This window comes from Paraclostridium sp. MRS3W1 (assembly GCF_032465715.1).
In the GTDB taxonomy this organism is placed as follows: Bacteria; Bacillota; Clostridia; order Peptostreptococcales; family Peptostreptococcaceae; genus Paraclostridium; species Paraclostridium dentum.
The window spans coordinates 1-43709 of the sequence record NZ_JAWDJM010000171.1 but is presented as its reverse complement, the minus strand read 5'-3'; the positions used below and the strand labels follow the sequence as shown (position 1 = coordinate 43709).

At 24.1% G+C, this 43709-nt stretch carries 45 protein-coding genes and 1 riboswitch; of the genes, 16 read left to right on the top strand and 29 right to left on the bottom strand.

What is annotated here, in order from left to right:
* The first annotated feature begins 235 nt into the window (after positions 1-235).
* A complete protein-coding gene (locus RWY47_RS14535; RefSeq protein ID WP_021430614.1) occupies positions 236-649 on the top strand; it encodes a universal stress protein in 414 nt (137 codons plus the stop codon).
* Between the two features lie 112 nt (positions 650-761).
* On the opposite strand, the gene RWY47_RS14530 is transcribed toward RWY47_RS14535, so the two are convergent.
* The 7 genes from RWY47_RS14530 to RWY47_RS14500 all read right to left on the bottom strand — a co-directional run bounded on the left by RWY47_RS14530 (position 762) and on the right by RWY47_RS14500 (position 8314).
* Positions 762-2147: a peptide MFS transporter gene (locus tag RWY47_RS14530; RefSeq protein WP_224171147.1), complete on the bottom strand. Its 1386-nt coding sequence runs from the start codon at positions 2145-2147 to the stop codon at positions 762-764.
* 396 nt (positions 2148-2543) lie between these two features.
* Positions 2544-2813 (bottom strand): AbrB/MazE/SpoVT family DNA-binding domain-containing protein, encoded by a 270-nt coding sequence (locus tag RWY47_RS14525; RefSeq protein WP_021430612.1) that lies wholly within the window; start codon positions 2811-2813, stop codon positions 2544-2546.
* A 658-nt stretch (positions 2814-3471) separates the two neighbouring features.
* Complete coding sequence (locus tag RWY47_RS14520) at positions 3472-5439, bottom strand: sensor histidine kinase (RefSeq protein ID WP_150841985.1); 1968 nt, start codon at positions 5437-5439, stop codon at positions 3472-3474.
* Positions 5440-5802: 363 nt separating this feature from the next.
* Complete coding sequence (locus tag RWY47_RS14515; RefSeq protein WP_168932729.1) at positions 5803-6366, bottom strand: hypothetical protein; 564 nt, start codon at positions 6364-6366, stop codon at positions 5803-5805.
* A 171-nt stretch (positions 6367-6537) separates the two neighbouring features.
* Complete coding sequence (locus RWY47_RS14510) at positions 6538-7068, bottom strand: YbjQ family protein (RefSeq protein WP_207656663.1); 531 nt, start codon at positions 7066-7068, stop codon at positions 6538-6540.
* Positions 7069-7167: 99 nt separating this feature from the next.
* On the bottom strand, positions 7168-7833 hold the full coding sequence (locus RWY47_RS14505) for a zf-HC2 domain-containing protein (protein WP_150841983.1): 666 nt from the start codon (positions 7831-7833) through the stop codon (positions 7168-7170).
* The gene (locus RWY47_RS14500) at positions 7820-8314 is read right to left on the bottom strand and encodes an RNA polymerase sigma factor (protein ID WP_150841982.1); all 495 of its coding nucleotides are present in this window, start codon (positions 8312-8314) and stop codon (positions 7820-7822) included. The genes RWY47_RS14505 and RWY47_RS14500 overlap by 14 nt, the downstream gene beginning before the upstream one ends.
* Before the next feature lie 139 nt (positions 8315-8453).
* Between RWY47_RS14500 and RWY47_RS14495 the strand changes: the two genes are divergently transcribed.
* Positions 8454-8936, top strand: a complete 483-nt coding sequence (locus RWY47_RS14495; protein WP_224171149.1) for a flavodoxin family protein — start codon at positions 8454-8456, stop codon at positions 8934-8936.
* Between the two features lie 200 nt (positions 8937-9136).
* Complete coding sequence (locus RWY47_RS14490; protein ID WP_021430606.1) at positions 9137-9400, top strand: hypothetical protein; 264 nt, start codon at positions 9137-9139, stop codon at positions 9398-9400.
* Between the two features lie 152 nt (positions 9401-9552).
* On the opposite strand, the gene RWY47_RS14485 is transcribed toward RWY47_RS14490, so the two are convergent.
* Together RWY47_RS14485 and RWY47_RS14480 are read right to left on the bottom strand one after the other, a co-directional pair.
* Positions 9553-10071 carry a GNAT family N-acetyltransferase gene (locus tag RWY47_RS14485; RefSeq protein WP_167402758.1) on the bottom strand — a complete coding sequence of 173 codons (519 nt, stop codon included), beginning with the start codon at positions 10069-10071 and terminating at the stop codon, positions 9553-9555.
* Between the two features lie 368 nt (positions 10072-10439).
* A complete protein-coding gene (locus RWY47_RS14480) occupies positions 10440-11666 on the bottom strand; it encodes a chloride channel protein (protein WP_150841979.1) in 1227 nt (408 codons plus the stop codon).
* Between the two features lie 57 nt (positions 11667-11723).
* A riboswitch (Fluoride riboswitch) is annotated at positions 11724-11785 on the bottom strand.
* Between the two features lie 133 nt (positions 11786-11918).
* On the opposite strand from RWY47_RS14480, the gene RWY47_RS14475 reads away from it, so the two are divergent.
* Complete coding sequence (locus tag RWY47_RS14475; protein ID WP_150841978.1) at positions 11919-12212, top strand: hypothetical protein; 294 nt, start codon at positions 11919-11921, stop codon at positions 12210-12212.
* A gap of 42 nt (positions 12213-12254) precedes the next feature.
* Here RWY47_RS14475 and RWY47_RS14470 read toward each other — a convergent pair whose 3' ends face one another.
* Positions 12255-12875: a flavodoxin family protein gene (locus tag RWY47_RS14470; protein WP_150841977.1), complete on the bottom strand. Its 621-nt coding sequence runs from the start codon at positions 12873-12875 to the stop codon at positions 12255-12257.
* Positions 12876-13184: 309 nt separating this feature from the next.
* Complete coding sequence (locus RWY47_RS14465) at positions 13185-13340, bottom strand: hypothetical protein (protein WP_021430601.1); 156 nt, start codon at positions 13338-13340, stop codon at positions 13185-13187.
* A gap of 588 nt (positions 13341-13928) precedes the next feature.
* On the opposite strand from RWY47_RS14465, the gene RWY47_RS14460 reads away from it, so the two are divergent.
* The 6 genes from RWY47_RS14460 (at position 13929) to RWY47_RS14435 (ending at position 20704) form a co-directional block, all read left to right on the top strand.
* On the top strand, positions 13929-14921 hold the full coding sequence (locus RWY47_RS14460; RefSeq protein ID WP_224171150.1) for a leucine-rich repeat domain-containing protein: 993 nt from the start codon (positions 13929-13931) through the stop codon (positions 14919-14921).
* Between the two features lie 179 nt (positions 14922-15100).
* On the top strand, positions 15101-15655 hold the full coding sequence (locus RWY47_RS14455; RefSeq protein WP_021430599.1) for a hypothetical protein: 555 nt from the start codon (positions 15101-15103) through the stop codon (positions 15653-15655).
* A 419-nt stretch (positions 15656-16074) separates the two neighbouring features.
* Positions 16075-17439: an RNA polymerase sigma factor gene (locus RWY47_RS14450; RefSeq protein WP_150841975.1), complete on the top strand. Its 1365-nt coding sequence runs from the start codon at positions 16075-16077 to the stop codon at positions 17437-17439.
* 42 nt (positions 17440-17481) lie between these two features.
* Entirely contained in the window at positions 17482-18183 is a 702-nt protein-coding gene (srtB, locus tag RWY47_RS14445; RefSeq protein WP_168932736.1) for a class B sortase, read from the top strand.
* A 785-nt stretch (positions 18184-18968) separates the two neighbouring features.
* Positions 18969-19667, top strand: coding sequence for a ferric reductase-like transmembrane domain-containing protein (locus RWY47_RS14440; protein ID WP_167402756.1), 699 nt, complete (start codon positions 18969-18971; stop codon positions 19665-19667).
* A 731-nt stretch (positions 19668-20398) separates the two neighbouring features.
* Positions 20399-20704 carry a helix-turn-helix domain-containing protein gene (locus tag RWY47_RS14435; protein WP_021434368.1) on the top strand — a complete coding sequence of 102 codons (306 nt, stop codon included), beginning with the start codon at positions 20399-20401 and terminating at the stop codon, positions 20702-20704.
* Positions 20705-22032: 1328 nt separating this feature from the next.
* On the opposite strand, the gene RWY47_RS14430 is transcribed toward RWY47_RS14435, so the two are convergent.
* The 3 genes from RWY47_RS14430 to RWY47_RS14420 all read right to left on the bottom strand — a co-directional run bounded on the left by RWY47_RS14430 (position 22033) and on the right by RWY47_RS14420 (position 25315).
* A complete protein-coding gene (locus RWY47_RS14430; RefSeq protein WP_168932738.1) occupies positions 22033-22860 on the bottom strand; it encodes a hypothetical protein in 828 nt (275 codons plus the stop codon).
* Positions 22861-23294: 434 nt separating this feature from the next.
* Positions 23295-24611, bottom strand: coding sequence for a sensor histidine kinase (locus tag RWY47_RS14425; protein ID WP_199874435.1), 1317 nt, complete (start codon positions 24609-24611; stop codon positions 23295-23297).
* Positions 24605-25315, bottom strand: a complete 711-nt coding sequence (locus RWY47_RS14420) for a LytR/AlgR family response regulator transcription factor (protein WP_142730627.1) — start codon at positions 25313-25315, stop codon at positions 24605-24607. Before RWY47_RS14420 ends, RWY47_RS14425 begins: the two co-directional genes overlap by 7 nt.
* A gap of 511 nt (positions 25316-25826) precedes the next feature.
* Between RWY47_RS14420 and RWY47_RS14415 the strand changes: the two genes are divergently transcribed.
* The 3 genes from RWY47_RS14415 (at position 25827) to RWY47_RS14405 (ending at position 28781) form a co-directional block, all read left to right on the top strand.
* Positions 25827-26387 carry a hypothetical protein gene (locus RWY47_RS14415; RefSeq protein WP_150841972.1) on the top strand — a complete coding sequence of 187 codons (561 nt, stop codon included), beginning with the start codon at positions 25827-25829 and terminating at the stop codon, positions 26385-26387.
* Positions 26388-27506: 1119 nt separating this feature from the next.
* Positions 27507-28355, top strand: a complete 849-nt coding sequence (locus RWY47_RS14410) for a ParA family protein (protein WP_021430853.1) — start codon at positions 27507-27509, stop codon at positions 28353-28355.
* A gap of 72 nt (positions 28356-28427) precedes the next feature.
* Entirely contained in the window at positions 28428-28781 is a 354-nt protein-coding gene (locus RWY47_RS14405; RefSeq protein ID WP_021430852.1) for a hypothetical protein, read from the top strand.
* Positions 28782-28832: 51 nt separating this feature from the next.
* On the opposite strand, the gene RWY47_RS14400 is transcribed toward RWY47_RS14405, so the two are convergent.
* The 7 genes from RWY47_RS14400 to RWY47_RS14370 all read right to left on the bottom strand — a co-directional run bounded on the left by RWY47_RS14400 (position 28833) and on the right by RWY47_RS14370 (position 33810).
* Positions 28833-29465 carry a DUF3267 domain-containing protein gene (locus RWY47_RS14400; protein WP_224171169.1) on the bottom strand — a complete coding sequence of 211 codons (633 nt, stop codon included), beginning with the start codon at positions 29463-29465 and terminating at the stop codon, positions 28833-28835.
* Between the two features lie 43 nt (positions 29466-29508).
* Positions 29509-30081, bottom strand: coding sequence for a thioredoxin domain-containing protein (locus RWY47_RS14395; RefSeq protein ID WP_224171170.1), 573 nt, complete (start codon positions 30079-30081; stop codon positions 29509-29511).
* Positions 30074-30358 carry a hypothetical protein gene (locus RWY47_RS14390; RefSeq protein WP_021430849.1) on the bottom strand — a complete coding sequence of 95 codons (285 nt, stop codon included), beginning with the start codon at positions 30356-30358 and terminating at the stop codon, positions 30074-30076. The genes RWY47_RS14395 and RWY47_RS14390 overlap by 8 nt, the downstream gene beginning before the upstream one ends.
* Complete coding sequence (locus RWY47_RS14385; protein WP_025162589.1) at positions 30355-31248, bottom strand: PqqD family protein; 894 nt, start codon at positions 31246-31248, stop codon at positions 30355-30357. The genes RWY47_RS14390 and RWY47_RS14385 overlap by 4 nt, the downstream gene beginning before the upstream one ends.
* A gap of 45 nt (positions 31249-31293) precedes the next feature.
* Positions 31294-32757: a hypothetical protein gene (locus RWY47_RS14380; RefSeq protein ID WP_025162590.1), complete on the bottom strand. Its 1464-nt coding sequence runs from the start codon at positions 32755-32757 to the stop codon at positions 31294-31296.
* Positions 32714-33469, bottom strand: coding sequence for an ABC transporter ATP-binding protein (locus RWY47_RS14375; protein WP_224171171.1), 756 nt, complete (start codon positions 33467-33469; stop codon positions 32714-32716). The genes RWY47_RS14380 and RWY47_RS14375 overlap by 44 nt, the downstream gene beginning before the upstream one ends.
* Positions 33470-33591: 122 nt before the next feature.
* On the bottom strand, positions 33592-33810 hold the full coding sequence (locus tag RWY47_RS14370) for a hypothetical protein (RefSeq protein WP_021430845.1): 219 nt from the start codon (positions 33808-33810) through the stop codon (positions 33592-33594).
* Positions 33811-34681: 871 nt separating this feature from the next.
* On the opposite strand from RWY47_RS14370, the gene RWY47_RS14365 reads away from it, so the two are divergent.
* Positions 34682-34891 (top strand): zinc ribbon domain-containing protein, encoded by a 210-nt coding sequence (locus RWY47_RS14365; RefSeq protein WP_021430843.1) that lies wholly within the window; start codon positions 34682-34684, stop codon positions 34889-34891.
* Positions 34892-35639: 748 nt separating this feature from the next.
* Complete coding sequence (locus RWY47_RS14360) at positions 35640-36746, top strand: replication initiation protein (RefSeq protein ID WP_168932744.1); 1107 nt, start codon at positions 35640-35642, stop codon at positions 36744-36746.
* Between the two features lie 309 nt (positions 36747-37055).
* Here the strand turns inward: RWY47_RS14360 and RWY47_RS14355 are convergent, their stop codons facing one another.
* The 5 genes from RWY47_RS14355 to RWY47_RS14335 form a co-directional block, all read right to left on the bottom strand.
* On the bottom strand, positions 37056-37277 hold the full coding sequence (locus RWY47_RS14355) for a helix-turn-helix domain-containing protein (protein ID WP_021430841.1): 222 nt from the start codon (positions 37275-37277) through the stop codon (positions 37056-37058).
* A 9-nt stretch (positions 37278-37286) separates the two neighbouring features.
* Positions 37287-37775 (bottom strand): DUF2975 domain-containing protein, encoded by a 489-nt coding sequence (locus tag RWY47_RS14350; protein WP_021430840.1) that lies wholly within the window; start codon positions 37773-37775, stop codon positions 37287-37289.
* Positions 37776-37794: 19 nt separating this feature from the next.
* The gene (locus tag RWY47_RS14345; RefSeq protein WP_224171172.1) at positions 37795-38271 is read right to left on the bottom strand and encodes a DUF2975 domain-containing protein; all 477 of its coding nucleotides are present in this window, start codon (positions 38269-38271) and stop codon (positions 37795-37797) included.
* 27 nt (positions 38272-38298) lie between these two features.
* Complete coding sequence (locus RWY47_RS14340) at positions 38299-38514, bottom strand: DUF3955 domain-containing protein (RefSeq protein WP_224171173.1); 216 nt, start codon at positions 38512-38514, stop codon at positions 38299-38301.
* Positions 38515-38819: 305 nt separating this feature from the next.
* The gene (locus tag RWY47_RS14335) at positions 38820-39188 is read right to left on the bottom strand and encodes a hypothetical protein (RefSeq protein WP_025161738.1); all 369 of its coding nucleotides are present in this window, start codon (positions 39186-39188) and stop codon (positions 38820-38822) included.
* Positions 39189-39472: 284 nt separating this feature from the next.
* Between RWY47_RS14335 and RWY47_RS14330 the strand changes: the two genes are divergently transcribed.
* Positions 39473-39850 carry a hypothetical protein gene (locus RWY47_RS14330; RefSeq protein WP_170075845.1) on the top strand — a complete coding sequence of 126 codons (378 nt, stop codon included), beginning with the start codon at positions 39473-39475 and terminating at the stop codon, positions 39848-39850.
* A gap of 512 nt (positions 39851-40362) precedes the next feature.
* Here the strand turns inward: RWY47_RS14330 and RWY47_RS14325 are convergent.
* The 3 genes from RWY47_RS14325 to RWY47_RS14315 form a co-directional block, all read right to left on the bottom strand.
* Positions 40363-40824, bottom strand: a complete 462-nt coding sequence (locus RWY47_RS14325; protein ID WP_150841990.1) for a MarR family winged helix-turn-helix transcriptional regulator — start codon at positions 40822-40824, stop codon at positions 40363-40365.
* A 164-nt stretch (positions 40825-40988) separates the two neighbouring features.
* A complete protein-coding gene (locus RWY47_RS14320) occupies positions 40989-42620 on the bottom strand; it encodes an amidase family protein (protein WP_224171174.1) in 1632 nt (543 codons plus the stop codon).
* A 359-nt stretch (positions 42621-42979) separates the two neighbouring features.
* Positions 42980-43312 (bottom strand): hypothetical protein, encoded by a 333-nt coding sequence (locus RWY47_RS14315; protein WP_224171175.1) that lies wholly within the window; start codon positions 43310-43312, stop codon positions 42980-42982.
* Positions 43313-43709 lie beyond the last annotated feature (397 nt).

Here is a 43709-nt window from a genome sequence, read left to right as displayed (position 1 = left end):
ATTTTAAACTTAGTATAAAGCTTTAAAACAATTAAGAAGTATAAGTTATATTGAGATTTAATAAGTATTAAATAATTATTTAATATTTATTAAATCTATTTAAGCTGTTAGAATTTGAACTTTTGATAGATAATTAAATTAGTAAATATGTATTTTATTATATTAAAATTAATAAGTTAATTTGTTCAATTTAACATTTATATATGATAAAATTAAAATAAAAGGATGTGATTATATGCGAAGCATTTTAGTTCCTATTGATGGTAGTGATAGAAGTCAAAAATCCTTAGATTTTATATTAAATGAGTTTTCAAATGAAAAGGTTAAGATAACCTTGATGTGTGTAAATGATGTTGTTTTAACTAATTTAACAAATCCAATGATTATAGATATGAGAGTAAAAGAATCTGAAAAAGAAATAAAGAGTATGCTAGATCGTTTAAAAAGAAAGTTACAAGGTTATGAAGTAAAAACTTATTATACAATAGGTGATGCAGGGCAAGAGATTATAGAAAAGTCAATAGATGGCAAGTTTGATTTAATTGTTATGACTAAATCAACTAAGAAAAACTTTATAGATTCAATAGGTTCTGTAACTTTATATGTAGTTAAAAAATCTAAGTGTACTGTAGTTATAGTTCCAGAATAAATTATTTTCATTACAGATATAAAAAAAGGAGCATTTAAATGCTCCTTTTTAATATATAAAAACAAGTTAAACTCTTATAATTACATATTTAATATTTCTGTAATATAAATAACTATGCATTTGCATTAAATTTCTCTAAAGCCATTAACTCTGTTAATTTCTTTCTCATTAGGATTAATAAAACTCCAAAAACACTTACTACAATAGTAATTAATACAAATATCTTAGTATATCCCATAGTTTCTGTGAAACCAGCAACTTTTCCTGAAATTAAGTTTGAGAAAAAGAAACTCATATACCATGCACCCATTGCAAGTGAGCTATATTTTTGTGGAGCTAATTTATTAAACATTGCCATTCCAATAGGAGATATGCATAACTCCCCAACAGTTAATAAGAAATAAGCTAGAAGAATAAATAATATATTCATTTGCTTACTTCCATCAAATACTCCACCTAAAGTTTTTATACCTAATATTACTGTAATAAACGCTGCAGCTGTAAGAAGCATACCTAGGCCCATTTTAGAAGGAATAGATAGGTCTCCGTGCTTTGATTTAGATAGTTTAATCCATATACTACCTAGTACAGGAGATAATACAACACATAATATTCCATTGAAAGATGTTAACCATGGAACCGGAATTACGAAACTTCCTAAATTTCTATTTACTAACTCATTTGATAATAATGTAAATGATGTTGATGTTTGATACCATGCAGTCCAAAATAAAACAACAAATATAAATAAAACACCCATTGCTTTTAATCTGTTTTTTTCAACTTGAGTAAGAGCATTATCTGCACTTTTTTTATTAGACTTGTTTTCTTTATCATAAACTGGATATTTACCTTTTGCACCTAACCATTTTGGAGATAGAACTATAAGTAAAAAGCAAACAATAAACATTGCTATAGCAGCCATTAAAAAAATATATTTATATCCATACGCTGCTATTTCTCCATCAGATGTTAATTTGGCAAACCATTTATCTGATATAAAACCAGCTATAATAGGGCCAAAGAAAGAACCTATATTTATAAACATATAAAAAATACTGTAAGCAGCATCTTTTTTTGATAACTCATCTTGATCATATAAAGTACCTACAAGAGAACTTATCTGCCCCTTAAAGAATGCTCCTGCTATTACGAGTACTATTAACCCAGACCATACACTTGCTATATTTGGCTTTGCAAAAAATAAAAGTATATATCCACATGCAGTAATAAAAGATCCTAGTATAAGTGACTTTTGTATTCCAAGCCACTTGTCTGATATATATCCCCCTATTAAAGAACCCATATAGTTTATTCCTTGATATAAACCTATAATTGCAGTTGCTTTTGCTACGCTTAAACCTAGCCCATTTTGACTAATATCTGCTGTAAAAAATAATATTAGTATAGATGATACTGCATAACCTGCATAACTTTGAAGAGCAATAGATATATTTGCTAGCCAAAGCCCCATTGGATGTTTTACCTTTTGATCCATAATTAAAAACCCCTCCCCATATTAATTAGTCTCTAATTATATAATATCACCATAGATAACAATATTTAATTATTTTTTTACATAATTTTACAATAAAATATATTAAAATATTTTTATATTTAGTATTTTTTATCAGAATATTTTCACATTTGTAAATTTGTGAGGTTTTAGAAATGAACAAATTAAATTAATAAAATAAGACAATATATGGAGTTAATTTTTATGAAATGACTTATTAAAAACGCATATATGTGCTATACATCAATTTACATAGTAATATTTTAATCAAAATAAGTTAATGTATAGCACAATTTATAAAATTAATATTTTAAGTTAATGTATAAATTAATATCATATTTTCCATTGTATTAAACTTTATAGAGAAGTAAGCTTAAATTATTTATTAAACTTCTCAACTATTTCATTTAAACATGACTTGCATATAGGTAACTCTTTATAATACTCTATATTTTCTTCACTAGAGCAAAAAGAACATGTAGTTATAGCTTTTTCAATTTTGATATAATCTTTAAATAGTTTTATACTAACAGGACTGTTCTTTTTTAAATTTAACTTATCTCTCATTTCTTTAGGTAAAACTACTCTTCCTAGGTCATCAATATTACGGTTAACGCCTACTGTTAAATCCTTCGAATTTTTCTTCATTGCATTCCTCCTTAAGTGAATTGTTTAAGTTTATTTTATTGGATATTCATGGAAAAGTAACTGTAAAAATTTGTCAAAATAGCTCGAAACATTGAATTCAAGCCAAAAATTTTTTTATTTACATTAAATCACATGAGTATGGAATGTATATAAATAAATTGTGAATTTTATTAGAATTTAAATAGTATATACTGTTTTTAATATTGATTGATTTGCTAATTCAGTAGAATCTATCCAACTTTGACCATTAAAAGTAATTTTGGAAACTTTTTAATTTTATATAAAATAATCGTATGTATTACAGTATTTTACTTATTTTATAAATACTAAGTGGGTGTTAAGCATAAAAAAGTTACACATTAACTGTTAATATCGAGTTCGAATTTAAATCTAGTAAGGATTTAGAACAAGTGTAAACAGATTAAAAAAAGATTAAATATATGTTTAATCTTTTTTTAACCTATTGTTTAATATAAAAAATGGAAGACAATTGTCCTCCATTTTTTACTCTTAAGAAAACTATATTTAAATAATGTTTGAGGATAATATGTGGAGCATAGCAATGCCAAAATTTTGGTTAAAGTAAAAATGATATTGTAAGTAATGGGCGAAGTCATTAGAGAGGCAAGTGAAGCGAATTTTTTACTTAAATATAATGTTAAGTTACAACTTCATATATATCGGAAAGCTCTAACTCAGCGTTATATGAATTTATATTATATATAGAAGGACAACAGTTTTCAATTATTACATTTGGTAAAAATATTGTAAATGAACTCCCTTTAGATAAATCACTTTCAACAGTAATAACTCCATCATGAAGGTTCACTAAAGACTTAACAATACTTAATCCTATTCCGCTTCCTTCATTTGACCTAGTAAATGACTTATCTATTTGGACAAACTTATCAAAAATAACTTCTTGGTTTTCTTTAGATATACCAATTCCCTCATCTTTCACTACAATCTTAGTCCATTGATCATCTATGTTTAAATTTACTAAAATAGAAGACCCTTTATTAGAAAATTTAATTGAGTTTGATAGTAAATTTAATATAGAGCGTTCAATCATATAAGCATCACACTTTATAATATGCTCTTCTTCTTCAGTATCAAACTGTATAGTTATACCTTTCGATAAAGCATATTCAATTACAGATAAGGTTACGTCTTCTACAATAGACACTATGTTATAATTTTTAAACTTTACAGTAAGTGTACCCAGGTCTATTTCAGACAAATCCATGATATTATTTACTAGTCTTGTCATCCTCTGACAATTTGTACGCAATATTTTGCTATATTTGTTGTATATAGCATTAAAGTCTATCGAATTTTTCACACTAAAACTATCTAACAATTGAATGGATGAATAAAGTAAATTAATTGGAGTTTTTAATTCATGCGAAATATTAGCTATAAATTCAGTTTTTTCTTTATCATAAGTTTTAAGTTTTTTTACTTCGAGTTCTTTCTTAACTACATCTGATATATCTATATATGTAACTGCAATCTCTTTTTTACTGCTTGCTGAAATAATTGTTTGAACACAGCAATCTAAAGTTACATTTCTATTTTCAATTTTTATGACACCTCTCCAACAATTATTTAAATTTAAGGACTTTATAATTTCATCATATTCATTTACTTTATAGATTTTATCTTTTAAAAGTAGCGTTAATTTATGAAGATCATTACCACATGAATAATAATCTATAACTTTTTTATTAGCATATAATAAGTTTGAGTCTTCATCGAAAATCAGCATAAAACTATGTTTATCATTTTCTGATAAGTTATAAAATAAGTTTAAATTATTATTTAATACTTTCGTTCTAGACATATAAATAAACAATTCAATTAACGCTCCTATAATTACTATAAAAAAACAAATATATGTCAAAGATATAGACACTAATTTAGTGTAAAATGTTAATCGAGTTGATATATGTATAGCGTAAATTGCTTTTATTGCAAGTATGAATACACTAGAACTTAGAACCACAAATATGGACTCTTTATCCTTTATTGATTTTAAAAAAAGAGCACATGAACAAACTGTATATGTGAAAGCTAAAAAAGTATTATAAATTAAAAAAGTATTTGATTTAAATTCATTATTATATAGGAATAATCTTCTCTCCAAAGTGCCTAAAATTAAAGTTAGAGATATTACAATAAGTATTGAAAGTTTTTTATTGTCAATTATTAGTTTACTAATTTTAGTATTAGGCAGGATTGCAAGGATAATTAGAGAAACTCTAATTAGGGATGAAGATATTACTACATATAGAGATGAATATAATTCCGTGTAGTAATAAGGTAGATAATCTATATGTCCGAATAAAATTCCTACTGACAACCCCACAAACATTAATAGAATTAAAAAAATACTTTCATTTTTTGTTCTATTGTAAGAAACTAAACAACTTCCTATTCCTAATAAGGAAATAAGAAAATTAAAGAACTTTATAAAATGCAATGTTGATTGTAGATAATTTGATTCAACATTTTCTTTAAAAAATACATTTGCAATAATAATAATAGATAATGTTAGCATGCTTAAAACAACATATACCAATAAATTATTTTTGTTGATTGTGTATTCTCTATCTATTATTTCCATTATAATACCTCCAACTTTTTATATAAATCCTAACATAAAAATATATTTTATTTTGTCGTTTTTTGTTTATATTTACGAAAAAATTTTATAATATATAAATTCAAAAATAATAAAAATACTATTAAATAAATTTAGAGATAGATAGTTATTATTGTGTATAGACTAAAGCTATGTATTTTCTAAATATAGCTTAGTATTTTAAGGAAGTATAAATTTAAAAACTATTAAAAATATATTTAAAAAAGATTTAATATATTTTTAATAGTTAGGAACTTAAAAAGTAATATTATAATAAGTACTAAAGTATTTCATTTAATAAAAAAGCTAAATGGAGGATACTTGTCCTCCATTTAGCTTTTTCTATTAAACATCTTGGATTATTTCATTATTATTTTTGTCAAAATACTTACAATTTACGTAAGAAGATTTTTTGCTTAATAAATCATTACTGACAACAATCATAGATGGACGATCTAGTTTAAATGATTCCTTACGCGTATATGTATCATTTATTGTAATTTCTACATGAGAAACTTTGGAACCATCAGATAATAAGACAAAAGCATTATTACTTTTAGAAGAACCGTTGTATGTATTATAATTAACTAAAAAATCTTCAACTCCAAGTGTTTCTTTTTTTTTCGTAGAGCACTTAACATCGCTTAATATGTAGTTCCCTTTTTTATTTTTTTCACATATAACAACCCCATTATTATATTTGCTTAAAAATCCTACAATCTTAGAGTTTTGAATATAAGTATTATCTACAATGGATATATCTTCTTTATTTGGCGAATTTATTAATTTAGAGCCTATTAAGTATTGCTTAATAGATTCATCAGTATTGCCAGGTATTTTAGTATAAGTACATCCAGTAATAGTAAAACTTGAAATTATTAATAGTATAAAAATTATTTGTTTTTTCAATTACATCCCCCGTAAATTCAAATTTATCTATTTATCCACTCACTCCAACTAACATTTAATATCGGCATTATGAGTTAAAATTTAAGAAGTTGATTGATTTAATTTGTTATTTAAGTTAACAGATAATTTTTATAATAAAATATAATAACACTTGATTTTAAATATATATTATTATATTTCATCGTTGATTAAATCAGCTTTTACAATAGTTCCTTCAATAAAAACACCAAACATATTATCTCCAATATCCATATAACTTGACTTTACGCCAACAATTGCATTTCCACCTAGTAAGGCTCCTTTAAATCTTAATATATCAAAGGCTTCTTGTTTTGCTTTAGCAAGGCTATTTTCATAACCACTAGCTCTACCACCTACTAAGTCAGTAATACTTGATATAAAGTCAGTAACAACCCCTGTTCCGATTATTACTTCTGAACTTTCTATTCCTAAGTACTCACTTATCTTATATCCTTCTAATGAAGGTGTTGTTGATAGTATAATGTTTTTGCAAATTGATTTTGCTTTTCTACATCCTTCTTCATACTTATCTAGTTCTTCAGTTTTTCTTTGATTCTCAATTGCTAAAATTGCTTCATTTTTACTCTCTTTACATTTGGGACATATATCATCACCCCAAAATCTACCAAGTACCTCGCCGCATTCATTACATTTTCTAGTTGATTTTTCTAAAAAAGCCATAATAATATCCCCCTCAAAACTTTGTATATAATACTAATTTTACAACAAGTTTAAATATATTTATGTATCAAAAAAATTACACTTTTATAAATTTTAATATTAAAAAGTTTTGTCTTTCCATAATAAATGCCTTTTACCTGAAATACCGTCCGTATAATATATCTCAACAGGCTTATAAACTTTCTTTGTATCTGGATGTTCTACATCAACAGAATCTACATAATCATTTAAAGTAAAAACAGAATAATTTTTAAGATTTGGTTTAGTAAATGTTGTATAAGGAGTCTTTGTTAGCCATAAGTTAATTGATTGATATATTGTATCATCGGTTTCTTTTATAGTCTTTTCTGTAGATTTAACTAAATTGTTAGCAGGACCAGTGTAGATTATATTTTTTTCAGGACCAAATTCATCGATTTTAATAGATACATCTTTATATAAAATAACATCTTCATGTTTAAATATATAAAGTCCAAGTAATACAAAAACTATAGTTATAAAAATACAGCTACTAGCTACTAGTTTTATATTTTTTTTTAATAAAGAACTCTTAATTTTTTTTAATATATCTATTTCTGAATTATTATCTGAATTAGTATGAGGATCAATTAAGAACATAGACTCTCTCATTATATTTAAATCCCGTAGACATTCATCACAAGAGCATATATGTATATTTATTAATTCCTTGCTTTTCTCACTACATATGTTGTCTATATACAAGGGAAGCAAGTCTTGAATTATTTCACAATCAACTTTTTTCATAAATATTTACCTCCATGTTTTTTCTGATTTTTAATTTTGCTCTATGATATGTAACTCTTGCCCAACTTTCACTTTTTGAATGAATTTTGGCTATTTCTAAAAAAGAAAGTTCTCCAAATGTTCTTAGACAAAAAACTTCTTTATATACATTTTCAAGTTTATCTATTTCCTTATGAACTTCGGATACATTTTCTTCTAAAATTAAATTATCTTCTAAGCAACTAATACTATTTGATTCACATATATCTATTTCACATTGTTTTTTAAGCTTTTTTAAATATGAAAAATAAGTATTTTTTCCTATTTGACATAACCATGATCTTACATTGCATTGACCCTTGAAATTTTTTAGGTTTTTTAATGCTTTAAAAAATGTTTCTTGTGTTATATCTTCAGCTATTTCAGTATTTTTACAAATAGATAGGATATATCTATAAACATACTTGAAATGCTGTTTGTATAAATTTTCAAAATCATTCAAAGTATAATCCTCCTTACATAAATGAGACTTCTAAAAGTTACTTTCGTTACAAAAAATTTAAAATAACTTAAATTTATATAGATAATAATTATAACTTATATATCTGATATAATTATCCATATATAGGGAGGGTAAGAATATGAAAAATTTAGTAGTTTATTATTCGTTAGAGGGTAATACCAAATTAATAGCAGAATTTATCGCCAAAGAAATTGGTGCAGATATAATAGAATTGAAACCTAAAAAAGAATTTCCATCTTCAGGATTTAGAAAGTATGTATGGGGAGGTAAGAGTGTAATATTTAAGCAAAAACCAGAACTTATGAATAAGGAAACTGATATAAGTAAATATGATAATATATTTTTAGGTACTCCTGTATGGGCTGGAACTTATGCAGCTCCATTTAATACTTTTTTAGATATTAGTACTATAAATAATAAGAATATAGCTTTATTTGCTTGCCATGGCGGTGGTGGAAGTGAGAAGTGTTTCGCTAACTTCAAAAAAGAACTTTCAGAAAATATATTTATAGGAGATATCGAATTAGTAGATCCATTAAAAAAAGAAACTGATAGTTCATTAGACAAGGTTAAGAAATGGCTTCAAACACTAAATATATAAAATATGTATTTAAAACTTTGATAGATATTGAGTTATAGTCTGAGCAAAACTCTTAAAAGAAAATACTTTATAAAATAATGGTAATTTATTTAATTTTAGTGCAAAAAATACAAATTTTACTACAATTTAAAACTTGTGTGACAATTTTGTGATACCATATATATTGAGGGGTTATAGAATTTTAGGGGGAGATGATATAATTGCTTTTTGAAGATTCAAGTGAAAATAAAGAGCTTATTAAATATGGGGTGAATTTTTTCAAAAAACCTTTATATGTTAATATGGCTATTTCAGCTATTTTATGTTTTGAAAGTTCATGTTTTTTAATACTAAAGTTAGTGCATAAAGAAACTGATGATATATTATTTTCTGCATTTTACACAACTTTATTTTTAATTTACACAACATGGACATGGAGTTCGTTTGCATATGAAATAAAGGAAAAAAGACATAGACTATATTAAAAACTAAAATATAAAAATAAAAGGTATGTAAATTGAATATTATAATATTCAATTTACATACCTTTTATTTTTACAAACATAAGCAAATTTCAATAAAAAATTAGTGGGAATTCAAATTGTATTTAATAGTAATATATAGATGAGCTATTAAATCAATTTAAGTGTTCATACTCGATTTCAAGAGAATCAGTTAGATAGGAGATATTATTTAGTAGCTTCATACATATAAAAACAACAGGTTTTCCAAATGAAATATTTTCTTCTCTAGAAAATTCAATAAAACCTATTTTTTTATATAACTTGATAGCTCTCTTATTAAAATCAGCAACTCTTAAACAAATATCTCCTCTATATAAAAAGGTAGTCCTTCCGAAATGAATGCATTCTTTTATGAAGTCTAACCCCAGTCCTTTACCAGTATCTTCAGGTCTTATCCCAAGTCCGATTTCCATAAAGTTTGATCTAAAGGTATACTCATATATACCAAATAATTTATCATTAGAATCGAACACAGAAAAGTAAAAGCTATTATTATCTTCAAATATTTCATCAATAGTTTCTTTTACACCTTCTTCTGGGATATTATAAAACTCATAAGGATATTCATATTTCCAGTTTATATATGTGTAAACCTGAAGTTCATCCATTTCTAATATTTTTCTTTTATACATAATAACCTCCATTTTAAACACTCTATGAATGCTCATTTAAAATATATTAGACGTTAAATGTAATAACCCTAGAAAAATATATAAATTAATTTATATATTTTTAACTGTTAAGAATTTAATATAAATATATTTTTATATAAAAATATATTTATATTATAGACATGTATATTTTATTATAGTATATTGTATACATAGACATCAAAAAACGACATATATTAACAATCAGTAGGAACGGACATATATAGAGGGGCCTTAAGTGCCCCTCATTAATCAAGTTAATAGTACTATCCCCCCAATAATAGTATTAATAATAAAATACCCCCTTTTAAAGACTGTATCGGAAACAGTCTTTTTTTATTTGTAAGAAATTATCTATCTAGAAGACTACTATCTTGAGATGTATATATACCGCTTTTACCTGCAAATACATAACTTATTACACAAGCAATAAATATAAATCCAATATTAGCGGATCCAAATAATTCAATTCCCATTATAAAAGATGCTATAGGCGTTTTTGTAGCTCCTGCAAATACTCCTATCATTCCAAGGCCTGCTAAAAATTCAATAGGAAGGCCGATAATACTCGCAAGTAAGTTTCCTAAAGTTGCTCCTATTACAAATAATGGAGTAACCTCTCCACCTTGGAATCCTACAGCAAGCGTAAGTGATGTTAAAACAAGCTTTATTATAAATGCTCCTTTAGGGATAGTCTGGTTAAATGCATTACTTAATAAATCTAAACTTAACCCAAGATAAATTCTAGTTCCAAGAATTAAAACTATAATAATAATGATAATACCGCCTATAAAGCTTTTTAAAGATGTGTTTGGTATCTTGGCAGCAAAAAACTTCTTTAAAGCATGAGTAAGCTCTGAAAAAAGTTTGCTAGTAAGCCCAAATAAAACAGCACATAATATAACTTTGAAAAATACATCAACACCAGTTAAAGACACTCCCATATTATAATGACTGTGCTGTACCTTTAAAGTTTCTGCTATAAAGTTGCCTATATAACTTGATATAAAACAAGGTATTATTGCTTCATATCGCATTTTACCAAGAGTTGAAACTTCAAGCCCAAATACAGTACCTGCAATAGGCGTTCCAAATACAACTCCAAAACCACTGCTTACACCACTGATTATAAGTATTGTATAATCCATACCTTTTAATTTTAGAAGGTCCCCTATTTTAGAAGATACGCTAGCTCCTATTTGTACTCCAGTACCCTCTCTACCAGCAGACCCACCAAATAAATGTGTTATAAAAGTTCCGAAGAACACAAGTGGTGCCATTCTAAAAGGAATCCTTCCTTCACCCTCATTAATTCGTTCAATAATTAAATTATTTCCTTTTGATGAATCTTTACCGTATTTAGAATATAAATAACTTACAAAAGCTCCTCCTAGAGGTAACATGTATAATAACCATGAATTTGATTCTCTCGTACTTGTTGCCCATTGTAAGCTTTTTAAGAAAAATGATATAACAATCCCAACAGCAATCCCAGATATGGATGCTAGCAAAAACCATCTTAAAAATACAATAGATACTACTTCACTTTCTTTTATATGTTTTTTTAATTCATTCACAATTAATCCTCCTAGTCTATTTTCTGCAAAAAAACAGACTCCTACCCTTAAATATTTATAAGAGTAGGAGTCATTAGCATCTTATGCATTTAATGGCGAACTCCATCGCCGATTTAATTTACCAATTTATTATATTATAAAATAGCTAAAATTTCAATTAAGTTACAAAAATATACACATTGTTGATTTTATATTTTTAAAATAGTATGCTTTAGTAAACTAGGGGATTAAATTAAGGAAGGGGTTAAAGTTATGAGAGAAGTTATGATTATAAAAATGATTATAGGTATATTTTTTATTGTATATGGACTGATAGTATCAGCAATAGAACAGTATAAAAGAGTTCCGTTATTTTATAATTCTAAAGATCAAGTGAATGGAGTAATAAATGGTTTTGCATGCATAGTTGTAGGAATTGTTGTTTCTGCATGTAATCTAAATCAAGGTATTATTATTGGAATTATAGCTTTTTCAATGTGGGGAATAGAAAAGCTTATAATATCCAAAATACTTAAAAACAAAGATGAAAAACTTTCTAATATATAAAAAAGCACTTCGCATTTTCCAAGTGCTTTTTTATTATAATTTTTATCTTATAAAATTTGTATGTAATCTATCTTCTAAATCTGGTTTTTCTATATTATTCTTTTTACCAATATCTATACATTTTATTATCCATGCCATATTTTTGCCTAAAACTCTCATTGTTTGTAATCCCTCTACATCTTTTTTTACTTCGTCTGAAGTGTTTCCATGGACCATATTCCAATATTGAGAACTAACAATTGGCATATTAGAGATAGTAAAGTACTTATTTAATTGATCAAATGTAGCAGTAGTTCCTGCTCTTCTCGCACTAACTACTGAAGCCCCTGGCTTAAATGCCATGTGTTTTCCTCCGCTATAAAATACTCTATCTAAAAAAGATACTAATGATCCTGCTGCAGATGCATAATAAACAGGTGATCCAAATACAAATCCATCTGCATACTTTGCCTTTTCTACAAAATCATTAACTCCATCATTCATGAAGCACTTACCTGTATTTTTACATGAACGACATCCTATACATCCTCCTATAGGCTTATTACCTATGTGAAAAATTTCTGTATCTATTCCACTTGCTTCTAGTGCTTTTGAAACTTCTTCTAATGCTGTGTATGTACATCCATTTTTATTTGGACTTCCATTGACTAACAATACTTTCATACCTACACCATCCTAATCTAATTTAATTTTGAACATATTTACATCCTTAATAAAATTATATATCGCATATTTAACATAAAATCAATTAAATTTTAACTTTTTAATAAAAACTAAAGATAGTCTACCTAATCACTAGATAGACTATCTTCAGTTTTTTCAATTCATTTATATATTTAACTAAGCTAATCTATAAGATAGTTTTAAATTTATAAAACTATAACGATTAAAACTTAATAGAATACCCCATATTAATTTTAAATTAAAACTTTATTTACCTTCTAAAAACTTAAACATTATCACTATCTGTACTTACTTTCTTCTTTTATCACCCTTACAATTAATTTCAAATAACTTTACAGCCTTTGATTGAGTCATTCTTGGATTTATAATGCATGTCATTAATGCTAAATAATTTCTGATTGTTAAATCATCATTGAATGAATAATGAGATAAACTTTTAGGCATCTAATCATCCTCTCCTTACAATTTTATAAATTTATACTACAATATACATCTATACACTTATTTAATGTAAGTTTAACATGTTTTTTTATTAAACTTACATGTCAATATTGTAAGAAAACTTTAATATTTTAATTTAAAACAAATTATATCTATAAAAAATCTGCTCTAAAAATAGTTAAACATAGTAACTCCATTGAATTTAGAGTTTCTAAATATAAATATCTTTATTTTTCACATTTCCTATATATGTAAAATATGAAATTAATTTCAAGTTAATTTATATTCTTAAACTTAAGAAGTATTTACTTTAATTTTTCAAATTAAATACCTCTACTTATACATACACTATATTCTATTTAAATAAATTTAATATGTTTTTTATATGAAATATGTATTAATTTTTTCTAATTAAAAATATTTCATATAAAAATATAAAAACTTTTTAAAAAAATTGAACCTTTTTGTTTTTATTTACCTCTTATATTGTAAATACATAAAATCGAATTGTATTTTATAAAATAAAAAACATTAATTTTAAAAATAAATGTATCACTATATAAGATTTTTAATGACAAAAGGAGAATATACATGGAACAAGCAATTGTAAACTTAACTACTGATTTTAAGAAAAAAGAAAATACACTAATAAATAGACATGAAGTTATTAATATACCCGATTTTAACTTAAAGAAAGCTCTTAACGCAAAATTTAACTCCCCAGATGATGCCCCTATAACTAGAGTTCAATTAGAGAGTCTGCTAGCATTGAATTTAACTGGAGAGGGAATAAACAATCTTGAGGGCATTCAGTATTGTAAAAACTTGAGTTATCTTGGGTTATCAAAAAATGAGATTAGTGATTTAAGCTCTATATGCAATCTAAAAGAGCTCGTTACTCTAAATATAGATAAAAATAAAATCAATAATATAACTTATTTACAAAACTTAACTAACTTAACTTATTTGACTTTAAGTGAAAATTATATAACAAACTTAGAACCTTTAAAGGGATTAATAAACTTAAACTATTTAGATTTAAGTTCAAACCAAATAGAAAATTTAAGTCCTCTATCAAAATTGACCAATTTAGTTTGTCTTAGTTTAAATAATAATAGAATAAGAAACTTAAATACTTTAAATGGTCTAAATAACATTGGTCTTTTAGACCTACAAAACCAAGAAATTGTTTTAAATAATTATGAATTTAATTTCGATTCATCACCTATTGAAATTAACAATGTTATAAGAAGCATAGATGGATCATTTATACATATACTTGATAAGGATATTTCTAGTAATGGAATATATAATGTCGATTCAAATACTATTCTATGGAATGATATATATGAAAATTTAGAATATCACTTTTCTATAAAAAAAATCATGGATTCTGAAAAAAGTGAGTTTAGTGGTAAAGTGGTTCTTCCGTATAAATATATATCTACACCAATAGATAAAATACATGATAAATGTAAAGACAACAACTCTGTAACTAAGGGAGATTCTTTCAAAAAAGATTTCTCTTTAATCAATATGTTTAAAAAAATCTTTACTTTTACAGGTGTAGCTATAAACGATTAAAGATAATACTATCTAGTTTTTACTTTAATACTATTTAACTCAATTAACCTGTATACGTGTTGGTACATATAAAAGCGATTAGGATTTATTCCTTTTTGCTTATTTTAACTATTAAAACTTTTTAATTTGTAGTTATTATTCAATTTTATTTAGTTAGTTTTATAGGAGGATTTAAAAATATGAAAATTATCGATGCATACATAACCCTAGCTTTAGAATGTAGCGATTTAGAAAACTTAACATTTTTAGAAAATGGAGAAAGTCGATTAATTGAAAAAATACCTGCAATAGATGGTTCTTATCCATCTATTGCAGTAATAAATTTTAGCAGAAGACATACTGCTCATTTAACAAACAGCAAGTTAAATCAGCAAGTTTTATTTGTGGAAGGAACTTATCAGGTTTTAAAGAATAAAAGTGGTACTCCATTTTTAAATATTAAAGCTGTTAAAACTGTTTTGAAAAATAAAAAACAAGTTGTTGATATAACAAATATTAGACACAAAATATATAATGATTTTGAAGAAAATGACCTAACTTCATTGAAAGAAAAATATTTACATAGTTGTGCTGAAGAAGAAATTAAAAATTTAAAAGAAGTTATAGAAAAAAGAGATTTACTTAAACTACAATATCAATTAAAATTTCAAGAAACTCAAAAGTTAAAGCATGAAAAGAAAATATTAATGTTGAAACAAAATGTAGGTCAAACACCTTTAAGTAATGGAAGTTAAATAAAAGAGTTAATGATTAACTCTTTTATTTATTTTGAAAACTATTTTAAATAGCAATCATAAAGTAAATCATATCATCATAAGGAGACTATTATAAAATGAAATTTTTTAAGTTTGTATTATTATTATTTTTAATATTTACGGTATATTTAAATACAGCTTTGCTAAAGCATTGTTTTAAAAAAATTTTTAAATATTAAAACTAACTAGGTTGTGAACTTTTTAAACTTTTCATAGCCTTTTATTATTTTTTGTTAAAACCTTGATATATCTTATAAACTCGAAATCTGCTCTCTTTTAATATCTAAAATTTTACTCATTAAATATTTTATCTAAAATTTTACTTTCATTTCTATAATTATGGTATTATGTTTAATATTAATTAGATTTTAAATTAATATTAGGAGGACATTTGATAATTGAGTAGCTTAAAGTATTTAAAAATAAGTAAACTTGTATCTAAATGTAAAAATGGAGACTCTCAAGCTTTTTCAGATTTATATTCTTTAACTTATCAAAAGGTGTATTTCCTATCTTTAAATATTTTAAAAGATAAGTCTATGGCAGAAGACGCCGTACAAGAAGTATTTTTGATTGTTCTAAAGTCACTTGATAAGTTAGAATCTCCTAAATTATTTATAGCATGGATAAATAAAATTACATACAATTATTGCATTAAAGAGCTTTCCAAGGTAAGAAAATTTGGAGAGGTTCATTCGGATTATGTTTTGCCTACTCTAAGCGATACTGCAAAAGATGTTGACCCTATTGAGTCATATATTCTAAAAGAAAGTAATTGCGAATTGATGAATTTAATTAATAAGCTTTCATCTATACATTCAACAATACTGATTTTAAAATACTTCGATGATCTAAAAGTTTCAGAGATTGCATATGTTTTAAACATTTCTGAAGGTACTGTAAAAAGTAGGCTAAGTAATGCAAAGAAAAATTTATATAAGTTATATTCTGAAGAAAGAAAAGATAATAGAAAAATTTATGGATTTATGCTATTTGAATTCTTTAAAAAGGCATCTAATGAAAACTTACTAAATTTAAATTCCTCAAAAAATATTTTGGGAAATGTATTGTATAAGTCTCATTTTAACATAGGTAAAAGTTTTAAATTCAAAATTAACCATAAACAAAGTATGTCCAAAACTATGGCAGTTTCACTAACTACCTCAATAGTGGTGTCTACTTCTGTTCTAGGTATTTATGAAATCACCAAATACGATTTTTCAAATGTAGGTAATTTATCTTCTAAATCTAATTTATTAGATACTATAAATATATCAATAAGTGATACATCTAAAATTACAAATAATCCCGTTTTAGTAGATATTCAAGTAAAGGATAAGTCTCTAGTAAATGATTTGTATATTAAACTTGGTAATTCTGAAAAACTCTTGGGTAACTATGTAAATCCATCTACTTATAGATTTAAAATCACTAAAAATGGGGATTATAAGGTATTTGTAAACTTTAAACAACACTCTCCTATAGTTAAGGAATTTAAAATTAATTGTATAGATACAGAATCTCCAAATATTATAAACTACACATATGATAGTGATAAAATTATAATTAGGTTAAAGGATTCTGGTAGTGGAATAGATTTTAATAAGATTTATTTAAAAGATTCTAATGAAAATATTTTAAATATCCAATCAATAGACAAAGATAAAGGTATTGTTGTTGTAAAAATAAGTAATTTACCTTTATACTTAACTATATATGATATCGTTGGAAATAAAGCTGTATATAATATAAAAAAGATATAACTTTCAAAATATATAAATTTAATGTATAAGGATAATTTCAAAATGAAAAAAATACGATGGATAATAAACTTACTACTTTTAATTATACTGTTGTTTAGCTCTTATAAAATAATAAACAAATTTATACAGTATAATAAAGCTGATAAAGTATATGATAAAATTTACAAAATAAAAGAATCACAACAAAATAACAATGATAATTCAGTAGACTTATCTTATCTTAATAAAGACTATAGAGGGTGGTTAGATGTAGATGGTACAAATATTCACTATCCAATAGTTCAATCAAGTAATAATGAGTTCTATTTAAATAAAGATATGGATAAAAATTATCTAGAGTCAGGATCTATCTTCCTAGATTACCAAAATGATAAATTTAATGATTTCAACACAGTACTTTATGGACATAGTATGAGGAATGGAACTATGTTTGGCCAACTAAAAAAATTTAAAGATGAAGAGTTTTTTAATAAATATAAAACTATATCTATATCTGAACCTGATGGTACTGTTTTAAACTATACAATATTTTCTGCTTATGTAACTGATTCTAGTAATGTTTACAACAAAACTTCATTTGCTTCTAACGAAGATTTTAATAATTTTTTAAGTGAAATAAAAAAAGATTCTTTATTTAAATCTTCAGTAAATGTTGATTCAACCGATAAAATTTTAACCTTATCTACATGCAGTTATGAGTTTGATAATGCTCGCATGGTTGTTCATGCCAAACTTGATAAATAGCGCACCTATCTATTCAAGTGCTGCAGCTGCTATCTCTACATTTATTTTAGAAAATACAGGTGTTTCAATAATCGAATTATTATGAAATTTTTGATATTTAATTTATAAACTTTATTTATTAAGAGATTATAACTTACTTTTTTTAATTATAGAAATTTTCATAATATCCGTATTAGAAATAAAGACGATACAACAACTAAATACTTACTTACACGAGGTTATAATATGAACATACATTTACATATTTTTATAACTACAATAAACATTTTAGTTTCAATGTTTATATTTGCTTTATATTTATATTTTAAGAAAAGTAGCAATAATCGCCTTTCTAACAACTGTAATAATTACAGAACTAATATATTTAGATCTATATTTTTAATTTTTTTAACAACTATTTATATATATAACTTTTATTTGCCCAAGCATACAATTATGTTTATAATTCTTGAATCAAATCTATTATTAGTTATTGCATATGGACTCAAAAAGTTAATCTCTTTATATCATATCAACAAGTTAGCTAAAGTTCAGTATTTTTACTTTAGCTAACTTGTTTTTTCAATTATATATTACAATTATTCTAATTTAAATATCTAAAACCACAATTTATTAATCTTAATTAGAAATTCTGATACACTTCTTTTTTTATTACTTTGACTATATTTTTTATTATTGAAACTAAATAATTAGATTTTTTACAAAAATTTGTTGACCTAGTTAAAATTTTAGTATACAATTTTATTGAAATTAATTATCATTATACAATGAAAAGGAGAATCAAAATGCTATTGATTTACTCTCTGATATTTACAATAGTAGTATCATTATTTTGTACGTCTAGTATTAAAAAGCATTCAAACTTATACTACATAATTGCTTTAACGATGGCTTTACTAACTAGCTACATAAATCTTTACGGAGAAACATATAATATAGAGCTACAAGGACTTCTACTAGCATCTTATAAATCATCAATGAAAGGTATTTTATCTGTAGCTTTCTTTATTATCGTAATGTTTACAGGGGCTCTTGATAAAAAGTATGTTGTAACTAAAAAACTATTAAGTATAAGAGCTCAATTAGCTATACTAGGATCTATACTTATACTTCCACATGGCTTAATATATACATATTTTATTTTTGGAGATTTTGTTAAATCACTTACGCTTCCTGGATTATCTATGATTCATCTGACTATAGGTTTAGTTGCATTTTTAGTTATGATTCCATTGTTTATTACTTCATTTAAATTTGTTAGAATCAAAATTAAGTATGTTAAATGGAAAAAAATACAAAGATGGTCGTACTTATTTTATGGGTTAACTTATTTACATGTAGCTCTTATTCTTTTAAATAAAGATAATGTAGATATATTAAAAATTGTTATTTACTCTACAATTTTTATAGTTTATACAATACTTAGAATCATGAAATGCTTTAATGAAAAGAAAGTTAAATCAATGAAAGTATCAAGTATTTAGTTGAAGTTTTTAACCATCTTTGCATACAAAAAAGGATGTCTTTTTTAGATATCCTTTTTTTATACTTATTACAGGCAAATTGATAAGATTCTTGCAACCTGTGCAACTTATTTGGATTGTAGGACAAATGTCCTCCAATATTTATCATGCAAATTAAATCTATTTTAGATTTTACTATACAATTAAATAATTATTTAATATATATTTAATAATTATTTAATTTTTTATGTCTATTGTTTTGTATTTGATTTAAATACTTTCCAATAGTTTTTACTTTGTCGGACAAGTGTCATCCATCGTTAAATGAGTATCAATTTCGATACATTTGTTTCAATCCTGTAACATATATTGATTTTAAAAATCAGCGTGCTATACTATAAAAATTAAGAGGGTTAAAAATACAGGTGTTTGTGATATAATCACATTTGATTATTTTTTATGTTATTAAGAATACCTTCATAGGTAATAGGTTTTTACATATCATTCTTAAAACAGTTAAATAAAATATATATTAATAATATAGAAAATAAGTTTATATGGTATATGTCTTTATATAATTAGACTTATACCATTTTTTTTATTAAAATACTTCAAATAGCCTCTAACACCTAGTATATGAATTGACTTATAATATATCTGGGGGATTCAATTAGATACAAACCTTAATAAATATCTAATTGATTTAAAGTTATACAAATTTTAATACATAGAATAATTTGGAGGAAATTAAAATGGCAAATGGGAGTTTTAAGGGTCTATATACGTTTCAACAAGTAGCAGATATTTATGGTTTAGATAATTCAACGTTACGAAAACAAGTATCAAATGGAAAGCTAATCGACAATGTTGAGGTAAAAAAATTCGGTAAAACTTGGTTAATAACAGAACAATCTATGATAAAACACTTTGGTGTTGATGAATTTAATTTGTATATTGGTAAAATTACTTTGGACGATTTAGATGAAGTGAAACAGAAAAAAATTAAAAAGAAAATGGATAAAAAGTCTGAGTTAAATGAACTTAAAATAGGTATTTAAAAAGTATAAATATAATCTTTTTCATTATACAATTTTTCCATAATGAAAAAGATTATATTTATTTTTTTAACTCATTAAACTTATAGGTATTATAAAAAGAAATAGTTATATTTGAATCGATTTGAATTATGATTTATCTGAATCTAGATTAATAGATTTGAAATACAATGAATTTGTGTTGGATTTGCATATATAGTCATATAAATTTTATTAAAAAATCTAATTTAAAGTATTAATTTTTCTGTTTACTAGACGTATATCTAATATACGTAAATAATTATACTTTTATATAATTTAAATAGAATCAATTAAAACCCTATATTTTTATTGATTGAGTTATATAAAGCCTAATTGTGTTTTGTTTTAATTTTTTATACTTAATACAAGTAGAATTATATTTTACCCTCATTGTATTAAATTATTAAGATTTGTCCTAATTAGCCTTCTACACACTAACCTATATAAACGGTGACGTATGAAGGTTAATTTGCTTATATATTAATATTGAATTGTATAATAAGACTTGTTCTAGTCAACTTCTCTATAATTAACATCTATTATTTGATCATTTTCTAAAAAAGCATCTTCATTATTCCTTTTGTTTTTAACAATGTATATTACAATTCCTATTATTAATAACAATGTCATAGTAATACCTCCATTTTTATTATGTCTTAAATTTTCAATTTATATTATTGATTTGCTATTTCTAATTCATTTCTTACTAGCCCTGCTCCTACTGCTAGTATAAATGGAACTATCATTAAACTCCCTATTATTGTTGTCATATTATTATTCCTCCCTCATTTTTTATCCTATACGCTTATATTTCCTAGCTTTATTGTAAATGCTTTAATATTCTATTGTTGATTAGCTGCATCTAGTTCATTACTTACTAGTCCTGCCCCTACTGCTAATATAAATGGTGCCATCACTACACTTCCTATTACTATCATGTATAATCTCTCCTTCATTTTTTATATTTATTCTATACTCTTAACTTATCTTTATCTTAAACATTTCTTAAATATTTTAAACGTCTATTGTTGGTTAGCTAATTCTAATTAACTACTCACTATCCCTGCTCCTACTGATAATATAAATGGAACTATCATTAAAACCCCTATTATTGTCATGTATAATTCCTCCTTTGTTTTATTTATTAACTCTATTATACATTTACATCCTTAAAATAGCCTTGCATCAACCTTAAAGATTTCTTACATTTTTGATATATTAAATTTATTATTATAATAAGTCTAAAAAACAAAAACAGATATATAAAAAGGAGCATCATTAATGATGCTCCTTTTTATATATCTGTTTTTTTAGTTACAGTTTAAAACATTTTCAATTGATTTTTTAAGTGATTCAATAAATTTATTTTGAAGTTGATTTGATAATTCTAATACAGATAGATACGGGTTTAAATCTTCTAATTCAACAAGTAAAAGATTGCCTTCTTCATCTCTGCATGCATCAATCCTTTGGATACCATGATCTATATTATTCCATTCAACAAACTTCATCGCAAACTCTAAGTCAGCTGCAGTGGCCTCATATTCTTTTAATTCCCATCTCTTGCTTTTGTCTGGTGCATAAAGGGCATATTGGAACTCTTTATCTATATAGTAAAAAGATACTTCATATTCAAAGTTTATCGCTGGCTGAATTAATGTATTAAAATCATCCTTTTGAACTTTTTCATATAATTCTTCTTTTGTTACAAATTCCATTCCTATTGAATCTGCTCCATCTTTTGGCTTTATAACATACTTATCTACTTTAGGTAGCTTATTGATATTATTAATTGAATCTACAGTACTGATTACAGGATATCCTAAGTTAGTTAATTCAATTAGATAGTCCTTTCCATTCATATCTCCCTTTCCATCAAATGAGTTATATGTCTTTAAATTATTTCTTTTTATTTTTTCTCTAAAATCATTATACTCTTTTGGGAAATTTGCAACAGGACCTGCATTTCTAAATATAGTTAAGTCAAAATTATCATTAAACTTGTTCATATCTTTTGGATTACAAATAACTAGGTTAAATTTATCTACTAATTTAGATGTTATAAAAAGGTCTTCTTCATAGTAATTTCTTCCGTTCGCTTTATAATATAAATCTGTTACGAATAATATTTTTTTCATAATAGCGCACTCCTTTTTAATACATTCTATCAGATTGAAAAATATTTACAAGAAATTTTTAAAATTCAGAATTATTATTTCATAAATAATTAAATACTTCTTATATTTTCATTTTGGGCTTAAATTCTTGTTTATTAAAGTTTAAAAGGTCAAAATAATTCCAATTTTTTTGACCTTTTAAACTTAAATAATGTATATGTTATAGTATTTTAAATATATACATCGTTTAATTCAATTATATTTTTTATATTTCTATTAATTTTAACTATTAATAAATAATCCACTTATAAAATAATATAATGTTGTATTTGAAAAATTAATAAATTAAGAGTTAAACTGTTTTTTTAATGGGTAATATAAACATAAGCACCTTCTAATTTAACATAATAAAAAAGCACACAAAATATAGACTCTATATTTTGTGTGCTTTTTTATTATGACCGTATAGGTATCATTATCTTCAAAATAAATTCAGTCTCAGAGAAATTCACAGCAACTTCTCCATCATACTTATCTACAGTTCTTTTTATACTTGCTAACCCTATACCATGTTCATATTTATTATATTTACTTGTTTGTATTCCCTTTTTGGTAAGGTTAATTTTATTTTGTTTAGTGTTTATAATTTTTATTATACAAAACTGGTTAATGTAGGTTACTTTTACCTCTATTTTCTTATCAATCCCACAATCTATTAATTTACATGCCTCTATTGAGTTATCTAAAGCATTTCCAAATATGGAACATACATCTATATTACTTATAAATCCTAATTTCGAGAAATTTATATTCGATTCAAACTTAATATTATATTTATTACACTCATGTATCTTTTGGCTTAAAATTATATCTAAAGTCTCATTCCCTGTATGAGAGATACTATCGAACATTCTTATTTCGAAACTTAAGTTATCTATGTATTTAATAATATCTTCTTTACTATTGTAATTTTTTATACACATCATATGATTCTTTAAATCATGATATACATGCCTTAAACTACTATGGACCTCATATATATTTTCATAATTTTTATAATTCATTTGAGTCCTTTCGTTTATAAGCTCTGTTTCAAGTTTAAGTCTATCAGATCTTCTAATTCTAGCTATAACTACTAGTAACGAAATAGTTGATAGCATTAAAAGCATTGTTATTAATATTAAAAATACAATATTTAATTTGATTAATATCCTATTTAAAAAATTATATCCAAAAACTAACAATAAGCTTAATATATTGTAACTTATAGAAAGACCTATAAGAGCCATGTCTTTTGGCTTAAACTCTAATGCCAATTTAAAGTACCTTAGTAGTACAAACTCTATTAACAGTAATACTTTAGATAGTATAATTGCTTGAATTACATACTTTTTTTGATTTATTAGGTAATTTATATCTGGTATGTTATTAATTGCAGCTATAGCACCAACTGATGCAGTCTCTACAACCATTACACTTATCCAAAACAATATAGTTACTATTACACATTTCACTAAAAATTCATCATATACTAGGTTATAGTATATAATTCCAATTATTATATATAATAAAATCCTAAAACTTCGAAATATATTTGATACACTTATCACTACTAAAATACAAATTAAAATACCTATATACTGGAAAAGCTTTATATTACTAATCTTTCTAATACTTACTACATCTAGTGTACAAAAAAATATTATAAAATTCATAAATACTATTGAGATTTTAAATATATCTCTAGTGTCTATACCTACTTTATTTAACATACTATATCCCCTAGAGTATTGGTTATTGCTAGTTTTAATCCTTTAGTTCTGTACCTACTTACAGGTATTTTCATGTCATTTATAAATATATATTCACCATCCATAGATTCAATTTCTTTTAAATTAACTAAGAAACTATTGTGACATCTATAAAAACTATATTCTTCTAATATTCCCTCGATTTTTCTCATACTCATTCTTACACTATGAACTTTTTTATTTGTATAAATTAATAAATTAGGCCTTTGAGTCTCAATATACAGTATAGAATCTATTTTTATTCTATCTATATAGTTCTTTGTGTTAATTGTTAAATAATTGCTATTTCGTCTTTTTAATTCCTTTACACATGGTATTATATGTTTATTTAATTTATCGAAATCTATAGGTTTTAATAAGTACCTATAAGCTCTTACTTCATATCCTTCTTGCATAAATTCAGAATAAGAAGTCATAAATATAATTTCTACGTTACTATCAAATGTTCTAATCCTTCTAGCTGTATTCATCCCATCGATGCTATCCATTTGTATATCTAAAATCAAGATATCTAAATTATTAGGGTAATTCTCTAGTAGCTCTTCTCCAGATGTAAATTCATGGATTTCGTAACTCTGTGCATTTGATTGTAATATTTCTTCTAAATATTTTCTAATAATTGACCTATAATGCTTTTCATCATCGCATATGCCCAGTACAACCATTTAAAAATCCCCCTAACATATTTTTTGTCATTACATAATATCTTATATCGGTACCTTTTTCTAGTTTTTAAAGATAATTGTCTCAGTTTAGTTATTTTTTATATATTCCAGTTAATTAACTTAACACAAAAAGAAGTATTCAATTTGAATACTTCTTTTGTTAAGTTAATTAAATTTATGTTTATAACCCTAAAACACAACTATTAAAAATCTAAATATACCCTTTTCTATTTAGATTTTAATTAACTTTTATATACTTTTATCGACACTATGAGTTTGAATTTGAATTGAGATACTTAGTTCATACTTTTATGTATGTACTTATTTACAAACTATATAAAAAGTATACGTCTAAAAAAAACTTTGTTCAATGCTTTGTTGCATACTAGGCCTTAACTTATACATTTTAGATATTTTTTAATTAAAAGCTAAATTTCAACTAAATACGCAATTTTTAAATAGTATAATAATATGGAGGACTAGTGTCCTCCATATTGTTGGGGGTGGTAACTTGGAAAATAAGAAAGATTGGAGCTATGATAAAAAAATAGATTATATAATTAGTCTCCAGGAAAAAGGGCTATCAAGAAAAGAAATTGCTGAAAAAATGAGTTATACAAGAGTTGATACTTTAGATAGATTTATGAAAAAATATGGATATCAAAAATTTGATGGTAAATTCATTTTAACCGTGGATAATATATATCCTAAACATAACTCAAAGTCGCTTATTTCAAGCAATTATGACCCATTTTCATTAAATTCAAATCAACTATTTAATAACTATGAATTTCAAGAAAAAATATTAAATATCGTTAAAAATTACGATAAGATAATTAGTCTTATAAATAACTTCGAATCTAAGGAGGACAATTGTCCTATAGATGTAATCGAGGTAAAGTCTGGCCTTCAAATAAATTTCAATAAATCTGAAGTTATAAAAACTACAATCAGATTAGATAAAGATATATGGAATGATTTTTCTGATTTATGTAAAAATAAATATTCTCATTTAAATAAACATGACATTATAAGTAAAGCATTTTTAGAGTTTATAGATAAATATAATTAACTTTATTGATATCTAGCTTTTAAATGTAACACTAACTCAAACCCAATATAATCAAATGGTGACTTCATACATATATTAGTTGATAAAATAAGGAGGACAAACGTCCTCCTTATTTTATTTATAAGCCTATATTTATATATTCAGCTTATCATATCCCTTTATAATTATTTTAACATGACGATAATTATATTTAGAATCACTATTTCTTTAATATAACAATGAGGTGACCCCTATGAGAATCGAGTACAATGACAATAAATCTATTTTAAAATTCAACTTTTTAAAAAACAAAGATTTAAAAAAGCAAAGTAACTTTTATTTTATTTTTGGAGTAATAATTTATATAATCTATACCATTAATACTTTTAAATCTTATACTATAATAGATGAAAGTTTTAAAGTGTTTTTCATTAGCTTATTTTTTAATTTTATATTAATGATATTAACTTTTATAATTTTTCATTTATTCTATTTTACAAAATATAATAGTGAATTTATACCTACAAATACTACTTTAATTATTACAGTAATTACTTTTCTTCCATCTGTAGTATTATTGTTTTTATCTATTTAAAAATTCACATTTGTAAAATAATCAGCATATATTTAAAAGTAATTAAATATACATTTAATAGTGTATTTAATAATTATCTCTAATTTTGAAAGAGACTTGTTATCACGAAATAAGTCTCTTTTTTCTATACTTAAATAAAATTATCAACACTAAAACACTAAATAAAAAATAAAAACGAGGTGTTAGTATAATGTTTCTACTCGACTTTATGGGCATAAGCTATTCAAATTGGCTCTGGATTGACTATGCTTTATTTGTATTTGCCATATTTATAATATTGAGTGTGATTTTCTATTTTGGTCATGGTTTCTGTATCATGTTCAAACAGAAAAAAGACGCAAAAAAACAAAATACAAAATCTAATTGATTTCAGACTGAATTCTATAATGGTATTAATATTTTATCTTTAAAGAGCTATATTTTTAGCTCTTTATTTTTAATTTTTATAATATGTTAAATTAGTATTTAAAAAGCATTTAATTAATGATAAAATATAGATTAAACTACTATTAAATGTATATTTAATATAAAAAGGAGTAATAAAAGTGGCTAAAAATCAAACAATTTTAACACATATGAGCTTTAAGGGTGGTAGTTCCAAAACATGTTTAAATCTAAATTTTATACATCAATTTTGTACAAACTATCCCAATAAAAAAGTATTGTTTATAGATGCTGATCCTCAATCAAATGCATCAGTATTTTTATTAGGAGAAGAAGTAATTCAATCCAATATATATACTTTGAAAGATGGGTTAGAGAGCAATATTGAAATAGATAAGTTAATTATGAAATCTCCTCTAAGTAAATTTCAAAACTTAGATATTATAGCAAGTAATATAGATATGGTTACTCTTGAATTAGTTCTTAATACAAAAGCCGGTAAAGAATATACTTTATTGAATTACTTAACTGACGATAAGAATATAGATGTTTTTTCAGAATATGATTTAGTGTTATTTGATTTAAATCCTGCTATATCTGTTTTAAATACAAATGTATTTATATGTTGTACAGATATTGTACCTATAATAAACTACGGATGTTATAGTACACTAACAGGTTATGATTTGTTATTAAAAACCTATGGAGATATCAAGAAAGCTCTTAGAATAGATAAAGACGATATAAGAAAACCAGTTATCACTAAATTTGAAAAACAAGAAAACAACAAAATTAAAATGTGGCTAGAGTGTGCTACAGAAAAAGGAATTTTAGGAAATACATTTAAACAGACTATGAGAAAGTCTGTTCACTATGAAAACTCAATATTATATAATGAGTCAATTAGTGAGTATGTAAAAGTTAAAGAAAGAAAAATAAAAACTGATATAGGAAATGAAATTTCCGACTTAATAAATGAATACATAGAAGAAGGTTTAATAGTTATTTAATGAAAATTTTTTAACTATTAAAAATACATTTAATCAATATTAAATATTTATTAAATATTAGGAGAGAAAGCTATGACTATTGAAAATCCAATGTTAAATAAGAAAAGCAGTTTATTAAACATAAAACAAAAAGTAGATGAAAAATCAACGGGCCAAGAATTTATTGAAAATAAAAATACTGATATTAATGTATTTGATTTAATAAATAAACCCAAATTAAAAGAAGAAAAAGTTATGATTGGAATTAAATTAAAAAAGGAAATCGCTGATAAGGTTAAATCTTTTTCTTATGAAAATAATATGACTGTTTCTCAAGTCTTAGAAGATATAGTCTGTAAGATGTTTGATTCAGTTGAGCTTAATGTAGACGCCTTAACTGCATATGAAGAGAAGTATAAGAAGAAATCAAAAAAAACTAAAAAATAGATTAATAAATGCATAAAAGGGAGGACAATTGTCCTCCCTTTTATGCATTTATTAATCTAAATTAGATACTTTACTAATCTTGTAGAAAGTTTTTATTCCATTGTTTTTTATCTTGCTATTTCTTGGAACTTGAAAAACCAATAGTATAAAAGATAATATATCTACTGATGCTCCTGCAGCATTAACAATTGCCAAAATTAAAATAATCATAGGGTTTACCCCTAATAAGGTCATTATAATTGGCATTACAAATGACAATATTATAAATGGCATTATAGTTACTATCAAGTATCTATTTCTACTAATTATTTCTTCTGTATAAACAAAACCACCCCATAGTTTTACTGAAATAAATGTTGATTTAGAGTTTGCAAAGTTTGGAATACATACTAAATGAATAACTTCATGTAAAAGTATATACACATATATGTATACTATATATATAAGCTTAATTGTAAAAACAAATTTTCCATCATAAAAAATAGAGTTTATAATTGTCAATAAGTCTTTATTTATAAGCTTAATAAAAAATATACACAAATAAATATTTATAATTGATATAGGTAATGATATTAGAGTTGCTGTAACTAAGTTTCGAGGTTCTTTTAACATTTTCCAACCAGTACTAAGCATGTCCTTATTTAAATTAATATCTGTATCTGGTATTTTACTTATATACTTCATAAAAATTTCCTTTCATTTACATGTATGTGCATTCTATATAGCCTTATTTTACATCATTTATCATTTTATTGAACTCTTTTTCTGTAAATGATCCAACATGCTTTTCACCATTTAAATAAAGTGTAGGTATAAAATCTATTCCAAGATCATCTCTTTCAGACAGAATATGTTTTTGCATCTCAACTCTATCTTTTTTAATAGCACCTAGTTTAAAAAACTCTTCAACATCTTTCACGTTTTTCATTTTACTCCATGTTTTATAATTATCCATTATATAATCTACCGTTTCTATTTTATCTAGGTTATCAATTCTGTTGAATATAACATCATCATACTTAAACTTTTCAAAATCAACATGATTTACTACATAATATATTTCACCATTTTTAATTTTATCTCTTAATGTATCTCCTATATTTTCATGTAACTCGTAGCAGTCTATACATTGAAAACTCATATATTCTACCATTTTTATTTTGGCATTAGGGTCTCCATATGCTAGCCCGTACTTTGTATATATAGTTTCTTTACCTTTAGAGTATATTGAATATGCTGATATACAGATTGCAATAAAAGCAATAAATAAAACTAATTTAACTACTCTTTTCTTATCCATTTGCCCTCTTTCCTTTTTCATAGAAATTTTTACAAAACTTTGTTCTTGAAACTATGTATACTAATCCAATAAGTACTATATATAAAACTATGTATATTAAAACTAAGTTTGAACTTATGTTTAATTTGAAACTACTTTGTGCTACATCTAGCACAACTCCACCATTAAATAAGTTTACGCTTTTATTACTTATCAAGGAATATAATAAGTAAAAAATTATACTAAACGGTATAAGTATAAAATATGCAGCAGATATAATTCCTAATGTTTTTTTCATTTTATAGCTCCCTTCATTAGTTTTTTCATTAGAACTTTCCTAAGTATTCCTTTCCCATCTTGTGTAAAAGGTAATAAATTTATTGCATTAATTGCAAATCCTATTCCTAGAGTAAATATCATTATACTTTGTATTTTTATTGAAATTACTATTATTATTATTCCTAAAATACTTGGAATCAATGGGCCTAGCAAAATAGATAATAAACTAGATTCGGTATTTACCTTAACTATGCTTACTGTAAATCTTCTTGCTAATATATATCCACGAAATTCTTGATTTTGAATTTTACTAACAGCTATATGAATCCATTCATGCATAACAAATCCACTTATAATCGAAAGTATAAAAACAATGTAACAATTAATTGCATAATTTATCTTCTCATTAAACTCAGATGCTAAATTATGTTTAAATAAGTAAATAGTTATAAATGTAATGACCCACATTACAAACAATTTTTTCGTTACTACATAAAGTAAAATAATCAAAGATCCAAATTTAGATTCAGAAACAGAGTATCTTTTCTTATACACATATTGAAATATGCTTATGTTTAAAAATAAAACTACTATTTTATTCCCTATTACCTTACTTTCAACTAAGTTTTTATCTTGTAAATTGCTTAATATATTTATTACATCTCTCTCTAATACAGCCTTTTCTACATTATACTTTTTGAGTAACTCTTCAACTATATCGTCTATAGTGTTTTTGCCATTAACTAACTTTAAAATTTCATAAGCAACTCCATTTAGTGTAATACTTTTATTTAAATCTTTATCAAAAATTAAATTTTCATTTAAATCTACGCTCTTGGGAATAATAAAAACTGTTTTTATTTTTAATAATGCTTTTATCTTTTCAATTAAAAATGTAAATAGATTCATCTAATCTCTCCTTTATAAATTAAAATGTATTATTTAAATATAAATTTAATCTAATTTAGAATTTAACTTATAAAGCTTTGGTATCATCAACGTTATAGCTACTACAGATATAAAAATAAGTTGATATATATATGCACCACTAAATGTTAGTGATATTATAGAAATCAAAATACATATTGCCGCAAAAGATAAAAATACAATTATATTTGAAAATGGCTCTTTTTCTCTAACTGGAATTACAATACCATATGTGTAAATCACTATAACCCCCATTGCAGTGTACATTAATCCACTTTTAAATAATTCTATGTTTATACCTAAATACGTAAATACGATAAAAAATAATATCGTATACAGCAATATCCCAATAATAAGATTTCCTATTAGTTTTCCATAAGAAATTAACTTACTAGAAATAGGAACTATATTAGAGTAAATAGTGAAATTTCTATCTTCACCAAATGAGCTTAGTGCAAATATTGAACAAAAACTTGATAAAATTAAATTAGCAATTGTTTTGTCTATAGTGTTTGGATCCAAAAAACCTACAGATATAATTATGCATATTAATACAAAGAAATTTGAAATATTAGTCTCACTTCGTACAATATGTTTAATTTCTTTTATTACAATCCATAACATTTTACCTTTGTATTTTGGTATATATTTAAAAAGCATTAAATTTCTATTATCAAGTTCAATCCCAGCAAATACAATCGTTATTAATATTCCTAAAATCAAAATTATTCCACTTAGAATCAAACAGACTTTTGCATCTTTATAGTTAAAGTATCCATATCCCAAACACATATCTATAACAGGTAATAAAATATTTACTATTGATATCCTATATGTATTACTTTTAACTAAAAGATTCTCTAAGTTTATTTTGCTAACTAAATAAATAAACGTATTTATTCCTAAAATAATTGAGGCTAATTCTCTGATAAACTTTTTATGTGATATAAAATATAGTAATCTAATTATTAATAGATAAATAATATTTAATAAGAAATATGTCAATAATGATTGCAGAATTACAGATATTAAATATATAATAATAATTTTTATATCAACCTTTGATCCTATAAATGATGGTAGGTGAAAAAATGTTACATAGCATAGATTGGTAATAATTATAAAAAATAATTCTTGAATTGTTTGTGCACATATCTTCTCTCTTTTTGTAAGAGGTAACCATTTTATCATTCTGCTATAATTGCTGCTATCATTATCTGAGTTGATTAGTATTATGTATATAACAAAAGTAATTAAAGTTACATTTAGCATACTTGAGGAAACAAATGAAAAAAGCATACTTTTATTTCCACTAATAATAGCATTAATCATAGGCGAAAATATCTTATACGAGATTATGGTTCCTAAAAGAATAAAAAATGGTACTACAATAGATATAAAAACAAAATATTTTTTAATTTTATTGTATAAACTATTTTTAATTCCCTTAAGCATTGTTGTTAAAATTAGAAATGATTTCTCCAATCTCATTTTTTCTGTCCTCCCCTATAGCAACTTTCATAAAAACTTCTTCTAAGTCTTCACATTGAAATTCTTCTTTTAAAAGATGACTTGTACCCTTTGCTACAGTATTACCTTTGTAAAGCATTATTACCTCATCCGATAATTCTTCAATTAAATTTAAATCATGTGAACATAATAATATACTTCCTGAGCTTATAAAACTCTTAAAAAGCTGTTTTGTTATTATAATTGATTCTATATCTAACCCTCGGAAAGGTTCATCTATAATTATTACTTCGCTTTCTAATGAGAAAGCAACTATTATCTGAAGTTTTTTCTTCATCCCATGTGAATATTCTTTTATCAAGATATCTAAAAAGTCTTTCATATTATATAGTTTGATTAATTTTTTTAATTTATCGTTTTTCTTTATAGAGTATACTGATAAAATAAAATCTATATATTCTCTTCCCGTCAATGACTCTGGAAGTATCAATTCATCTGGTATATATCCAACTTTCTGTTTAAATTTTAGACTATCATTTTTATAATTTTCATATAATATTTTACCTGTATCACTTTTGATAGTCCCTAAGATTAAATTAATTGTTGTAGTCTTTCCAGATCCATTAGGACCTACAAGTCCTAAAACTTTATTTTTATTTAAAGAAAAACTGAGATTTTTTATAGCAACAATTTTATTGTTATAAGTTTTTGTCAAGTTCTCTACATAAAGCATAGTTTACACATTCCTCCCAGTACTTAAATCAATTTACAGACTTAGGTGTCCTAAATTTAAATCTTTCTCTTTTGTTATAGTTTTAAATTCTTTAGTATAATTTTAATAAATTAAAGTCCTATCTATTTACACTCTATATTAACGTTAAGCCCATTTTCCCACTTAACTCCACCAGTGAAACTTCCTTTACCTTGAACTAAACACCAAACTGCAGCTCCTAAAACAACAGTAGCTCCTAATGCTAAAAGTACTGCTACGAAAACTAAAAACCATGCTTGTTCCTCAGTTATTTCAAAATTATCACACTCTATTACAGGTGCATTGTATTGTATTAATTCCATTTCCCAATCTCCTCCTATAATTTAAATAGAACACCTAAGTCAAAAGACATTGTTAGATATTTGACAACCTTGTCTTTGTATACATTGTTACATATCAAAAAATCGTTTGCAATATTCAGCTCGAATAATGTCAAAATTTTTATATAATTTAATAAATTGAAATAAGTAAACGTATTTAGTTAATCTACTACATATGTTATGTAAGAATATTGGAATTTCATAATATTCACTTTCATGATGGAAGGATACTTTGAAAATAATTTTTTATATTTTACATATTAAAAATCAAATAAGTCTATTTTTGTTGAAATTTGCGTAATTTTGTATTTTTTCGTCATTTCATTCTCTATTAGCTAACTTTTTCTCTTTTCTAAAATTTAAAGTTCGGATTTAATTTAATAATATTTATTCTAAGTATTAAAATAAATATTATTGTAAGTAGTTAATTCTAACCTATATGTTAAAACTTTTAAAAATACTTTATATTTAAAATGAAAAATTTATATTACTCTAAGTAGATGCTCATTTTAATCCCATTTTATTTGATTTCGCTCCATTTAAATTGATTTATTTTACTTAATATGTATAATAATTATCAATCTGAGTTAACTACAAATATGTAAAGGAGTTCATCATGGTTTTAATATCTTTATTCCAAACCTTAAGCATTCTGTTATTAATTAATGTATTTGTAATTATATTTATATCAATTTTTAAGTTTTTAAAATCTAATAATCAAATCGATACTGAAATCAATAAATTAAAAGATAAGGAATAATATAAAGTTTTATATTGTAACTAATTTTAATTAGTTTTTTTTTATTTGTTATAGTAAAATTTTACTCAAATCAATATTAGGAGGATTTAAATTATGGAGAAAAAACAATATGTTTGCCCTAAATGTTCAAATACATCTTATGAAAGTGATCAATTTCAAGCTACAGGTGGAAACTTTGCAAAAATATTTGATATCCAAAATAAAAAATTTATAACTATAAGCTGTACTAAGTGTGGATACACTGAACTTTACAAAAGCAATACATCAGATGGATGGAATATTTTAGATTTTCTTATAGGTTAATATATCAAATTCAAATAAAAAAGGGATATTATATACTAATATTCCTTTTTTATTTGAATTTGATATTACGTCTCTCATCCTATTTTATAAAAATTACAGTTTTTTCGATCTTTATCTTCCGTTTTTAGCTAAATTTTCTAAATTGTAATATATTTACCCATTTTGATGTGCAAAAACTTTCTCATAGCCTCTGAGGCGTTTTTATCGATATGTAAACTTTATTCTTTGATAGTTAAAACTTTCTTAAAAAAGATTTTTATTCAAAGTCAAAAAATATATTACTAATAAGTATAATTAAATTAAGTATTAGGATAGCAATATAAATATGTCATATTGATAATATGTTTTGATTTAAATAGATTAAACTAGAACAGAAAAGTACCTTTACTAGTCTTTACTATTATTTAAAATAGTATTTAATAGTATTTATAGTATTTAAGTAGCAGTGAAAGCCTTGAAATTACTTCTACTGAAGCAATTAAAAGTGTCATCTTGATAATTAAAAGTGTCACCTTGATAATTAAAAGTGTCATCTTGATAATTTTTATGTGTCACCTTGATAATTAAAAGTGTCACCTTGATAATTAAAAGTGTCACTTTGATATCATTAAAAGTGTCACTTTGATATCATATTAATATAGCAAAAAGTTAATACTGTTAAATTAAAGTGTCAAAATTGTAAAAGTGACACTTTAAAATTATACATATGATATACTAGGTTTAGTAGTTAATAGAATTGGGGGATATTATGAGTAATTTAACTGATATAGAAAATCCAAAAATACTTATGAAAAACAATGTGCTAATACAATCTAAATATAGTTTAACATTGAATGAAAATAGAATATTTTTGTTAATACTTTATAAACTTCAAAAAAACTATAATGGATCAATGCATTGTGATATTCATTATGATGAATTTAAAGAAATAATAAAAAGAACGAATGATAGAACTGTAAAAAAAATAAGTAGCTATTTAGAAGGTCTTATGAACAAAAGTATATTTTTCATTGAAAAAAAGAGAAATGATAAATTGATTTGGGGACAATACAATTTTATATCAGGATACCAGTTTGATGAAGAAACTCAGATTTTTAGAATCGAAAGCCCAAAAAAAATTTATACTTTACTAGATCAATACTTAAAGACAGGATATACTCCGGCAAACTTAGCTATACTATTTAGTTTAAAAAATTATAATGCTCAAAGATTATATGATTTAATAAGAGTTTGGTCAGGAACTAAACAAACTATAAATTATAAAATTGAGGATATAAAGATGTATTTAATGCTAGAAGATAGTTATCCTCAATATTCAAATTTTAAAAGACGTGTAATTTTACCAGCAATAAAAGAGTTAAATGAAAGTGGTTTTTTTGAAATAGATATAAAAGAAAATAAATCAGGAAGAAAAGTTGAATCAATAGATTTTATAGTAAAAGACTTAGATAAGAGAAAGTATTTCTCTAAAGATGATGTAATTGATCAAATTGGCGAGTCTAATATTTATGAACAGTCAACTGTACCTGAACCATTTGAAGAAAATAAAATAAATTTAAAGACAGAGAAATCTATTTTAAATAGAGAATTTTTTGTTCCAGATGAAACAGTTTTTACAAAAGGAACCTTAAGAAGTTTTAAAATGGATTTCGAAAATATAGACTTTAAAAATGATTACATGAAAAAAGCATTTGATGATGCGGTTATGATAACTCTAGATAAAGACGATGTTGAAACTATAAAAGCCGTATCATATAAATTCTTTAAGGGAACCTTAGATAATAAAATTTTGGAGTACAAGAAAGAGTGTGAGGAAGATTTAAAGCATAAAGAAGAAATGGATTTATTTTGGTAGTCTTAAAATATGTCAACTTGATAATTACAAAAAAAGTTTAAATAATCAAATGTATATAGATATTAAACATTTCAATTATAGTAGAAATAGTAGACAAATAAATCAAAATGTGTCATATTGATAATTTTAAAAAATTATTATGTATCAAAACTTCAAGTTAAATGCTAAGTGATTGAAAATACTAACATTTAACTATCTAAAATTATAATGATTTCAAAAAAAATTTATATAAAAGCAACACATTGATAATTAAATTAAAAAAGATACTGTTTTTTAATTAAAAAACAGTATCTTTTTGATTAACTATAGCTATTTACCATCTTCAATATCTTCAACATATTCTAAAATATCTCCTGGCTGACAGTCTAATATTTTACAAATACTATTTAAAGTTGTAAACCTAACAGCTTTAGCTTTATTATTTTTTAATATGGAAAGATTAGCCATAGTGATTCCAAGCTTTTCAGAAAGTTCCGTTGAACTCATTTTTCTCTTTGCCATCATTACATCTAAGTTAACTATAATCGCCATAATATCTCCTTATATAGTCTTATCATTTTCTTCCTTTATTTCAATTGCCATAGTATATAACCTACCTAATACCAAACTTAAGAATCCTATAGCTAAAGAAATAAATGAAACTAAAATAGCTGGTATTATGTTAAGGGCATAAAGGTAAACATTAAATAAGTAACATAAAAATAATTGTACCACATTAAATATCAAAATTTCACTAAAAGCACATATTGCTATGGATTTTAGGTGATAAGGAATTTGTCTTGAAAAAGGATTTTTTCTAGCTATTAAATTACATAATTTTTTTAATGATATTAATGCTATTAAATAAGGAATTGCACATATATATACTCCTAAAGATAAAATAATAGGTATATTTGAGCCAACTATACCTAGACTGCTTTTAAAAAAAGCTGTAAGCCCTAGTGGTAAGAATAGAAGTAGAAAGATTGTTAGTCCTATCCCTACCAAAACAATGTTATTTAGTATTTTTGAACTAATATTTTTTTCCATAATTATGACCTCGATTTTTTTATTTGATGTTTTTTATTTTAACTATTTCGTAATTGATTTTATATAAAACAAAACTAAAAAGTCCTATAAATAAAGAAATAAATGAAATTAAAACAGTTGGAATTAGGTTAATCGAATATAAATAAATATCAAATAAATTACACAAAGATAATTGTACCATATTAAATACAAATAATTCACTAAAAGCACATAATGATATTGTTTTTAATAAATAAGTAGTTTCCATTGAAAATGGATTTTTATTATATATTAAAGCACATAATTTTTTAAGTGTAATTAATGCTATTAAATAAGGAATTATGCATATATAAACTCCGGTTGAAACAAATAAAGATATATTTCCACCTACTAATCCCAAAGTATTTTTAAAAAAATAGTTGAACAATAAAGGTATAAGTAAAAATAATATTAGAGTTATAGATATACCTATTGAGACAATATTATTTAGAATTCTTGAACTAAAATTTTTATTCATTATTTCATATCCTATTTTAAAATATATCTATTGACTAATATGTTTTTTCTTAAATAGAGATAGTATAACCCTAGAAATTAAAGCTAAAATTCCTATGAAAGAAAATAACCAGAATATAGGTATTAAGAAAAATGGTTCTATAAGAGTTCCATCTGCAGCAACTTCAGATCCTATAATATTGAAAATTACTAAGCATCCTATTGCTATTAAAAATGGTATTGAATATAATATATTTTTTTTCATTGTAGACTCTCCTTTAAATTTGCTTTAATTAAATTATAACAGCAAATTATAATAAATCAATATTAAATTATTGTTTTTCGATAAAAAAATATTCTTTAGGAATATTTGAATATAAATCAAATGATGAAATTTCATAAAATATTATATAGATTTTAATTAGATATTTATATGAAATAAGGTTAAATAATTTATAATTATAAATAAAAAAGGATCTAAAAGATTAAATAATAAAAATCTTTTAAATCCTTGTTAAAATGTATAAAAATAATATTAATTAATCCATTCAACTTATATTTTCTAAACAGTTAATCATAATAACCATTAATTACTTTAGAGATAGTACATATACTCCAATTAGAAATATTGCTTATTTCTCTATAAGTATACTTTTTCATATTGAATAAATTTTTTATATTGTCTATATCATTTTGTGATATTTTTTTACTTCTTGGCTTTAAATTTGGATTAAACTCTTTAAGTTGATTTTTTAATTTGGCTATTTCATTTACGGATTCTTTATAGTATTTTCTCCACTCATTAATAAGATTTTCTTGCTTTTCCATTTCAGATTTTAATTTAACAACTTCTTCTTCTAATTTTGAAATTTTAATTTCGAGTCTAGTTTTTTCAAATTGAAGTTTTTCAACTTGCTTTTTATTAGATAAACTAATCATAAAAAACCTCCGTTAATAAGCTACTTAACATTAACTGTAGTATATTCTAAAAAAAAATCAACTATTTTTTTTGAAAATCTAAATTTATTATTGTTAATAAGCTAAATAACAAATAGAAAATAAAAACTATTAAATTCCTAGTTGAAATAAATATTTGCAAATGTGAAGAGCTTTAAATATTTATGTGTAAACTAAAAAGCTGAATTGAATACATTATTATTATGAATTTTTAGATATTAATTAAATTAACAAAAAAAGATTGAACAGAAGGGGTAGATTGACACATGGAGGAGAAACACAAAGAAGAGTACTTTAATATTATTAAGGAAATCTTGGGTACTGAATCTAACATAAGTAAATCCTTTGATGTATTACTAAATAAAATTATACTAAATGAATTTGATTCTATAGATGACTATAACTATAAATTAAATTTAATAAAAGATATTTTAAGATATCATAACGAAAGAACGTATTTATTACAAAAAATATTGCATGATTATTTAAATTTAATTACATTTTCAAATGAGTTTAAAGATTTAAAAATTAATGATAATACATCTAAAGATAATTACATTAATAAAAATAATTTAAATAAGGATTTAGAAGAATTAAAAATTGATGATGACTATGAAATAATAGATAGGTGCAAAGTAGATTAATACTTATAATTTTGTATATATACAATTTAATTATGCAATAAAAAAAGATTAAATATACATTTAATCTTTTTTATGGTTTCTTGTTTTTTGTTGAAATAATTTGTTATTTTTAAATGAGATTTTTATAAATGCAAATATACATAAAATAGAAAGTAAAAAAAGTAGTATATATGAAAGTAAATTTTTTATACCAAATAATAAAATTACATTGATAATTAAAAAAGTTCCATAAAAAACATACTTATTTGCATCTTTATCATCTGTATGATTTAAACTTAGTGCCAATATAGACAATAAGATAAAAATCAAATTTGTTAGCATAATTATCACCTACAAAGTTATTTTTATTTAATAAACTACTTTAATATGTATAGTAATAAGTTATACCCGTATATATGCTTTTGTAGCAGAAAATTCATATATATGGACAATATATTAATACTTAATTATATTTAAACTTTTAAATACTAAAGATAACAGGAAGTATATATTAAATTAATTTTAGTATTTAACTATTTTAGTGATTTTATATTTTCAATTATATGATCATGTATTTCAAGCAATGAATCGATATCTTTAGAATCTAGACCATCAAGAGCTAGTAACATTGCTTTATAAGCATATGCATTATTTTGTGATTGGTGGTAAAGGTAATCACCTTTTTCTGTAAGATTTAGTATAATCTTTCTTCTATCTATTGTTGATGATTTTCTTTCAACTATATTTTGTTCAACTAATTTATCTACTATTAAGCTTACAGAACTTTTTGAAAGAGACATTGACATTACCTCAGTAAGATTTTTTAGTGTTAAGTCTGAATTTGTAGCTAATGCATTCAAAATAGATAATTGTTGTATAGTCATACCCAGTTCATGAGCATTTTTTTTTGTAAAATCACTAGTTTCTTTTATCACTGAATAAAATGATTGCAATACTTCTATTGCTTTTTTTAATTTAGCGTCATTATAATCCATGAGTGCCCTCCAAAAAATATTTTATGTTTAAATAGTTTTATATTAAAATTATTTAAACATAAAAATTTATTGATGTCAATTTTTATATACTATAATTATAGTATATAAAAATCCATCAGAAAACATTAATATGAAGTCTGATGGATTTACTATTTAATATATAACTAGTACTTTAAATTAGGATCTTTTCTATAGTTAGTATTGTTCTCATATACATTAGCTATTTTTAATAATTTACCTTCTTCAAATTTAGATCCTACAAAAGTAATACCTATTGGTTCTCCATTACTTTTATATTCAGCAGGAACAGTAAGAGCTGGATAGCCTGCAGGTGCATATGCGGTTGCAGCTTGATTACTTAAAGATACTATTATATCTGCATTTTTCAATATGTTATCTATTTCTTTACTAGCTATTTTTTTATTAGACTCAACTAAGTTTTTATATTCATCAAGAGACATTTTATTTGCTAGAGATTTTTCTAATAAATCTTGCCCATAAGGAGCTCTGTTTTCTAAATCATCTTTATTAATATTAACTATATCTTTTAAACTGCTTACACCATTAATCTTAGCAATTTTTAGATACTTGTCCATATCAAATTTAAAACCAGCCTCTAATGATTCACTCATTTTTACATTGTTAATTTCATCAGAGAAAGAAACTATATGAGTTTTAGCTCCCATATTTTTTAGATCTTTTTGTATACTATCAAAAAAAACTAAGTCACTATTTCTAACAGCGAGCGGTTTCAGTATAGCTATTTTCATGCCTTTTATTGATTTTTCATTTAAATACCTAATATAATCTTCATCTAAGTTTTTAGAGGCTATTGTATCTTTATCATTTGTATCATATCCATATATAGAACTAAGTATTAAAGCCGCATCATCAACATTTTTAGAGATTACACCAGCTGTATCTTGTGATTCAGCTATAGGGACTATTCTATTTCTACTAACCAACCCTATAGATGGCTTTATTCCTACAACAGAATTCTGACTAGCTGGATATATTATAGATCCAGCTGTTTCAGTTCCTATTGATGCAACAGAAAATCCACTAGCAACAGATGATGCTGATCCAGAACTAGATCCTCCAACATCGAACTTACCATAAGGATTTTGTGTTTGGCCTCCTAAAGCTGAGTATCCACTAGAGGATTTTGTTGACATATAGTTTGCAAATTCGCTAAGGTTAGTTTTACCAAGTATAATAGAGCCTTCTTCTCTTAACTTTTTAACAATAAAAGAATCTTCATCTAAAATAGAATCTTTTAAAGCGTAAGAACCTGCAGTAGTATGCATTTTATCTGAAGTACCTATATTTGCTTTTAACGTTATTGGAATACCATATAACTTTCCAGATCTTGTTCCTTTATCTTTTTCTCTTGCAATTTTAATTACATCTGGATTTAATTCTATTATTGAATTTAGTTTATTTATATCATATTTTTCAATTTTTTTTAAATAATAAATAACTAATTCCTCACAAGTAAGTTTTTTAGAATCATATAGAGATTGAATATCTTTTATATTTGCATTTGATATCAAATCACTAATGTTCTTGAATTTTAAATCACTCATTTGATCTAATTCAGCTTTAAATTGATTTATATTAATATCATTTTTTGATTTAGTAACTTTTTTTTCATCATATTGCATTTTAACTTGTTTCTTAACACTATCTTCAATCATAAACGAAGCGAATTTAACCATTATTTTTTGAAAATTAAAGGCTATAATAACAATGAATATAACAATTACTATTAATGAATATTTTAAAAAATTTTTCACGATTTCTCTCCTCATATTTATAATTTAAGACTAGTTAATTTTAATTAAATTATAAATTAGTATTTATTTTTTTAGTGTTACCTCCTTGAGGAAATTCTATCATAGAAAAAAGGAATTAAATCTTAACGTTTCCTTTCCTTAAGTGTCTTTTTCGTAACATATATGAGAAGATGTTAATATATATGAATTATTTTGATTTGATTATTAAAATGAGAGTGTAAAATTTGCAATTAAGATTAAAATGGAGATAATAAAAAAGGTGACCTAAAACTCAGATCACCTTTTTAGTATCTTTAGTGTTGTAAAATTATAAATAATTAAATCAGCCAATCGTAAATCGAAACATTAGTATTTGAGCATTAAAAAGTAAATAATGCGATGGTTGATATTGTAGATAAAAATCCTAGAATTAATCTCCTAGAGTTAAATCCTTTTTTATATCTAATTAAATATAGAAATAAATTACAAAATAATAAAATCATTAAAATTTCAAGAACAATTTTTTTTACAATAAAATTAGTAGGCAAAGCTGTAACTGTTATAAACATCTCAGATAAAGTAATTAAACTTAGAACTATAAAAATTGATTTTTTTCTTAGTACTTTTCCTTTTTTAAATAAAGTAAAAAATAAAGTTAATAGACCTGTTAGTATAAAAAATATACCTATGATTGTCATTAATAAAAATACCATAAATTCTCCCTTTTTAATTTTAAATATGCATGTAGAGTAGAAATAATACTATTAAACAGGTTATATTATTTAACGATAACATGACAAACTTAATAATTATGCATTTTGATATAAAAATTAGTCTTATATTTATATACTATTTTTCATTATATAGAGACCGATAAAGTTATAATACGGCGATAATATCAATTATTATATAGTAAAGTTAATAAATTATTATTTTATAAATCATAGTTATATGGTTTTAATGTTTAGCTAGGTTATAAAGCATTTAGAATAGAACTCAATTACATATTTAATTTGCTAAATTCTATGATATAACAATATATTTTACCTAGTTATGGAAATATATTGTTATACAATTTAAAAACAAAAGAATGTCTAGATAAATCTAGGC

Excerpts from the sequence above, each read along its gene's own strand:
- RWY47_RS14535 (WP_021430614.1), top strand. The coding sequence starts at position 236 with ATGCGAAGCATTTTAGTTCCTATTGATGGTAGTGATAGAAGTCAAAAA.
- RWY47_RS14470 (WP_150841977.1), bottom strand. The coding sequence starts at position 12,875 with ATGAAAGTATTGTTAGTCAATGGAAGTCCAAATAAAAATGGATGTACA.
- RWY47_RS14405 (WP_021430852.1), top strand. The coding sequence starts at position 28,428 with ATGACTATTGAAAATCCAATGTTAAATAAGAAAAGCAGTTTATTAAAC.
- RWY47_RS14420 (WP_142730627.1), bottom strand. The coding sequence starts at position 25,315 with ATGGTTGTACTGGGCATATGCGATGATGAAAAGCATTATAGGTCAATT.
- RWY47_RS14355 (WP_021430841.1), bottom strand. The coding sequence starts at position 37,277 with ATGGCGATTATAGTTAACTTAGATGTAATGATGGCAAAGAGAAAAATG.
- RWY47_RS14330 (WP_170075845.1), top strand. The coding sequence starts at position 39,473 with ATGGAGGAGAAACACAAAGAAGAGTACTTTAATATTATTAAGGAAATC.
- RWY47_RS14370 (WP_021430845.1), bottom strand. The coding sequence starts at position 33,810 with ATGGAATTAATACAATACAATGCACCTGTAATAGAGTGTGATAATTTT.
- srtB (WP_168932736.1), top strand. The coding sequence starts at position 17,482 with ATGAAAAAAATACGATGGATAATAAACTTACTACTTTTAATTATACTG.
- RWY47_RS14425 (WP_199874435.1), bottom strand. The coding sequence starts at position 24,611 with ATGTTAAATAAAGTAGGTATAGACACTAGAGATATATTTAAAATCTCA.
- RWY47_RS14465 (WP_021430601.1), bottom strand. The coding sequence starts at position 13,340 with ATGCCTAAAAGTTTATCTCATTATTCATTCAATGATGATTTAACAATC.
- RWY47_RS14505 (WP_150841983.1), bottom strand. The coding sequence starts at position 7,833 with ATGAAAAAAGTTGATTGTGAAATAATTCAAGACTTGCTTCCCTTGTAT.
- RWY47_RS14335 (WP_025161738.1), bottom strand. The coding sequence starts at position 39,188 with ATGATTAGTTTATCTAATAAAAAGCAAGTTGAAAAACTTCAATTTGAA.
- RWY47_RS14340 (WP_224171173.1), bottom strand. The coding sequence starts at position 38,514 with ATGAAAAAAAATATATTATATTCAATACCATTTTTAATAGCAATAGGA.
- RWY47_RS14455 (WP_021430599.1), top strand. The coding sequence starts at position 15,101 with ATGAAAATTATCGATGCATACATAACCCTAGCTTTAGAATGTAGCGAT.
- RWY47_RS14460 (WP_224171150.1), top strand. The coding sequence starts at position 13,929 with ATGGAACAAGCAATTGTAAACTTAACTACTGATTTTAAGAAAAAAGAA.
- RWY47_RS14390 (WP_021430849.1), bottom strand. The coding sequence starts at position 30,358 with ATGAAAAAAACATTAGGAATTATATCTGCTGCATATTTTATACTTATA.
- RWY47_RS14380 (WP_025162590.1), bottom strand. The coding sequence starts at position 32,757 with ATGAGATTGGAGAAATCATTTCTAATTTTAACAACAATGCTTAAGGGA.
- RWY47_RS14315 (WP_224171175.1), bottom strand. The coding sequence starts at position 43,312 with ATGGTATTTTTATTAATGACAATCATAGGTATATTTTTTATACTAACA.
- RWY47_RS14385 (WP_025162589.1), bottom strand. The coding sequence starts at position 31,248 with ATGAATCTATTTACATTTTTAATTGAAAAGATAAAAGCATTATTAAAA.
- RWY47_RS14345 (WP_224171172.1), bottom strand. The coding sequence starts at position 38,271 with ATGAATAAAAATTTTAGTTCAAGAATTCTAAATAATATTGTCTCAATA.
- RWY47_RS14475 (WP_150841978.1), top strand. The coding sequence starts at position 11,919 with ATGAGAGAAGTTATGATTATAAAAATGATTATAGGTATATTTTTTATT.
- RWY47_RS14375 (WP_224171171.1), bottom strand. The coding sequence starts at position 33,469 with ATGCTTTATGTAGAGAACTTGACAAAAACTTATAACAATAAAATTGTT.
- RWY47_RS14325 (WP_150841990.1), bottom strand. The coding sequence starts at position 40,824 with ATGGATTATAATGACGCTAAATTAAAAAAAGCAATAGAAGTATTGCAA.
- RWY47_RS14395 (WP_224171170.1), bottom strand. The coding sequence starts at position 30,081 with ATGGATAAGAAAAGAGTAGTTAAATTAGTTTTATTTATTGCTTTTATT.
- RWY47_RS14495 (WP_224171149.1), top strand. The coding sequence starts at position 8,454 with ATGAAAAATTTAGTAGTTTATTATTCGTTAGAGGGTAATACCAAATTA.
- RWY47_RS14365 (WP_021430843.1), top strand. The coding sequence starts at position 34,682 with ATGGAGAAAAAACAATATGTTTGCCCTAAATGTTCAAATACATCTTAT.
- RWY47_RS14360 (WP_168932744.1), top strand. The coding sequence starts at position 35,640 with ATGAGTAATTTAACTGATATAGAAAATCCAAAAATACTTATGAAAAAC.
- RWY47_RS14430 (WP_168932738.1), bottom strand. The coding sequence starts at position 22,860 with ATGAAAAAAATATTATTCGTAACAGATTTATATTATAAAGCGAACGGA.
- RWY47_RS14530 (WP_224171147.1), bottom strand. The coding sequence starts at position 2,147 with ATGGATCAAAAGGTAAAACATCCAATGGGGCTTTGGCTAGCAAATATA.
- RWY47_RS14440 (WP_167402756.1), top strand. The coding sequence starts at position 18,969 with ATGCTATTGATTTACTCTCTGATATTTACAATAGTAGTATCATTATTT.
- RWY47_RS14400 (WP_224171169.1), bottom strand. The coding sequence starts at position 29,465 with ATGAAGTATATAAGTAAAATACCAGATACAGATATTAATTTAAATAAG.
- RWY47_RS14435 (WP_021434368.1), top strand. The coding sequence starts at position 20,399 with ATGGCAAATGGGAGTTTTAAGGGTCTATATACGTTTCAACAAGTAGCA.
- RWY47_RS14510 (WP_207656663.1), bottom strand. The coding sequence starts at position 7,068 with ATGGCTTTTTTAGAAAAATCAACTAGAAAATGTAATGAATGCGGCGAG.
- RWY47_RS14350 (WP_021430840.1), bottom strand. The coding sequence starts at position 37,775 with ATGGAAAAAAATATTAGTTCAAAAATACTAAATAACATTGTTTTGGTA.
- RWY47_RS14525 (WP_021430612.1), bottom strand. The coding sequence starts at position 2,813 with ATGAAGAAAAATTCGAAGGATTTAACAGTAGGCGTTAACCGTAATATT.
- RWY47_RS14520 (WP_150841985.1), bottom strand. The coding sequence starts at position 5,439 with ATGGAAATAATAGATAGAGAATACACAATCAACAAAAATAATTTATTG.
- RWY47_RS14485 (WP_167402758.1), bottom strand. The coding sequence starts at position 10,071 with ATGTATAAAAGAAAAATATTAGAAATGGATGAACTTCAGGTTTACACA.